The organism is Candidatus Methylomirabilota bacterium, from assembly GCA_035764725.1.
Classification (GTDB): domain Bacteria; phylum Methylomirabilota; class Methylomirabilia; order Rokubacteriales; family CSP1-6; genus DASRWT01.
In genome coordinates this window covers 1-55892 of record DASTYT010000024.1, presented here as the reverse complement: position 1 = coordinate 55892, position 55892 = coordinate 1, and the positions used below count along the sequence as shown (strand labels likewise).

Here is a 55892-nt window from a genome sequence, read left to right as displayed (position 1 = left end):
CGGTGGCGGGTGGCGCCATCGCCTCGCCGCGTCCCAGCGCCTGCGCGGCGCCGCGGAGGTCGGCGATGGGGCGGTTGATGCTGCGCGCGACGAGGAGGGCGGCGAGGGTGCCGAGGCCAAGCGAGAGCAGCAGTCCGCCGCCGTAGAAGGCGAGCGAGCGGTACACGGCGCCTTCCACCACCGCCGCGGGCAGACCGAGGGCGGCCGTCCAGCCGCTCGGGGCGAGTCGGATGTAAGGCGTGTAGATGCGCTCACCCTCGAGCGTGTTGGTGGGGCCGATGCCTTCCTTGGCGTTCTGCGCGAGCAGCGCCTGCAGGCTCGGCGAGGCCGGGCCGCCGACGCTCTCCTCGTGCGCGCGCGAGCGGGCGACGCGCTGACCGCGCTGGTCGAAGGTCGAGACCACCCAGTCGGAGGGTACCTGCTGGCGCGTGACCACTTCACGGATATCCTCGGGCCGCACCGAGGCTGAGAGCACGTACCGGAGCGTGTCGCCGCGGAGCACGGGCACCCGCACGGCGAAGAGGAGCGGACCGCTCGCGCTGCGCGCCAGACTGCCGATGGCCGGCGCACGCGCGCGCACGACCTGCTCGAAGCTTTCGCGCTCGGCGATCGGCGGAAGCTCGACCCCCGGCGGGTAACGCGTGTCGGCGATGCGCGTGCCCGCGGGATCGGTGAGGCTCATGCCCGCCCAGTCTGGCTGGGTCCCCAGCACGCGGCGCGCCTGCTCGTGGAAGGTCGCGCGCTCATTCCCCTCGAACGTCAAGGTAGTGGCGAACGCCTCCAGCACCGAGACCGAGCTCCTCAGCTCGGCGTCCACCGCGGTGGCCACCGCCCGCGTGAGCTCCAGGCTCACGCGCTCGACCTGCATGCGCTGCTGCGAGGCGAGGAGATGGAGCCCAATGCCGGAGACGAGGGCGAGCGGCACGAGGGCCACGGCGACGAGGAGGAAGAGCCGGCGTCGAAGCGGAACGGAAGGCACGATCGCGTCGCGGTCCGCGGACCGTCAGGCGGCGCCGATGGGGGAAATCCTTCGGTTCATCGGCCGCATTATGGCATGCGGGCCGCGCCGCCACAGCCCTCGATGGGTGCGGCGAGACAACCGCTCGCGGAGGACGCCTCCATGCGACGACCGGTCCCGTGGTACCTCGGCCTCGCGCTCCTCGTCCTGACGGCGGGATGTGCCGGCCGTGATATCACCGTGATCAAGAACGAGAAGACCCTCGGGATGGCGTCCTACGCCGGCGCGACGGCGGGCAGCGACCCCCTGGCCAGCGGCGTGACGCCGGCGCGCAGCATCGACTTCGCGTTCCTCGACCAGGTGCTCGTCAGCTATCAGTTCGTGAGCTCGTTCAAGCCGAGCGTGACCACGCGGGACGAGGTGGTCGCGCTGCTCGGCCCACCCACGGGCATGTAGATCTATCCCAGGGTCGCGGGCAAGGACGACACCGGCCTCGGTTGAAGCTACGCAGGTGCGCGGCTCGGCCTTCTCGCTCAAGGTTTTCCAGAAGGCCGTGGTCGTCTCGGTGAATCCCGCCGGCGTCGTCACCGATGTGCGGCTGACGGCGAGCGGTAGCGCGCGCCTAGCTCGCGATGGGGGTCGCCTGGCCCCCGCCGTCCAGCCCCTCCAAAGGATGCACGGTGACGAGGCTCTGGAAGCCCTTGGCGCGGACGCGGCGCGGAGCCCCCACACGCACGTGGCCCGAGCGCTCCACCACGGAGGCGGAGAGGAGCACCTCGCCGCCGAAGGCGAGCGCCTGGATCCGGGCGGCAAGGTTGACGGGCGAGCCCACCACGCCGTATTTCACCCGGTCGCGGCTGCCGATGTTGCCCGCGACCACGGGCCCCACGTGGATGCCGATGCCCATGGCCAGCTCGGGCAGGCCCAGACGCCGGTTCTCGACGTTCAGGGCCGCCATCGCGCACTGCATGTCCCAGGCGCAGCGCACCGCGCGCTCGCAGTCGTCCGGGTGCTGGAAGGGCGCGCCGAAGAGCACGAGGATCGCATCGCCGATGAACTCGTTGATCATCCCCCCGTGGGCCTGGATGACCTGCGTCATCGTGGCGAGATAGCGGTTGAGGATGTCGATCATCGCCTCGGGGCCCAGCCGCTCGGACAGCTCGGAGAAGCCCCGAAGATCGGACATCAGGATGGTGACCTCGCGCAGCTCGCCCCCGAGCCGCACCGCGTCCGGGTCACGGAGCACGCGCTCCGCCAGCTCGGGGCTCACATAGCGTCCGAGCGTCTGGCGCACGAACTCGCGGTCGCGGAGCGCCCGCACCATCTCGCCCATCGAGCGCGTGAGCACGCCGATCTCGTCGCGGCTGCGCGGGCGTACTACCGCGTCCAGATTCCCCTGCCGGATGCGCAGCGCGAGGTGGGCGAGGTCCTGGAGCGGGCGCGCCATCCACCTCGCCGTCGCGATGCCGCAGCCGAGCGCGACGAGGACCGCGAGGGCGCCCAGCACGGCGGCACGCCGGCCCTGCACGTCCACCCGCTCGGTGTAGTCACGCGCGGGCACCACGACCTCCGCACGCCAGCCCAGACCGCCGGCGGGGAGAGGTACCGCGCGGGCCAGGTAGCGCTCGCCGTTGTGCTGGAACTCGACACTCGACCGCGTGCCACGCTCGAGGGGCACCTCGGCCAGGGCGGCGGCGGGAATGGCGGGCGCCCCCTGCGTGCCGCGCCGCCGCTGCTCGACGAGCGGCCGCCCATCACGCGCGGCGATCAAGACGCGGCCGCGGGGCGATACCTCGACCTCGTCGAGGAACTCGGCGAGTCGGGCCAGCGAAAAGTCGACGGTGAACACGCCCTGCACCGCGCCCGCTGCGTCCAGGAGCGGCATCGCGCAGGTGAGCCCGGGCCCTTCACTCGAGTAGAACTCGTAGGGCTCGGTCCACGTGAGGTCGCGGTTGGCCGCGGCCATACGGAAGAAGGGCCGCCGGCTGGGCCGGTACCCGTGATCCTCCGCCCGCCGGAAGGGGACGCGGAGGCCGTTGGCGAGGAGCTGGTCTTCCTCCAAGCGGATCCTCTCGCCCACGGGGAAACTTTTGTTGATGTAGAGATCGCCGCCGGCGGCGCGCCGCGCCCCGACGAAGCGATCGTCGCGGTCGCCATAGCTCACCCAGGTCAGCTCGGGATGCGCGCGCAGCACGCCCAGCACGAAGGCCTCGACGGCATGGAAGTCGTCGGGATCAAGCCGGCGCTCCGCCACGAGGGTGGGGCCAAGCCGCGCGGATGACTCGGCGGACTGCAGGAAGCGCGCGGTGTGGGTGGCGACGAGACGGGCTGCCTGGGTCATCGCCGCGTCGGCGAGGGCGTGGGACTGGGCGCGCTGCCCGCGCCACGCGAGGAGCCCGATGGCGGCGCCGGTGAACGCAGTGAGCGCGACCACGAGGGCCACCAGCGCGACGGAGAAGCGCGGTCGCCGACGCAGGAGCAACAGCACACGGGCGCAGAGTCGGACGGGAGACACGCGGTCGACCGCTGCACTATCGATGCCAGCGGAGGAGCCCTGCGTTTCCCTGAGGTTTCGATGTGGTCGCGGCGCGAAGCTCGGACAGCGTGCCCGAGCCGCGGTCAGGGCGCCCGGCTCGATGAGCGGGCCGACCCTTCCAGGTGGCTATACGGCGGCGATGCAGATCCGGATGATCACGCGAGCCCGATGGCGCGCGGGGTGCGCCCGCCGCCATCGGGCTCGCGAACGAGTCGCTACGCAGCGACCGTCACGTAGTGCTCGGCATTGTCACGACGAATGAGGAACAGCAGCGGGGTGCCCTTGGCGTGCTTGTCCAGCGCCTGGCGCAGCTCGGCCACGCTGGCCACGGGCTTGCGATCGACCTGCACGATCACGTCCGCCGCCTGAATGCCCGCCTCGGCGGCCGGGCTCCCGTCACGGACTTCCCGCACCACCACGCCGTGCAGATTCTTGGGGAGCGAGAGCTCCTCCGCGAGGTCCGGGGTGAGCGGACCCACCACCAGGCCCAGCGGGCCATGCTTGTCGGCCCGCGCCGTTTGCGTCGCGTCCTTGTCCTCGAGGCGCGCGATGGTGGGGTTGAGCGTCAGGGGCTTGCCGTCGCGGACCACCGACAGCGCGACGGAGCGCCCGGGCTCGACGTTGGCGATGACCGCGGGGAGGTCCGACGAGCGGGCCACGGGCTGCCCGCCGACCCCGACGATCACGTCACCCTGCTTGATCCCCGCCGCCGCGGCGGGAGAATCGGGCGTGACCTCGGCAACCAGGGCGCCGTGCGTGTCGGGCAGGTTGAGGCTCTTCACGAGCGCCGGCGTGAGCTCCTGGATCGTGACGCCGAGCCAGCCCCGCTCCACGTGCCCCTTCTCCGCGAGCTGAGTGAACACGCTCTTGGCGAGGTTCACGGGAATGGCGAAGCCGATACCGACAGAGCCGCCGGTACGGCTGAAGATGATCGAGTTGATGCCGATGACCTGGCCGCGGGCATTGATGAGGGGCCCGCCGCTATTGCCGGGGTTGATGGACGTGTCGGTCTGCACGAAGTTGTCATACGGTCCCGCGCCGATCACGCGCCCGGTGGCGCTGACGATGCCGGTCGTGACGGTCTGCTCGAGGCCGAACGGGTTGCCGATGGCCATCACCGGCTCGCCGACCTGGAGCGCGGCCGAATCGCCAAGCCCGATCACGGGCAGGTTCTTGGCGTCGACCTTGAGGAGCGCGAGATCGGTCTTGGGGTCGCGCCCCACGATGGTGGCGTTCAGCTCGCGGCCGTCGGAGAGCTTGACCACGACCGTGTTCGCGTTCTCGACGACATGGTTGTTGGTCACGATGTACCCGTCCGCATTGATCACGAAGCCCGACCCGGCGGCCCGGCCGCCGTCCTGGCGGCTGGTGACGTTGACGACGGCGGGCTTGACGGCCTTGGCCAGCTCGACCCAGTTGGGCGCCGGCGTGGCGAGCGGGGCGACCGTTACGGCCTGCTCGTTCCAGACGGGAGAGGGTGAGCGGCCCCAGCCCGGCGGGGCGACGAGCATGACAAGGGCAAGGGCCAGGCCGGCGAGGCCGGCGGCGGGCCATGCCCAGCGGGAGTGGCGAAGATGGCGGTTCATGAAGTCCTCCTGGTGCGCGGTTCGACGATCGGTCCTGACGACACACGCACTCTAGCGAGCGCACCTAAGAGACGGATGAGCCCCCGGTGAGAATTCACTTACCTTTGCAGCCGCGTTCCCGGGGGCTTGACGGGCCCGAGGAGGGCGGGGATGGTGTGGCGGTGAGCGACGCGGTCGATCCCTTCGAGGCCCTGTACGCCCGGGGCGTCACCGATGGCTTGCCCGTAGTGCCGCCGACGGCGGAGCGGGTGCGGGCCGCGGTGGAGGCCAGTGGACAGCCCGGGGACACCCTGATCGGCCTGGTCGCGCCGCGCCTCGGGCGGGCCACCGTGGAGCGCATCGCGGTCAACGCGGTCATGGCGGGCTGCCGGCCAGAGTACCTGCCCGCGGTGATCGCGAGCGTCGAGGCGATCTGCGACCCCGACTTCTCGCTCGTGGGAGTGTCCGGCACCACCGATGCCGTCGCGCCGCTCCTCATCCTCAACGGGCCGGTGCGGCAGACGCTCGGCGTGAACTCGGGGGCGGGCGCCTTCGGCCCGGGCTGGCGGGCGAACGCGACCATCGGGCGCGCGGTGCGGCTCTGCTGGCTGAACATCGGCGGCGCCGCGCCGGGAGTGATCAGCATGTCCACGTTCTCCCAGCCGGGCCGCTACTCCTACTGTATCGGCGAGAACGAGGAAGCGAGCCCGTGGGAGCCGCTGCACGTGGAGCACGGCTTCGCGCCCACGCAGAGCACGGTGGGGGCGATGGCGGCGGAGGCGCTCCAGGTGGTCGCCGACACCCAGCACCGCACCGCGCGCGAGGTACTCGGGACCATCGCACGCAGCGGTGCGGTGATCGCCAGCGACGGGCACGCCGGCCTCACCGACACGCTCCTCGTGATCTCACCCGAGCACGCACGGACGATCGGGGGTGACGGCTGGACCAAGGCCCAGGCGCGGGCCTTCCTCTGGGAGGAGACGCGGGCGCGCGTCAACGGCGCCGCCGTCCCCAAGTTCCGAGAGGCGGCGAACATCCACATCGTGGTAGCGGGCGGTCCCGCCGGCCGCTTCTCGGCCTGGATCCCCGGCTGGCCCTTCCCGGGCGCGCCCGCGCGCCTGGTGCTCAAGGCGATCCGCGCGCGGGCCTGACGCGCGACTACTCGATCCCGCGATAGAACTCCGGGCCGACCGGCTTGTACTGCTTCGAGCGGACGTAGCCGCGCTGGACCAGGCAGCCTCGATACACGTCCTGAATCATCGCCCCTTGACCGACAGCCGCGGGCGAGGGGGCCGCCTGCTTCGCGCAGTCCTGATTGTCCATCGCGAACTGCTCCTGCGTGGTGCCAGGCTTGGACCAGTAGAAGGCGGTGCACCCGCCCAGCGCGAGCGTGGCGAGCGTTGCGCCGGCGAGGGCAGCGAGGGTACGACCGCGCGTACCTCCAGTCATAGGGGCCTCCTCGGATCGGTTGGGGCCAGGCCAAACCGCGACGACATCGCGGCGTCCCGGCGAGCATAGCCGCGCCTGTCGTGGCGGGCAAGGCCGGCGCCCGCAGCGCGGGCGGGATGCCGCAGGCACCTCGCGCATCGGGCGCTTCGCCCTCGGGCGCGTCGCACGACGCGTGCGCAAGTCACCGATTTTCGTACCCGTGCGGGCTGGCACTGAGCTTGCTCTGGTCACGACCAAAAACAACAAACGAGGGGAAAGGAGCATCCACGTGAGGATCAGGGGCTGGAAGACGGTAGTGCTGGCGCTGGCGCTCGGCCTCTTGGTCGGGACGGGCATGCTCGCGACGCAGTCCCTCGATGCCGGCGCCGCCGCGCACGGCGCCTCCGCCGAGATCGCGCGCGGACAATACCTCACCACGATCATGGATTGCGCCGGCTGCCACACCCCGGGCGCGCTCGCGGGGCAGCCGGACTTCGACCGGCGACTCGCCGGCTCGGCCATCGGCTTCGCGCTGCCCGGCGGCGGCATCGTGTATCCAAAGAACCTCACGCCGGACGCCGAGACGGGATTGGGCCGCTGGAGCGAGGACGAGATCGCACGGGCGGTACGCCAGGGTCAGAGCCGCAACGGCCGCGTGTTGATCCCGGTGATGCCATGGCCCTCGTACGCCGTGCTCACCGAAGCCGACGCGCGGGCCATCGCGGTCTATCTCAAGAGCGTGCCCCCGGTGCGCTTCGAAGTCCCGCGCGACGTCCGCGCCGGCGAGACGCCCGCCGCCCCCTACATGACGGTGATCACGCCCTAGGACGCGGGCAGGGGCCTGCAGCCGGGGCGATCGTAGCGGTGGAACTCGCCCCGCGCGTTGATGGCGATGCGAATGGTCGGCTCGGTGCCCACGGGCTCGAGGTGATGCCAGCGGTTCTTCGGACCGAACACGAAATCGCCCGCCCGGCCGCGAACGGGCTTGGGCTCGTCCTCGATGTACCAGTCGATCTCGCCGGCCAGCACCACCCACCACTCGTCGTGCAGGTGATAGTGGGTGTCGTTGGGCTGCCCCGGCGGATGGCAAATGATGAACGCCTGGATGTCGTCCGTGAGCACGAGGGCGTCCGACCAGGGCGGCGGCCCTTTGCGGGCGCGCAGCTCGTCGACCCGGGCCCGCAGGCGGCCCGTCTCCATGAGAGGCACGCGGACGGCCATGGCTAGCGCGAGACCTGCATCTCGGCCGCGATGAGCCGGTAGTCGGCCCGCGGCTTGAAGCTCACCCGCTGGCTTGTGCCGTAGACGATCACTTCCTGGAAGAGATCGAGCCAGGGCTTCTCGTCGTGCAGGATCTGGGTGGCCTCCATGTAGAGCGGCTTGCGCTTCGCGGGGTCCAGGGAGTAGCGGGCCTGCTCCATCAGATCGTGAAAGCGATGCCCGGGCTGGCTGCCCGCCCAGTACTTGCCGTTGAGCCCGGTGGGATGGAGAAGCCGCCACACGCTGCCGTCGGCGTCCAGCAGGGTGGACTGCGGGTTGATGAGGAGCAGCCCGCCGACGGGCAGGGCCCGATCGTTGACCATCTTCTGGCGCGCGCCCATCTCCATCATGGCGATCTTGGCGCGGATGCCGGCCTTGGCCCACATGTCCGCGATCACCTCGATGAGCTGCTTATCGTTGACCATGGTGCCCATGCCGGCGTGTAGCGTGACGTCGATGCCGCTTCCGTAGCCGGCCTCGCTGAGCAGCGCCTTCGCACGCGCGAGATCGTAGGGGTAGGGCTTGAGCGTGGGGTTGAAGCCGAAATCGGTGTCGGCCACGCCGCCCGAGTAGGGCTTGCCGTAGCCCGCGTAGATCCCCTTGATGATCGCGTTCATGTCCAGGGCGTAGTGCAGCGCCTGGCGCACGCGCTTGTCGGCGAGAGGCCCCCCGCTGGCATTGATGGCGCAGGCCGCGGTGCGGGAGGACGGCACGCTGACTACTCGGGTTGTTCGACCCTCGGCGATCGATTTGATGCGGTCCGGCGGCACATTCGTCACGATGTCCGCCTCGCCCTTGTCCAGCGCGACCAGGCGCGGAAAGTCCTCGGGAATCGGCTTCCAGACCACGCGGTCCACGCTCGGCTTGCGCCCTTCCCAGCCCCACCAGTCTCGGTTGGCTTCCATGACGAGCCGCTCGTCCTTCACCCACTCGACGAAGCGATAGGCGCCGGTGCCCACGGGCCGGCGCGCGAGCTCCTTCGCGCCGTCCTCGGTGGTGAAGCGCGCGGGGATGATCTGCGAGCCCATCTGCGCCATGCGGACGGGGAGCAGGGGATCGGGCTTCTTGGTGATGATGCGCACGACGCCGGGCGTGGGGACCTGCACGGACTCGATGGTGGCGAAGCCCGCGGTGACCCCGGTGCGCCCGGGAATCAGGTTGCGCTCGAGGGTGGCCTTCACGTCATCGGCGGTGAGGGGGGCGCCGTCGTGGAACTTCACGCCGGGCCGAAGGGTGAAGTCCCACGTGGTGTCGTTGAGCGCGCGCCACGACGTCGCCAGCCCGGACTGCAGCGCAAGGGCGGAATCCCAGCGGGTGAGCGAGTCGTAGAGGTTGTAGAAGTAGTTCACGGTGAGGACCTGGGTGCTGCGCCCGGGATCCATGGTCGTCGCCTCGGCGGGCTGGACGATGGTGATCTGCACGGGCTGGGCCGGCGCTGGCCGCGGGGCGAGCCCTGCGGCCAGCGCGACGGCGGCAAGACCGACGGCGACGCGGCGGATCCGGGCGCGCGTCATCCGTAGATCTTCCGCAGCTCGCCCGCGGCCCACTTCACGCTGTCCTCGGCCGAGGTGCCCTGCACCGCCTTCGCGAACATGTCGGTGATGATGTACTTGGAATAGACCTCGGTGGCCTTCGCGGAGGGCGGGCCGGCGTAGCCGATCATGCGCGAGGCCCCCGCCGCCTGCCGGTAGATCTTCATGGGCTCGTCGACCTTGGTCCACAGCGGATGCTGCTCCCAGTACTTGGTGGACCCGACCGAGAAGCCCTCCGCGACCTCGAACCATTTCCCGAACTGTTCCTTGCCGTGCAGCCACTTGAGGAAGTCCTTGGCGAGCTTCTGATTCTTGCCGTACTTCATGACGGCGTGGGAGAAGGCCACGTGGTAGCCCCAGACGCCGGACGGGCCCGCGGGCAGGGGCGCGTGCTCGATGTCGCGGACCATCGGCTCGCCCTTCTCGTCCTTGATCTTGTCCTGACCGCGCTTGGCCGCGATGTAGATACTGGCGCCGTTCAGCGTCGCGGAGATCTCGCCGGCGAGGAAGGCGCGGTTGTTGGTGGTGTCGTCCCAGGCCAGCCCGCCCTCGTCGCAGGCGTCCTTCCAGAAGGCCTGCATGAACTTGACGGCCTCGACCGCGCCTTTGCTGTCCAGCACCACCTTCCTGCCGGTCTGATCGACCTCGGCGGCGCCGTAGGCCCAGATGAGCGGATAGCTCCATGCGGGCGCGTCGCCGAAGGTGTGTCCCAGAGTCTGCCCGTAGGGGTGTCCCTTCTTCTTGAGCTTCATGCCGACCTGGCGGAGGTCCTCCAGGGTCTTGGGGAAGGCGGTGGCGCCGACCTCGGCGAGCCACGACTTCCGGTAGGCGATCTGCAGGCCCACGATGCCGTGGGGCAGGGCGAGCCAGCGCTTGCCGTCCTTGGCGGCGGCTTCCGCCTGGGCGTAGTACCCGCCCTGATCCTTGCCCTGCCACTCGCCGAGATCGGTGACGTCGGCGAGCGCGGCCTGGTAGAGATGCGGCCAGTTGTGGAGCATCTGGATGATGTCCGGTCCGCCGCCCGATTGGATCGCGGCGGTGATACGCGGCTGGAGGTCATTGCCGTTGATGGTCTCCAGCTGGACCTCGGCGCCCAGCGCCTTGGACGCCGCGGGAAGGATTTCCTGCTTCAGGACGACGTCGCACGCCGGGATGAAATCGACCCAGCGGAGGAGGTGCAGCTTGGTGCCCTGGGCGAAGGCGGGTGGACGGCGCGCGGCGAGCACGCCTTCCAGGCCGACGGCGGCGGATGCCGCGGCGGCGCCCGCGAGAAAAGCTCGCCGGCCGGGGTCGGGACGCTCGGAATCACGTGGGGACATGGCTCCTCCCTGGGTGGTGGGGACGCTCAGGCCTCGTAGATGCTCTTGAGCTCGGTTTCGGCCCACTTCACCGCATCCTCGGCCTTCATGCCCTGAACGGCCTTGGCGTACATGTCGACGACGATGTACTTCGAGTAGGACTCGGTGGCCTTCGCCGTGGCCGGACCCTGATAGCCGATCATCCGGCCCTGCCGCGCGGCGCGGCGGAAGATTTGGAGCGGCTTGTCGACGCGCCCCCACATCGGGTGCTCTTCCCACGCGGTGGCCGCGCCCACCGAGTAGCCCTCGTTGACCTCGAACCACTTGCCGTAGTTCTCCTTCTGATGCAGCCAGCGGAGGAAGTCCTTGGCGAGCTTCTGATTCTTCGAGTACTTCATGAGGGCGTGCTGGAAGGGGACGTAGAGCGCGGCCTGGCCGGCGGGCCCGCCGGGAAGCGGCGCCGCGTGCTCGATGTCGAGGTAGAGGGGCTCGCCCTTGTCGTCCTTGATCTTGTCCTTTTGGCGCTTGGCCACGATGTAGATGCTGGCCCCGTTCAGCGTGGCCGAGATCTCGCCGGCGTGGAACGCCCGGTTGTTGTTGGTGTCGTCCCAGGCCAGACCGCCCTCGTCGCACGCATCCTTCCAGAAGGCCTGCATGAACTTGACCGACTCCACCGTGCCCTTGGAGTTGATCACGACTTTCTTGCCGGTGGGATCGGTCTCCGCGCCGCCGTAGCTCCAGAGCAGGGGATACGCGAAGGTGGGCGGATCGCCGAAGCTGTGGCCGAGCGCCTGCCCGACCGGCCGGCCTTTGGCCTTGAGCTTCTTGCCGATCTCGCGCCAGGCCTCCATGGTCTTGGGAAATTCCGTGATGCCGATCTCGGCGTGCCACGACCGCCGGTAGGCGACGGCGTTGCCGCCGATGCCGTGGGGCATGGCGAGCCAGCGCCCGTTGACCTTGTTGGCGGCGGCGAACACGTCGTAGAAGCCGCCCTGCGCCTTGCCGATGGGCTCGGCCACGTCGGAGACGTCCACGAGGGCGTTGGCGTAGAGGTGCGCCCAGTTGTAGAGCATCTGGAAGAGATCGGCGCCCGCGCCAGATTGGATCGCGGCGGTGATGCGTGGCTGGAGGTCGTTGGCATTGATGAACTCGAACTGCACCTCCGCGCCGAGCGCCTTGCTGGCCTCCGGGGCCTGGCGCTTCAGCTCGACATCGGCCTCGGGGATGAAGTCCACCCAGCGCACGATGTGGAGCTTGGTGCCCTGGGCGAACGCGGGGGCGCGCCGCGCGGCGAGGATGCCCTCGAGCCCGGCGAGGGCGGGCACCGCGGCGGCGCCGGCGAGGAAACGCCGGCGGGACAGGGCAGCACGGGAGCGAGCCGGAACGTGACTGGAATCGCGCATGGGGTCTCTCCTTGACGAAGGTCCGGACGTTGTCAGGCCTCGTAAATCTTCTTCAGCTCCGCTTCGGCCCATTTGACGGCGTCCTCGGGGGCCAGTCCCTGGATGCTCTTCGCGAACATGTCGACGAGGATGTACTTGGACAGGGCCTCGGTGGCCTTGCGGCCCGGTGGCCCGGCGTGACCGACCTGACGGGCGTACTGTAGCGTCTCGGGGAACACCGCCGTCTTGGGATCCTTTCGCCAGAGCGGGGAATCCTTGTAGCCGCGCGTGCCGGGGATGCCGAAGGTGTCCATGACCTCGAAGTACTTGTCGTACTGCGCTCGCTCCATGTAGTAACGGATGAAGTCCTTGGCGAGTTTCTGGCTCTTGCTGTACTTCGGGACGACGCTGTTCCACGCGGGGAGCCAGTAGAAGCGCCCGGCCGGCCCCGGGGGGTAGTGGCCGTGATTCGTGCCCTTGTAGACGTCGGGGAACTTCCCGCGGGCGGCCACGTAGATGCTGGGGGCGTTGCCGGTCAGCGAGATCTCCTGGGAGAGGAAGGCGCGGTTGTTGTTGCTGTCGTCCCAGGCCAGCCCGCCCTCGTCGAAGCAGTCCTTCCACAGCACGTTGTTCCACTTCACCGCGTCCACCGTGGCCTTGCGGTTGAGGACGACGGTGCGGCCGTCCTTGTCCACCTCCATCCCGCCCCACATCCACACCAGGGGGTAGCACCAGTTGTTGGGGTCGTTGATGCTGTGGCCGAAGGCCTGGCCGAAGGGCTTGCCCTTGGCCTTCATCTTCTTGCCGGTGGCGCGGAACTCGTCCCAGGTCTGCGGATAGCGCAGGCCCTCGGCCTGCAGCCAGTCCTCGCGATAGGTCACGGCCCAGGAAATGAGGAAGTACGGGACCCCCACCCAGCGGCCGCCCGCCACGCAGTTGACCCGCGCGTAGTCGTACCAGCCGCCCTGCTTGCCGCCGACCTCTTCGGCGATGTCGGAGACGTCGGCGAGGGCGGTGTCGTAGAGCAGCGCGTGGTTGTTGGCGATCGTGATGATGTCCGCGCCCGCGCCGCTCTGCACCGCGGCGGTGACCCGCGCCTGAATGTCGTTCTGGTTGATGCGCTCGATGCGGACTGTCGCGCCCGCCTGCTTGCCGAACTCCTGGGCCTGCGCGTCGAACAGGGTGTCGGCGGCGGGGACGAAGTGCGACCACTGCAGGATGTGGAGCGAGGCGCCCTGGGCGAAGGCGGGGGCACGCCGGGCAGCGAGGATGCCCGCGAGCCCCGCGGTGCGGAGGAACTGCCTACGGCCCGGCCGGTCGCTCGGTGAGTCGGCGCGCATCCCGTCCTCCTTGGCGTGAGGTCCCGCTGCGCATCGGCGGCGTTGCCGCTACGCTACCTATCACGGGCGGGGGGCGCGGGCAAGGGTCAGGCGGGGTCCGGCGCCCTCACGGCGCGCCCGAGCGGGGCTAGTGGCCGTTGAGCGTCTTGTCGACGAACATCTTGGCGTCAAACTCCTCCGCCACGCGTCCGTCGTTGTCGAGCATGGCCTGGGCGTCCACGGTGGCAAACTCCATCACCCCCATGTCCTCGTAGGCCTTGCGCACCCGCGCCCCCCAAAGTCCGATGTCCTTCACGGTGGGGACGATTCTGGAGAACAGCCTCGTTCGGAACATCTTCATGTACTCGGACTTCTCCACCGCCTCGACACACTCCTTCACGGGCAGGCCGAGGTTTTCCCACACCTCGCCCTGATTGAAGCGGTCGCGCATGTGGTAGCAGGCCTCCACCACGAACTCCTCGCGCTCGTCCCGCTCCGCGTCGGAGAGGTGCGGGTAGTAGTCGCGGAGGGCGAGCCGGCCGAACGCCACGTGCCGGGCCTCGTCCTGCATGACGTAGGCGTTGACGCCGGCGGCCAGGGTGTTGGAGGAGGTATCGCGGATGCGCTGGAAGGCGGCGAGGGCGAGGCCTTCGATCAGCACCTGCATCCCGAGATAGGTCATGTCCCAGCGCCGGTCGGAGATGGTGCTCTCGAGGAGGAGCGCGAGCGTCTTCGTGATCGGGTATGCGAGCTTGACCTTCTCGTGGAGCAGCCGCGCATAGGCTTCGACGTGGCGGGCTTCGTCCATCACCTGGGTCGCGGCGTAGAACTTTGCGGGGACGCCCGGCACGGTCTGGACGATCTTCGACGTCGCGATGAGCGCGCCCTGCTCACCGTGCATGAACTGCGAGAGGGTGTGGGCCTGGAGATTGCGCCGCACGTGGGCCTTGTCCTTGTCGGAGAGGCCGTTCCAGAGCGGCGTGTTGAAGATGGCGATGGTCCGATCGTCGAGCCCCATCGGGTTGTCAGGATCGACGGGCAGCGACCAGTCGAGCCGCTCGGCCGCGTCCCACTGCTGCTTCTTGCCCTTGGCGTAGAGGCGGAGGAGGTCGGCGCCGCCGTCCTCGTATTCCCAGGTGAACGCGGTGGTCGTCTGACCCTCGAATTTCCACTGGGTTTGCTCGACCGGCAGCTTATACAGGAACTTGGTCGACATGGAGCCTCCCCGCTCTGGACTTGTCCCCGGCATGTGGGGGCACTATTCGTAACCGAGCATATCATCGAGGTTAGTGGCATGCCTACCCCATCCCGTGATTCCCGCACCCCCCTGGTCGACCGTACCGTGCTCATTACCGGGGCCGCCCGCGGCATCGGTGCCGCCACCGCGCGCCGCCTGGCCGGAGCCGGCGCGCGCCTGGTCCTGGCCGACATCGACGGAGGCGGCGTCGAGAAGCTGGCGGCCGAGCTCGGCCAGGTGTCGGTGCGCGCCGACGTCACTCAGACCGTCGACATCGAGGCCATGGTGGACACGGTCTACCAACGCTGGGGGCGGCTGGACGTCCTGTTCAACAATGCGGGCGTGATCGGGGTGCAGCGGCTGCTCGATGTGACGCCGGCGGAATGGGATCGCGTGCTCGACGTCAACCTGCGCGCCGTGTTCTTCGTTTTGCAGGCGGCCGCGCGCCGGATGATCGAGCAGCCGCCGATGGAAGGCTCTGAGCTGCGCGGCAAGATCATCCAGACGGCGTCCATCGCCGCCTACCGCGGCTCGAGCCCGCTGGTGGGGCCCTACGCCGCGTCCAAGGCGGGCGTGGTGAGCATCACCCGCACCGCCGCCCAGGCCTTTGCGCCGCGGCGCGTGACCGTGAACTGCGTATGCCCGGGCGCGGTGGACACCGCCATGTGGGAGCAGATCGACCGCGAGACCACGGCGATCGAGGGCCTGACGGTGGGTGCCGCCTGGAAGCGGCGCACGGCGGGCATTCCCCTCGGGAGGCCCGAGACCGCGGACGATGTCGCCGGTCTCGTCGCCTACCTCGCGGGGCCGGACTCCGATTACATGACGGGACAGGCCATCAACATCGACGGTGGCCTCGTCATGGGCAACTGAGCTTGGTGGGTAAAGGCTACATGTACGTAAGTTTGTCTCCACCGGTCGGGCGACTGGGCTCACATCGCCCCCTCCCCGCCGGCACCGTTGCCGCGGGAGACCGAGTGCTTGCCTGGTGTCCCCCCCGGCGGTCGCGGGGCCCAGCTGCCCTGGCACGTCGCATGCGTCCTCAGGATTCCGTCCCCCCCGGAGGAACGACATGACCCACTTTTTGTTCTCCCTGCCCGAAGAGGCAACCCGCCAGGCGTGGGGTACGGCCAAAACCGCGTTACTCATTCGACTTGAAATCGTCAACGTGCTGACGGTCCTGGTGATCGGACGGTTGGTCGACCTGCATCGGCGCCGCGAGGCTGAGCGCGCCGAGCGGGCCGAGCGCAACCGGCGGGGGTCTGATCCCCATTCCCTAGGTCGCGCGGCGTGAGCGGCGCCTCGCTGGTTGGGCGGCTTCAGGGGTCGCTGATCACCCTCGTGATCCTCGGTCTGTTCGTTGGCAGCGTCGGTTATGGCGGGTACCGGGTGATTCGCCATCTCATGGGCTGGAGCGCGAGCGCGCAGGGCTCTGGCGGCCCGCTGCGCATCGAGATCGAGGACGCGACGCTCCGGCGGGTGGACCTCTCCGACTCCAAGGTGGAGCTGACCTCGGACCTGCTGGGCATGTTCGGCGCCACCCTCATGGTGACGCCGAAGACACGGATCGACGTGAACGGCACGCCGGTGGAGCTGAAGGACTTGCCGCCGGGCGCGCGCGTCCGCGCGTCCTACGAGTATCGCGACGGCTTCAAGGTGGCGTTTTCGATCTCCGCCGAGCCGCCGCCCGCCGGCGGTCCCGCCCGCGCGATTACCCGCTAAGGCGCCTCAGTGGGCGGCGGCCAGCCCCACCGGGCAGGCCACGCCAGTCCCGCCGATCCCGCAGTACCCCCAGGGATTCTTGGCCAGATACTGCTGGTGATAATCCTCGGCGTAGTAGAAGGGCGGCGCCGGTCGGATCTCCGTCGTAATGGCGCCATGGCCGGCCTTGCCGAGCGCCTTCGCGTACATGTCGCGCGCGGCCTCGGCGGCCCGTTGCTGGGCGTCGCCGTAGGTGTAGACGGCCGAGCGATACTGCGTGCCCACGTCATTGCCCTGTCGCATGCCCTGGGTGGGATCATGGCCTTCCCAGAACACGCGCAGGAGGGCGTCGTACGACACCGCCTTGGGATCGAATACGACCAGCACGACTTCGGTGTGGCCGGTGAGCCCGGAGCACACCTCTTCATAGGTGGGGTTCGGCGTCACGCCGCCCGCATAGCCCACCGCGGTCGTGTAGACACCGGGCGTGAGCCAGAAGAGCTTCTCGGCGCCCCAGAAGCAGCCGAGCCCGAACACCGCCTGCTCGAGCCCCTCGGGGAAGGGCGGCTCGAGCGGCGCGCCGTTCACGAAGTGCTTGGCCGGCACCGGCATGCGCTCGGCGCGGCCGGGTAGGGCGTCCTCGGGCTTCACCATCGTCTTCTTCTTGAATCCCAGCATGGGAACCTCCTCGGCGAGCGGACCCCCGCTAGAGCACGACTTTCTTGTCCCGCAGGGCCTGGATGCGCGCGGCCGAGTAGCCGGCCTCCGCGAGGATCTCGTCGGTGTGCTGGCCGCGCAGCGGAGCGGCCCGCCGCACGCCCGGGCTCATCCGCGAGAAGTGGAGCGGCGTGCCGACGATCGGGATCTCGCCCAGCGTGGGGTGCGCCACACGCTGCACGATGCCGCGCTCGGCCGTCTGCGGGTCGTTCATCACCTGATCCACCGTGTTGACGGGCGTGGCGGGCACGTCGGCCTCCTCGAGAGTCTTCAAGAGCGGCTCGCGGTCGCGTGCGCCGATCGTCTTCTCCAGGATACTCTCGAGCTCCGCCCGGTGCTTCACGCGATCCTGGTTCTTCGCGAAGCGGGGGTCGGTGGCCATCGCCTCGAGGCCGAGGGCGCGCGCGAGCTTGCCCCAGAACCGGTCGTTGGCCGCGGCGATGAAGATCCACTGGCCGTCCTGGCACTTGAAGTTCCGGTAGGGCGAGAGCGACGGGTGGCCGGAGCCGAGCGCCCGCGGCAGCGCGCCGGTCAGGAGATAGCCCTCGGCGTGGAAGGCGAGCAGGCTGACCGCGGTCTCCAGGAGCGAGCCGTCCACACGTTGCCCCAGGCCCGTGCCCTGACGCTGCAGCAGCGCGGCACAGACTCCCAGCGCGCAGAGAATGCCGGTGGAGAGGTCCAGGAATGACACGCCCGCCCGCACGGGCTGGCCGCCGGGCTCGCCGGTGATCGACATGATGCCGCTGAAGGCCTGCATCAGCGCCTCGTAGCCGGGGCTGTCCTTGCGCGGGCCCGTCCGGCCGAAGGCCGACACCGAGCAGTAGATGAGACGCGGGTTCTCGGCGCTGAGCACGTCGTAGCCGAGGCCGAAGCCCTCCATGGTGCCGGTGCGGAAGTTCTCGATCACCACATCCGCGGTGCGCGTCAGCGCCTTCACCACCTCGACGCCCTCGGGTGTCTTGAGGTCGAGCGTCATCGCCCGCTTGTTCCGGTTGAAGAGAAGATAAGCGGCGGCCTCGCCGTCCTTGTGCGGCGGCCAGGTGCGCGACTCGTCGCCCGCCCCGGTGTCCTCGACCTTGACGACGTCGGCGCCGAGGTCGGAGAGGAGCGCGCCGCACCAGGGCCCCGCGATGACGCGGGAGAGATCGATCACGCGAACACCGTCGAGCGCGAGAGGGAAGGGGGTCATGGCGCGTATGATACCGCGTCGGGGCTCAGATCTGCCGGGCGAGGAAGCCCGCCTTGTCCATCCGGTTCTGGATGGCGGCGACTCGCCGCCGATACCCCGCCGTATCGACCCCAGGGTGCCACGTGCCCGGCATCGGGAGCCCTGCGGCGAGGGCGGCGGCCTCCGTGGGGCCGACCTCCGCGGCGGGACGGCCGAAGTAGCGCTGGCTCGCCGCGCCGACACCGAACACGCCGGGGCCGAACTCCGCCACGTTGAGATAGAGCTCAAGGATACGCCGCTTGGAGAGCGTGCGCTCGAGCTGCCACGTGAGGATGGCCTCCTTGGCCTTCCGCCACGGGTTGCGCGAGGGCGAGAGCCACAGGTTCTTGGCGACCTGCTGGGTGATGGTGGAGGCGCCGCGCGGGACCTCGCCCTCGCGCATCGCCTTCTCCAGCGCGCTCTGCACCTCGCCGAGATCGAAGCCACGATGCGAGAAGAAGTTGATGTCCTCCGACACGAGCACGGCCCGCTTGAGGTCGGGCGAGATCGCCGCGTAGGGCACCCAGGTCCACGCGACGCGGTCGGGCTTGCCGTGCGCCCGCTGCCGCGCGCGGTAGTGCTCGATGAAGGCGGTGGAGGTGGGGCGCTCGGTGGCCAGGCGCGCCACGCCGGGCCACGTGGCCATCTCCCACACCACCCACGTGGCGAAGGCGAAGAAGAGGATGAGGAGTAGACGGCGTCCCCAACGCGTGCGTGGCTTGCCCCGGCCCGCCATTTCCTCTATGTTCTCCCGGAACCCGGATCCTGCCCAATTCCGAAAGGAGATCTTATGCCTCCCGTCGACCCCAACGAGCCCATGATGACCGGTGAGAACTCCTTCATCCGGCTGAGCCCCGACGGCGGCAAGACCATGTCCGATCGCGCGAGCCACTGGCGCGTGCTCTGGTGCGGCGCCGGCGCCGGCCACGTGCTCTTCTTGCAGTCCTCCCTCACCGACAACAAGGTGCGGATCTACAGCGACAACATCGCGGTGGCCCGGTGGCTTCAGACCAGCATCGAGAAGCTCCTGTTCCCGGCCTTCGCCGACACCGCGATCCCGGTGATGGCGGCGGCGTTCGAGCGCTCCGGGGGCCCGCGCTCGAGCGCCACGGAGTCGATCCTGGCCGCCGACGCGCGCATCACGCTGTCCTGGTACGACTGCATCGCGCCGTTCGTGCTTCACGCCCCGCCCGGCTTCAACGACCGCCCGATCGGCGTGTTCAGCACGTTCTTCCCGGCGCGCGGCGCGCAGATCGAGATGAACGGCCGCGTGGCCACCGGGAGCGTGTGGCCCGAGATGCGCGGCGACCGGCAGGGCTCGAGCGCCTGCCTCGCCTGGACGGAGACCTGGGTCAAGCCCCGCGCGTAGGCGCGGGGCGCGCGCCGGGCGCGGGGCAGCAGCCCGGCGCGCAGTCGTCGGGCGCGGGCCCTTCCGTGCCCAGCGCGCGCCGGGGCGCGCCCGCGGTGCGCTCGAGGATCAGCTCGCGGATCATCCCCACGAAGCGCGGGTGCACGCCGACCGTTTCTGTCCGTATGAATCGGAGGCCGAGCGCGCGCGCGCGGGCCGCCGCCTCCACGTCGAGGTCCCAGCGCACCTCGAGATGATCGGAGACGAAGCCGATAGGGGCCACCACCACGTCGGTGACCCCCGCGGCCTTGAGCGTCGCCAGATGCTCGCGGATGTCGGGGCCGAGCCACGGCACGCTGGGCGGCCCGCTCCGGCTCTGATAGACGAGTTGCCACGGATGGGAGGAAGTAAGCCGCTCCGCGATCAGCGCGCACGCTGCCTCGAGCTGACGCTCGTACACGCTCGTCTGGGCCATGGCGAGGGGCACGCTGTGCGCGGTGAAGGCAAGGTGCGCCGTCGTGCGCGAGGGAACGGGGAGCGAGGCCAGCGCCGCCTCCACACGCTCCGCCACGGGCTCGATGAAGCCCGGGTGATTCCAGAACAGCCGGAGCTTGTCCACCGCGGGCGCGTGCGCGCCCACCTCCGCGCGGGCCCGCGCGATGTCCTCCAGGTACTGGCGGCACGAGGAATACGAGCCAAAGGCCGAGGTCACGAAGGCCAGCGCACGGCGCACGCCGTCCGCCGCCATCTGCGCGAGCGTGTCGGCGAGAAGCGGGCGCCAGTTCCGGTTCCCCCAGTAGACGGGGAGCGCGGGCCCGTGCGCGGCCAGCTCCGCGCGCAGCGCCTCGACGAGCGCGCGCGTCTGCGCGTTGATCGGGCTCACGCCGCCGAAGTGATGGTAGTGCGCGGCCACCTCGAGCAGGCGCTCCTGCGGAACCGCGCGGCCGCGAGTCACGTTCTCCAAGAATGGCAGCACGTCATCGGGGCCTTCCGGCCCACCGAAGCCGATTACGACGACCGCGTCGTAGCCCATGCGCTCCAGTGATAGCACGGGCGTGTAAGCCTTACATCGGCGGGATGTAATTCCTCCAGATCGCCCGGCGCGCAGATTTTGCGGCGCGCGCGGCACCGGCCAAAAGCTATTGCCGGGCCTTCAGTTGCGCGCCATCCATTGACGGCGCCGCCGACGCCGTTCGGAGTGGTGAACTCTTCCCGCGAAACCCGAGTTAGCACGAGTGAACGGATCGAACGCGGCGACTGGCGCCGACGTTGCGAACGTGGCGCGGTCGAAAGAACCATTCAACCAGGAGGAGCGATCGATGAAGGTGACTCGCATCGTAGCGACCATGGTGGCTGCTGCGTTCTCGCTGGGGACCCTCGGGTCCGCCATCGCGCAGACGCCCGCGCCGGCGACGAAGCCGGCAGAGACGAAGCCCGAGGCCAAGCCCGAGATGAAGCCCGCCGACAAGCCGGCGGACGCGAAGTCGATGGACAAGCCGGCCGACAAGGGCGCGAAGAAGGACGAGGGCAAGGCCAAGGCGAAGGCCAAGGGGCACGAGAAGCAGGAGGCCAAGGAGGCCAAGAAGACCACGGATCCCGCCGCCAAGCCTGCCGAGAAGAGCGAGGCCAAGCCCGCCGACAAGCCGGCGCCGGCCAAGACCAACTAACACCGACAACGACCCGCGCGATGCCGTCGGGGCTGCCGTCGGCGAGCGCGGTTTCCCGGGGCGCCGCCGGCATGGGGCGCCCCGGCTTCTCTTTGACCGCCGTGCTAGGCTGTAGAGCGTGATGAAACGACGGATCGGGGGCCACTTCCTCGCGGGGCTCGGCCTGGCGAGCGTGCTCCTGGCGGGGCCGGCCTGGGCGGGGGACGGCTACATCGCGGGGCTTTCCTTCCTCGACCCCGTGCCGGCCGCGGCCACCAGCCCCACGCCGCCCATCGACCTCTCGGTGGTGCGCGACGGGAGCGAGAGCATGCTGCGCGTGCCACTGGCGCCCCGCGAGGACAGCCGGGCCATCGGGCGCCTGGTCCCCTATCTTTCCGTCGGCTCCACGTTCCTCACCGACAGCAGCATTCGCGACAGCGGCGTGCCTTACGAGGACATGTCCCGGACGCAGAAGTCCGGCATGGACATGGGGGCGGGCCTCGCGGTGAAGGTCTCGAAGAGGGTGGAACTGTTCGGCGAGTATCGCTTCTTGCGGATGAATCCCGATCCCACCGAGGCCGTCGGCGGCGGCGTGCTTCACCGCGACGTCGATGGCCCCTACCTCAAGGGCGGCTTCTCGATCAAGCTGCCGTAGCCGCGTGGCCCGCGCTCAGCGGGCGCGCTGCCAAATTGCGTGGCCGACGAAGAACGGCCCCAGCTTCTCGATGTACTCCGACGTCTGAATCGTCCGCCGCATGGCCTGGACCAGGTGGGAGAGGGGATGGAGCGCCCGGCCCACGAGCCCGATCACGAAATCGTTGTCGCTGGTGTCGAGACCGTAGCAGGCCAGGCGGATGTCGTGAGCGTGGTCAGCCTCGCCGTAGGCCCGGCCGATCGTCGCGTGCTCGTGCAGGATCTTGCCCTGCTCTTCGCGCGACAGGCGCGCGAAGGCGCCGGTGCGGCGAAGGGGATACCAGATGGCCCAGGGCCACGCTGGGTTCAGCACGGTGCGGCGCGGCCGCTCGAGCAGCCACTCGGTGAGGTCCGGCTCGAAGCCGGAGGCGTAGGTGCGCCCCACCATGGCGAGCTCGGGCCGATGCGTGAGCGCCTCGAAGGGCTCGGCGCTCAGCGTCTCGCGGGCGCGCGTGACTAGGGCGACGGGATCCTCGGCCAGGGCGAGCACGCCAATGCCGCGCGGATCGTTGAGGTCCCGGTAGAGCACGGCCTCGACGCCGCTGCGCTCGAGCGCCACCGCCAGAGGCTTCGGGTCGGCGCTGCCCGTGAAGACCTGAAGCTGGATGAAGAGGCGGCGGTCCAGGGTCTTGCCCCCGGCGCCGCGCTCGGTGACGTCGACCTGATAGCCCGGCGCCTGCCCCGCGGCGGCGGGCCGTCCCGTCTCGCTCATGCCCCGAGGCTATCACGCCGCCTCCCCGTTCCCCATCGCCCCTTGCCCCCGCGGCGGCTTCCATAGGACACTCGCCCCGATGCGGCGCTTCGACGTCGTGATCCTGGGCGGGGCCTTCTCCGGCGCCTCCGCCGCCATCCTCCTGCGGCGCGAGCAGCCGGATCTCTCGGTGCTGATCGTGGAGCGCGCGCCCGCCTTCGACATGAAGGTGGGCGAGGCCACCACCGAGATGTCGGCGATGTTCCTCACCCGTCGCCTCGCGATGTGGAATCACTTGGAAGTCGAGCAGCTCCCCAAGGAAGGTCTCCGCTACTGGTTCTCCAACGAGCACGTCAAGGGGCACGCGGACGCCTCCGAGACGGGCGGGTTTCTCCGGAGCGCGGTGCCGTCCTTCCAGCTCCGGCGCGATGCGCTCGACGAGCATCTCCTCGCCACCGCGGTGGTCGAAGGGGCGACGTTGATGCGCCCGGCGCGTGTGGCCGAGGTGGCCCTGGGGGACTTCGACGCCCGCGTCACCATCGAGCAGGACGGCCAGCAGGAGACGGTGGCGTGCCGCTGGGTGCTCGACGCCACCGGGCGCGCGACGTTCCTCGGCAAGCGCCTCGGGCTCATCGACAAGAATGAGGAGCACCCCACGGCGGCGATCTGGTGCCGATGGAAGAACGTGCGCCACATCGACGACCTCGCCGCGCGCCAGGGCGGGGGACTCGCGCATCGCGGGCTTGGCTCGCGCCGGCTCAGCACCAATCACTACATGGGCTTCGGCTACTGGATCTGGGTGATCCCGCTGGGCCACGGCGAGACCAGCATCGGCGTCGTGTACGACACGCGGCTGATCGGCTTGTCGGAGAGCCGCGACCGGATGGGGGACTTCGCGGCATTCCTGCGCGCCATTCCCGCGCTCGCCGAGCTGCTCGAGGGCGCGGAGCCCCGCGTGGAGGATCTGCGCTTCTACTCGTACCTCCCATACGTGAGCCGCCAGTACATGGGGCGCGGCTGGGCGCTGCTGGGCGACGCCGCCGCGTTCATGGATCCCTACTACTCGCCAGGCCTCGACCACGCGGCCTTCACGGTCGAGGCCACCACCGAGATCATCAAGAAGGACCGGATGGGCGAGGCCCTGGACGCGCGAATCGCCGAGCACAACGGCGCCTTTGTGCGTTCGTACCATCGCTTCTTCCAGTCGGTGTACCGCGACAAGTACTACTACATGGGCGAGCAGGATCTACTCTCGGCCTCGTTCCTGATGGACACCGCGCAGTACTACCTCTTCGTGGTGATCCCGGCGTATCGCTTCGTCAAACGCTTCACCTGGATGCCCGTGCTGGGCCATCCCGGCGCGTCGCTCAACTACCGCTTCATGCGCGCGTACAACCGCCGCTTCAAGACCATCGCCCTCGCCCGCCGGCGCCTGGGCGCCGAGGGCCGGCGCAATCACGGCCGGCGGCTCAAGCCCTACTTCGCACTGGACTGGGCGCCCTTCCGCATGACGCTGCGGGGCCTGCGCCTGTGGGCCGGCGCCGAGCTGGACCTGCTGCGGCTGCGCGCGTTCGGCCTCATCAGGAAGCCCGCCGTCTCGCGGCCCGCCGAGTCACCGATCCGGCCAGTCGGCTCCGAGCCAGAGAAATCCGCGACGAAGTAGGGCCTCGCGCCGGTCGAGCGCGTACCCGCCGCGCTCGGCCAGCCCATGCGCGGTCGCTACGAAGCGCTGCTGGGGCGTCCGCCCACTGCCCCGCGCCCGCTGCCAGGCCGCGTCCCACGCGGTGAAGAAGCGATCGATGGCGCCCGCCGGCTCTGCGTGATGGATGAACGTCTTGGGCAAGACGGCGCGAAGCGCGCGCGGCGCGAAATCCATACCGAGCCGCGGCGCCAGCACCACGCCCGCGCGCTCGAGCGCGGTCGCCTTTTTGAAGAGATTGAACGCGAGCATCCGCCCGTGCGGATCGGACGTGCCCTCGATCAGGAGGCCCCCCTCCGCGAGCCGTGCGCCCAGCGCCGCCAGGGCGTCCGCCACCGCAGCCTCGTCGTACTGGCGCAGCACATTGAACGCGCGAATCACGGACACCTCCTCACCGGGCCGCAGCGGCAGATCGAAGCCCCCGTGGCGGAACTCGAGCCCGGGCGCGGCGTAGGGCTGCGCCTCGACCACGCGCGCGGGATCGATCTCCACGCCCAGCACGCGCGCGCGGGGATCGAGCCGCCGCAGGCGCCGCCATGTTTCCTCCGTGGTGACGGGGTAAGCGCCATAGCCCAGGTCCACGTAGAGCCCGGGCAGCTGGCGCACGAAGGCGGGGAAGGCGATGGCCAGGAACGTATCCGTTTTCCGCAGGCGATTGGGCGCGGTCTTGCCCCGCGTGGGCCGGCCGAGTGGCTTTCCCATGGCAGGCGATCTTAGTAGAGTCTCGCCCATGAGCTCACGCGTCCTGATGGGCCCGGGCCCGACCATGGCCGACCCGCGCGTGCTCCGGGCCATGGCGGCGCCGCTGCTGGGCCAGTTCGACCCCGACTTCACCGCGATCATGAACGAGGTGATGGCGCTCACACGCTTCGTCTTCCAGACGGAGAACGCCCGCGCCTTCCCCGTGCCCGGGACGGGGCGCGCGGGGCTCGAGGCCGCCATCGTCTCGCTCGTGGAGCCGGGCGACCGCGTGGTGGTGGGAGAATGCGGGCGCTTCGGCCTGCTGCTGACCGAGATCGCCGAGCGCTGCGGCGCCGAGGTGGTGCCGGTGCGCGCGGAATGGGGCCGCGTGATTGACCCTGACGCGGTCGCGGCGGCGTTGAGGGGCGGGAAGACGCGGCTGGTGGCCCTGATCCACGGGGAGACGTCCACCGGCGTGCTACAGCCGCTGCCGGAGATCGCGCGCCTGGCCCGGGCCCACGACGCGCTCCTGATGGCCGATGCCGTCGTCACCCTCGGCGGCTGCGCGGTGGAGACCGACGGGTGGGGCGTGGACGTGATGGTGGCGGGCACGCAGAAATGCCTCTCGTGCCCGTCGGGCCTGGCCCCCGTCACCTACAACGCGCACGCGGAGGCGGTGCTGGCGGCGCGCCGCACGCGCCCGCAGAGCAACTACCTCGACCTCATCCAGCTCGCGCGCTACTGGAGCCCGCAGCGCTTCAATCACCACACCGCGCCCACCACCATGGTCTACGGCCTCCGCGAAGCGCTGCGCGCCATTCAGGACGAGGGCCTGGCCGCGCGCTTCGCCCGCCATCGCCTTCACGGCGACGCGCTCCGCGCCGGGCTGACTGCGATGGGCCTCACCCTCTTCGGGGCGGAGCCCCCCGAGCGCCGTCTGCCGTTCATCACGCCGGTGCTGATCCCCGACGGCGTGGACGACGTGCGCGTGCGCGGGCGGCTGATCGAGGATTTCGACCTCGAGATCGGCGCCGCCTTCGGGCCCCTGCAGGGCCGGATCTGGCGCATCGGCACCATGGGCCACTCGGCGCGGCGCGAGAACGTGCTCCTCTGCCTGGCCGCCCTCGAGCAGGTGCTCCGCCGGGAAGGGTGGAAGGCCGAGGCCGGCGCGGGGGTGGAGGCGGCCACCGCGCACTACAGGGCGGCGGGCGTGGCGGGGCGGTTGTGATATAACGCTCCCCACTACCGTCACGCCGCGACAGCGTCGCCGCGGCGGGCGTGACGCTGCTGTCATGGGGGCCGCGCCTGGAAACCATTCTGCAGCTCGCCCTGAACGGCCTCGCCGTGGGATGCATCTACGGCCTGGTGGCGCTGGGCTTCGTCCTCATCTACAAGGCCACCGAGCTGGTCAACTTCGCCCAGGGGGACCTCCTCATGCTGGGTGCCTTCGTCTGCTACATGTTCGTCGTCTGGTACGGCGTGACGTACTGGGTGGCCTTCGCGCTGGCCGTGGCGATCGTCGGGCTCTTCGGCGCCGCGCTCGACGCCACCGTGCTCCGCCGCGTCATCGGCCAGCCCCAGTTCGCGGTGGTGATGCTCACCATCGGCCTCGGCGCCATGTTCCGGAGCTTCGCCTCCATCACCTGGGGCTCCGAGATCTACACGCTGCCCACGCCCTTCAGCGCCCAGACCACGCGTCTGGCCGGCGTGAGCATGAGCCACGAATACCTGTCGATCATCGTGGGCACGGTGGTCCTGTGCGCGGTGCTCTACGCCTTCTTCACCTACTCGCGAGTGGGCGTGGCCATGCAAGCCGCCTCGCAGAATCAGCTCGCCGCATACTACATGGGCATCCCGGTGAAGCGGATGTTCTCGCTGATCTGGGCCATCTCGGCCGGCGTGGCCGCCATCGCGGGCGTGCTGCTCGCTCCCGTGTCGCTGATCGATATCAACCTGGGCTTCATCGGGCTCAAGGCCTTCGCCGCGGCGGTGCTGGGCGGCTTCGGCTCGATCCCGGGAGCGCTGGTGGGCGGCATCACCATCGGCCTCATCGAGCTCTTCTCCGGCGCCTATCTGCCGCTGGGATTCAAGGACGTGGCGGCCTACGTCATCCTGCTGCTGGTGCTGGCGATCCGTCCGCAGGGCATCTTCGGGACGGTGGGGCGGAAGAAGGTCTAGCGCGTGCGCATCCCGTTCAAGACCACCTACGATCAGGACCTGGGGCTCTTCCGCGATCCGGTGCAGCGCCGGTGGTACGCGGCGCTTTTGGCCGGCGTGATCCTGCTGCCGTGGGCGGTGCCCGCCTTCCTCACGGACATCAGCCTCGTCTGCATCTACGGGATCTGCGGCATCTCACTGATGGTGCTCGCCGGGTACACGGGCCTGGTGAGCCTGGGGCACGCGGCGTTTCTTGGCATTGGCGCGTACGCCCATGTCTACTTCCTCCAAGATCTGGGCCTCCCCTGGGTGGTGTCGGTGGCGCTGGCCGCGCTCCTCACCGCGGCGGCGGGCGTGCTGGTCGGCCTGCCCGCGCTGCGCATGACCGGCGTCTATCTCACGATCGCCACGCTCGCCTTCGCGCTGATCATCCAGGAGGTGTTCGCGCGCTGGGAGCGCGTGACGCACGGGCTCAAGGGCCGCCCGGTGGACAAGCCGGTCATCTTCGGCGTGTCGCTGGCCTCGGACACCGCCTTCTACTTCCTGTGCCTGGCCCTGCTCATTGCCGCGCTCTGGCTCACCGCCAACATTCTCCGCGCGCCCACCGGGCGCGCCTGGGTGGCCATTCGCGACAGCGAGATCGCCGCGCAGTCCATGGGCGTGCACCTGGCCCGCTACAAGACCATGGCGTTCGCCTACTCGGCCGGGCTCATGGGCGCGGCGGGCGCGCTCTTCGCCCACAAGATCGGCTTTCTGGCCCCCGACATCTTCACGGTGCTCCTCTCCATCCAGTTCCTGCTGATGGTGGTCGTGGGCGGGCTCGGCAGCCTCCACGGCGCGCTCTACGGCGCGGTGTTCGTGGCGCTTCTCCCGGTGCTGATCTCCGAGGCCCGCGACAACGTGCCGCAGTGGGCGGGACAGGTCGCCGCCGCGCTCGGCAAGGACGCGGGCAGTGCCGTCTATCTCGCCATCGATCGCTTCGTGAAGCAGCCCGGGCTCGAGCCGGGCATCTTCGGATTCATCCTGGTGCTCTTCATCCTCTTCGAGCCGCTGGGCATCTACGGGCGGTGGCGAAAGCTCCAGGTGTTCTTCAGCACGTTCCCGCTCTACAAGCGCGCCACCTTCCGCCGCCAGAAGACCTACATGCGTTCGGAGCGGCTGCGGTGAGCTTCTTCGCGGCCGACGGCCTGGCGATGCACTTCGGAGGCATTCGCGCCGTGGACGACGTGAGCTTCGAGGTCGCGCGTGGCGAGGTGTTCACCATCATCGGCCCCAACGGGGCGGGCAAGACCACCATCTTCAACCTGATCTCCCGCATCTACGACCCCACGCAGGGGCGCCTCCTCTTCAAGGACGAGGACATCACGCAGGTCGCGCCCCACGAGATCGCCCGCCGCGGCATCGCGCGCACGTTCCAGAACATCGAGCTGTTCGAGCACGCGACCGTGCTCGACAACCTGCTGCTGGGGCGGCACGCCCACGCCAAGCCCCACTTCGGGCAGGAGCTCCTCTTTCTTCCCCCGGTGCGCGCGCGCGAGCGCGCCCATCGCGAGGCGGCGGAGAAGGTGATCGACTTCCTGGACCTCCAGCCCTATCGCGAGAGCCTGGTGGTGAATCTGCCCTACGGCGTCCGGAAGGTCGTGGAGATGGGCCGCGCCCTCTGCACCGAGCCGTCGCTGCTCCTCCTCGACGAGCCCTCGTCCGGGCTCAGCGTGGAGGAGACGGCGGACATGGCATTCTGGATCCAGGACATCCGCACCCTCCTCGGCATCACCGTGCTGATGGTCGAGCACGACATGAGCCTCGTGGGCGCGGTGTCCGATCGCGTACTCGCGCTCAACTACGGACGCGTCGTCGCGTGCGGGACGTGTCAGGAGGTGCAGTCGCATCCCGACGTCATCAAGGCGTATCTCGGAGGCTGACGTGGCGGACGCGCTGCTCACCGTCAACAACGTCGAAACCTTCTACGGGCCCATCATGGCCCTGCGCGGCGTGAGCTTCAGCGTGCCGGCGGGGGCCATCGTCACCATCCTGGGCGCGAACGGAGCGGGGAAGTCCACCATCTTGAAGACGGTGTCCGGGGTCATGGACCCCCAGAAGGGCACCGTCACCCTCGAAGGCCGTCCGATCCAGGGGCTGGATCCCGACCGCATCGCCCGGCGAGGGCTGAGCCACGTGCCCGAAGGGCGCGAGGTCTTCCCCTTCCTGTCGGTCCGAGAGAACCTCCGGATGGGGGCGTATGCGCGGAAGGACGCCGACGGCGTCGCGCGCGACCTCGAGACCGTGTACCAGTACTTCCCCGTGCTCCTGTCCCGCGCCGAGCAGCGGGCTGGGCAGCTCTCGGGCGGCGAGCAGCAGATGCTGGCCATCGCGCGGGCGCTGATGGCTCGGCCCAAGGTGATGCTGCTCGACGAGCCGTCGCTGGGGCTGGCGCCCAAGCTCGTGAAGGACATCTTCGAGATCATCCAGCGCATCAACCGCGAGCAGGGCGTGACCGTGCTGGTGGTGGAGCAGAATGCCAGCATCGCGCTCCACACCGCCGACTACGGCTATGTCCTGGAGCTGGGCCGTATCGTCATGGAAGACACGTGCGAGCGGCTCCTCCAGAAGGACGACATCCGCGAGTTCTACCTGGGCTTGAAGGAATCGAGCATCCGCGGCACACGCCGCTGGAAGAGGAAGAAGACATGGCGCTGAGCACCGAGCCCGGTCGGACCGCCGCTCCCGCGACGGCGCCCGCTCTCGTTCACGGCCAGGACACCCTCCCGCGGCTCTTCCGCCACGTGGTGCGCGAGCGCGGCGACCGTGTCGCCATGCGCGAGAAGCATCTCGGCATCTGGCGCGGCATCTCCTGGCGCGAGTACGGCGAGCACGCCAAGCGTGTGGGGCTGGGGCTGGTGGCCCTCGGCCTCCGCCCGCGCGACGTGGTGTCGATTGTCGCCGACAACATGCCGGAGTGGCTCTACACCGACCTCGGCGTCATGTCGGTGGCCGGCGTGCCCAACGGCATCTACACCACCGACTCCGCCAAGCAGATCGAGTACATCGTCAACGACAGCGGCACCCGCTTCTTCTTCGCGGAGAACGAGGAGCAGCTCGACAAGATCCTCGCGGTACGCGGCCGCTGCCCGGCGCTCGTGAAGATCATCGTCTACGACATGGAGGGCCTCCACGGCTTCCGCGACGAGCAGGTGATGTCCTTCGAGGCGCTGCTGAGCCTGGGCGAGCAGTACGACCGGGAGCACCCGGGAGCCTTCGAGCAGATGGTCGAGATCGCCCAGCCCGAGGACCTCGCGATCCTGGTCTATACCTCGGGGACCACCGGCCCCCCGAAGGGCGCGATGCTGAGCCACCGGAACATCCTCTTCCAGCTGGCGTACGCGGACTTCATCGTGCCGCTGGGGGAGGGGGATCAGCAGCTCTCGTTCCTCCCCCTCTGCCACGTCGCCGAGCGGACCTTTACCGTATTCAACCCGCTCTACACCGGCTCCACGGTGAACTTCGCCGAGAGCGTCGACACCGTGCCGGAGAACATCCGGGAGGTGGCGCCCGCGCTCTTCTTCGCGGTGCCGCGCATCTGGGAGAAGTTCTACTCGGGCGTGGCCCTCCGCATGCGCGACGCCACCTGGCTCGGCCGCACCGCCTACGGGGCGGCGATGCGCGTGGGGCTCGGCGTCGCCGACCGGAAGATCGCCGGCCGGACGCCCTCGCTCCTCCAGCGCCTGGCCTTCCGGGCCGCCGACTTCCTCGTGCTGGACAACGTGAAGCGCTCGATCGGGCTCCACCGCGCCCGGGGCGCCGCCACCGGCGCGGCGCCCATCGCGCCCGACCTGATCCGCTGGTACCTGGCCCTCGGCATCAACATGATCGAGGTCTACGGCCAGACCGAGAACACGGGCCTCGCCACCGCGATGCCGCCCGACCGCATGAAACTCGGCTCGGTGGGGGTGGCGCGGCCGGGCACCGAGGTGCGCCTCTCGCCCGACGGGGAGATCCTGCTGAAGGGCCCGCACGTGTTCATGGGCTACTACGGCAAGCCCGAGAAGACGGCGGAGACCATCGTGGACGGCTGGCTCCACACGGGCGACGTGGGCACGGTGGACGCCGACGGCTACGTGCGCATCACCGACCGCATGAAGGACATCATCATCACCGCCGGCGGGAAGAACGTGACGCCGTCCGAGATCGAGAACCAGCTCAAGTTCTCGCCCTACATCTCCGACGCAGTGGTGATCGGCGACCGTCGGAAATTCCTCTCCTGCCTGGTCATGATCGACCACGAGACGGTGGCCCAGTACGCCCAGGAGCGGAACGTCCCATTCAGCAACTTCGCGTCGCTGTGCCGGGCCCCCGAGGTGCAGGAGCTCATCCGCGGCGAGATCGAGCGGGTGAACAAGCAGCTGGCGAGGGTGGAAACCATCAAGACGTTCCGGCTCATCGAGCAGCTCCTCACCCCGGAGGACGAGGAGCTCACACCCACCATGAAGCTGAAGCGTGCGTACGTCAACGTGAAGTACAAGGCCCTCATCGACGCCATGTACGAAAGGAGCGAGGCATGAAGCGACTACTGGCAGTCAGCGTGCTGGCCGCCGCAGTGGCGATCGCGGGGGTGGCCACCGCGCAGAAGGAGACGCGCGGGGTCACCAAGACCGAGGTCGTGCTCGGCATGCACACCGATCTCTCCGGGCCCGCCGCCACCTACGGCGTGTCGTCCTCGAACGCGGTGAAGATGCGCTTCGACGAGGCCAACGAGGCGGGCGGCATCCACGGCCGGAAGATCAAGTTGATCGTCGAGGACACGCAGTATCAGGTGCCGCGCGCGGTGCAGGCGGGGGCCAAGCTCATCAACCGCGACCGCATCTTCGCGATGGTGGCGGGGCTCGGCACGCCGATGAACAACGCCCTCTTCAAGGATCAATTCGACGCGGGGGTGCCGAATCTCTTCCCGCTCTCCGCGGCCCGCTCGATGTACGAGCCCTTCCACAAGCTCAAGTTCTACGGGGCGGCCAGCTACGTGGACCAGGTCCGCGCCGGGATCAACTACTTCGTCACGAAGAAGGGCAAGAAGGCCCTCTGCGTGATGTATCAGGACACCGACTTCGGCAAGGAAGTGCTGGACGGCGTGCAGGCGCAGGCCGACAAGATGAAGCTCAAGATCCTCGAGGCGACCGCGCACAAGCCGACCGACCAGGATTTCACCGCTCAGGTCACCAAGCTGAAGGCCGCCAACTGCGACCTGGTGGTGTTGGGCACCATCGTGCGCGACTCGATCGTCCCGTACGCGACCGCCCGGAAGATGGGATGGACGGACGTGGACTTCCTCGGCTCCGCGGCCTCCTACGACCTCTTCGTCGCGGCGGCGCAGGGCGGGGTCACCGAGGGCTTCTACGCCATGGGCCTCACCGCCATGCCGTACCGGGACACGCTCTCCCCCCAGGCGCAGGCCTGGTTCGATCGCTACAAGGAGCGCTACAAGGTCGATCCCAACATCGGCGCGATCTATGGCCACGTGGCCGCGGATCTGACGGTGACGGCGATCGAGAAGACCGGGCCCGAGCTGACCACGGAGAACTTCGTGAAGGCCATGGAGTCCATCAAGGGCTACCACGACATCTTCCACGGCCCCGAGGTGAGCTTCGGCCCCGACAAGCATCAGGGCGCGAACTCGTCGTTCCTCGCCCAGGTCAAGGGCGGCCGTTGGGTGCGTCTGACCGATCCGCTGAGCTTCTAGCCCGCTTCACCCCTCCCTCTCCCCCTCCCGAGGGGGAGAGGGCAGGTGAGGGGCTCTTTCACCCGCCGCTCTTCTCGATCTTGGCCCAGGTGTCCCGCAGGCCGACGGTCCGGTTGAACACGAGCCCGCCCTTCCGGGAATCCGGATCGACCGTGAAGTAGCCCACGCGCTCGAACTGATAGCGCGTGCCCGGCTTGGCGCCGGCGAGCCCGGGCTCCACCTTGGCCTCGGGGATGCGCTCGAGCGAGGCGGGATTCAGATGCGCCTTCCAGTCGAGGCCGTCCTTGTCGTCGGAGGGGTTGGCCTTGGCGAAGAGATGGTCGTAGAGGCGCACCTCGGCGAGGATCGCGTGCTGGGCCGAGACCCAGTGGATGGTGCCCTTCACGCGCCGGCCGTCGGGCGCGTCACCGCCGCGGGTGGCGGGGTCGTAGGTGCAGCGCACCTCGGTGACCTGGCCGGTCGCGTCCTTGGTGACCCCGGTGCAGCGCACGAAGTAGCCGTAGCGCAGGCGCACTTCCGCGCCCGGCGAGAGACGGAAGTACTTCTTCGGCGGATCCTCGCGGAAGTCGTCCGCCTCGATGTAGAGGACGCGCGAGAAGGGGAGCTTGCGCGTGCCCGCGGCCGGGTCCTCAGGATTGTTCACCGCATCCAGCTCCTCGACCTGGCCCTCGGGGTAGTTCTCGACGACCAGGCGCAGCGGGCGGAGGACCGCCATCACGCGGTTGGCGCGGCGGTTGAGATCCTCGCGGATGCAGTGCTCGAGGAGCGCCACGTCCACCATGCTGTCGGCCTTGGCCACGCCGATGCGGTCGCAGAAGTCGCGGATGGCCTCCGGCGTGTAGCCGCGACGGCGGAGCCCGGCGATCGTGGGCATGCGGGGATCGTCCCAGCCGGAGACGTGACGGCCCTCCACCAGCTCGAGCAGGCGCCGCTTGCTCATGACGGTATGAGAGAGGTTGAGCCGCGCGAACTCGATCTGCTGCGGGTGATAGACGCCGACCGCCTCGATGTACCAGTCGTACAACGGGCGGTGGTCCTCGTACTCCAGCGTGCAGATGGAGTGCGTGATGCGCTCGATGGAGTCCGAGAGGCCGTGCGCCCAGTCGTACATGGGGTAGATGCACCAGCGGTTCTCGGTGCGGTGATGCGGCGCGCGGCGGATCCGGTACATGACGGGATCGCGCATGTTCACGTTGGGGGAGGCCATATCGATCTTCGCCCGCAGCGTCTTCGTCCCGTCCTCGAACTCGCCCGCGCGCATGCGGCGAAAGAGGTCGAGGTTCTCCTCCGCCGGGCGGTCGCGGTGGGGGCTGGGGCGGCCGGGCTCGGTCAGCGTGCCGCGATGCTCGCGCATCTCCTCGGGGCTCAGATCGTCCACGTAGGCGAGGCCCTTGCGGATCAGGTCCTCGGCCCACTGATAGAGCTGCTCGAAGTAGTCGGAGGCGTAGAAGAGGTTCTTCCCCCAGTCGAAGCCCAGCCAGTGCACGTCGGCCATGATCGACTCGACGTACTCCACGCTCTCCTTGGTGGGGTTGGTGTCGTCGAAGCGGAGATGGCAGGTCCCGTCGAAGTCGCGCGCCAGGCCGAAGTTGAGGCAGATGCTCTTGGCGTGGCCGATGTGCAGATAGCCGTTGGGCTCGGGCGGGAAGCGCGTGACCACGCGGCCGCCGAAGCGGCCCGTGCGGTTGTCCTCCGTGACCGCCTGGTGGATGAAGTGCTTGCCCGGCGTGGGCGCGGGCGCGGCGCTGTCGGTCATCGGTCGAATTCTATCATCCGCGATCAGCGCCCCGGATGCGCCCGCACCGCGGCCTCGTTCACCTCGGTGCCCCAGCCGGGCCCGCGCGGGATGGTGAGGTAGCCATCCTTTATGTCGGGCTTCGCCGTCACCAGGTCGTGGTACCAGGGCACCACGTCGGGGTCGATCTCCATGATGCGGAGGTTCGGTACCACCGCGCTCCAGTGGGCGTTCATCATGGTCGCGAGGTGGCCGTAGAAGTTGTGCGGGGCCACGTTCACCTCGTACGCCTCCGCCATGGTCGCGATCTTCAGGCCCTCGGCCACGCCGTTCCAGGGTGTGTCCACGATGGCTACGTCCACGGACTGCTGCTCGAAGAACGGGCGATAGTCGCGCCGGCCGAACAGACACTCGCAGGAGGCCACGGGAATCTTGGTGCGACTGCGCACGTAGTGGAGGGCCCGCGCATCGCGCGTGTCCATCTCCACCCAGAAGAGATCGAAGGGCTCCATGGCGCGCGCCATGGCGAGGAAGCCCTCCGTCTTGTAGTTGAAGTTGAGGTCCACCAGGATGTCCATGTCAGGTCCGGTGCCCTCGCGGAAGGCGGCGAGCTGCTCGCGGATCGCCTGCTGGATATGGCGGTCCGCGTTGAGCTCCGGGAACCCCGCGCTCCGGGCGAAGCCCGGCACGTAGCCCGAGGACTGCTCCCCGCCCAGCAGCAGCACATTGGTCTTGAGCGCCGTGTAGCCCTTGGCCACCACTTCCTTGCCCATCTTCGCGATGTCGTCCAACGTGCGGATGGGTGGGAGCTGCATGTCCTTCGCGCGGTTGCCGACGCGATAGGTCGCGCAGTGGGACCAGTAGAGGCGGATGCGCTCGCGCAGGGGCCCGCCGAGCAATTCGTACACCGGGATCCCGAGGGCGCGGGCCTTGGCATCCAGCAGCGCGTTCTCGATGGCGCCGATGGCCTGCTGCACCACGCCGCCCGTGGCTTGGCGCCGCAGCGCGTACATCAGCGCCACCTGCGCCTCCCATGCCCGCGCGTCCTTGCCCAGCAGCGAGGGCGTGAGGGCCTCGACCATCCCCGTGACGCCGCCGGGCCCCCCGAAGTTCTCGTTGTATTCGCTCCAGCCCACGATGCCCGAGTCCGTCGTCAGCTTGACGAAGTCGAAGTTGCGCCAGCCGCCGTCGGCGTGAAGGGTCTCGATCGCGGCGATCTTCATGCGCGTGGCACCCCGCCGGGGATGAGGCGATAGAGCGGCTCTAGATGCGCCGGATCCGGTTTCACGGTGGCGCCGTGGGCGCGGAACACCTCCACCACCGCCGCATTGAGCGGCGCGGGGACGCCGAGGCGCTGTCCTTCGTTGGCGACGTAACCGTTGAGATGCTCGACCTCGGTGCGGCGCCCGCGCATCACGTCCTGCAGCATGGACGGGCGGCCCCCTCGGCGGCTCGCGGCGTCCGCGGACACCGCGGCCTCCACCTCGGCCAGGCCCTTGCCGGCGGCGGCGTCGACGAAGCGCTGGGTCGCGATGCCCCAGATGGGCTCCACCTCGAAGCCCGCCGCGCGACCCACCGTGATGGCCTCGGCGCCCAGGAACACGGCGAGGCGGCGCATCGCGGGATCGAGGCGCACCTCCGCGGTGCCGTAGCCGGAGAGCCCCGACACCGGATTCACCATGCAGTTCAGCGCCAGCTTGGACCAGCGCTCGCCCCAGAGATTGGCGGTGGCCTCGGCGGGCGCGATGGCGGACAGCATCTGCGCGAGCCGCTGGGCGCGCGGCGTGATGCGCCCGTCGTGCTCGCCGATCTTGAAGGCCGACTTGCCCGCGTCCGTGCGCATGGCGTGGCCGGGCTCGTACATCCCCGCGCTGATGAGGATCACGCAGCCGAGCGTGCGCTCGCGCCCCGCCACCGCGGCCACCCGGTGATCGTTGATGCCATTCTGGAAATCCACCACCACGCCGTCCGGCTTGAGGTACGCGACGCCCATCGCCGTGGCCCACTCGGTGTCATACGACTTCACGGCCACGAACACTGCGTCGAAAGGCTCGGCCACCTGCTGGAGTTCGTGGATGTGGAGCGCGCGCACCGGCACCACGTGTTCGCCGCAGGTGCCGGAGAGGCGCAGCCCCTTGGCGCGCATCGTCTCCACGTGCTCCGGCCACTGATCCACCAGCGTGACGTCCTCGCCCACCTTCGCGAGCAGCCCACCCACCACGCACCCGATCGCGCCCGCCCCGATGATCCCGATCCGCATGACCTCTCCTTTCGCCGAGCCCGGCTAGGCTATCATGGCCGCGCCCACCGGGAGGGGGCCCCCATGCTCAGCGCCGTCGAGTTCATCCAGCTCGGTCTCAAGCGCCTTCACGCCTCGCTCGACAAGTCGCTCGTCGACCTCACGCCCGAGCAGCTCCACGCCGTCCCGGCGGGGCACCCCAAGGCCAACACCATCGCGTGGGGCCTCTGGCACTACGCGCGCACCGAGGACAACGTGGTCCGCTACCTCCTCCAGGACCGGCGGCCGACGGTGTGGGGCGAGGGAGGCTACGCGGAGAAGCTCGGCCTGCCGCCGGTGGCCCAGGGGACGGGCATGACGGTCGCAGAAGCGCAGGGGCTGCGCATCAAGGACCTCGCCCTCTTCAAGGACTACGTGGCGAGGGTGTGGGCGAGCACCGACGAGCTCCTGGCGCGGCCCGACCGTGACACCGTCCTGGGCAAGACCATCATGGTGAAGCCGCTCGGCGAGATGCCGGGCATCGTCGCGCTGGGCACGGTGTGCCTCACGCACGGCATGACCCACTTCGGGGAGATCGAGCTCGCGCGCACCCTGGTCGGCGCCGCGCCAGCCGCGGGCGTCTAGCGCCCGGACGTTCGGCGGCCTGCGTCCTCGGTTGCGGACGCCATCCGCGCGAGCTGCCGGATGAGGGCGAGTGCCAGCGCCGGCTTCGTCCGCACGAGACGCTCGAGACGGTCGGCGGCGATGACGAGCAGGACGGCGCGCTCGAGGGCGACCGCGGTGGCGGAGTGTGGCGCGTGGCCGAAGAGCGCGACCTCGCCCAGGAGGTCGCCCTTCCTGAGCATGCGCAGCGTCCGTTCCTCGTCGCCGACCCGGCGACGCACCTCGATCGTGCCCTCGTGCACCAGGTAGGCCTCGCGCGGCCCGACATCCCCCTGACGGAAGACGGCGGCCCCGCGCTCGAACGTCCTCGACGGCATGCCGGCGATCCGGCGCTCGGGAGCGGCCATTCGCACCGCCTAGCCGAGCCTGGACAGCACGTGGAGGCCGACCGCCGCGGCGGTCGCCACGTTGAGCGAGTCCATCCCCGCTGCCATCGGGATGCGCACCTGGAGATCGGCGGCGGCGAGCGCGTCCTCGGTGAGGCCGCGTCCCTCGGTGCCGAGCATGAGGGCGACGCGCGCGGTCCGCGGAAAATGGGCGCTCGCTGCGCCGATGTCCCGCGCTTCCGCCCGCGGAGTCAGGGCGAGCAGGGTATAGCCCGCGTCGCGGAGGCGCTTGAGCTCGCGCGGCCAGTCGGGCAGGCGGGCGAACGGCAGGGCCAGGGCCGCGCCGGCCGATACGCGAATACTTTTCCGATAGAGGGGATCCGCCGTTCCGGGCGAGAGCAGCGTCGCCCCGGCCCCGAGAGCGAGCGCGTTGCGGAAGATCGAGCCCACGTTGCTCGCGTCGCCCAGATCCTCGAGCACGACCACCGGGGCGCCGCGCGCCTCCACGAGCACGGCCTCCGCCGAGGGCTCCACGCCGCGCTCGCCCACCGCGAGGCAGCCGTGGTGAAACTCGATCCCCACGATCGCCTTCACGATGTCCTGGCGCACGAGATAGATCGGCACGCCGGCCGCCATGAGCGGCGCCCGAAGCGCGTCCAGGGCGGGCGGCGTGAGCAACGCGGAGCGCGCCTGATAGCGGCCCGCCGACAGCAGCCGGCGCACTACCTCGCGGCCCTCGGCGATGAAGGTGCCGTCGCGGAGCCGGCGCGCGGCGTCGCGAATCTCGCGGTAGTCCGCGAGCCGCGGATCGTCGGGGTGCTCGATGGTCTCGACGCTCGCCATGCCGCCTGGACAATATCTCCGGAGGCCCCTAGTATGCACACCTGATGACGGACGGCGAGGCCGCGCCTGCCGAGGTGGATGCCCTGTTCGCGCTGGTGACCGCGCGCTACGGCGCGCGCCTGAACGCGCAGCAGCTCGACGGCCTGCGCAAGGCGATCGAGGCCGTGGTGGACCAGGCCCGCGCGGTGCGCGCCGTGCGGCTGGGGAACGCGGAGGAGCCCACGCCTCCGTTCCGTGCCTATCGCGCGGACGAGCGGCCCACGGCATGACCATCGATCCCGTCTGGATGCCGCTCCGCGAGCTGGCCGGGCACGTGCGCGCGCGGCGCGTGTCGCCGGTGGATCTCACGGAGATCTTCCTCGCCCGGCTCGAGAAGATCGGCCCGCGCTACAACGCCGTCGTGACGGTGACGCGGGAGCGCGCGCTCGCCGAGGCCCGGCGCGCCGAGCAGGAGATCGCGGCGGGCCGCTACCGCGGGCCGCTCCACGGCATTCCCTACGGCGCGAAGGATCTCCTCGCCACCGGCGGCGGCATTCCCACCAGCTGGGGCGCCGGCCCGTTCAAGGGCCAGCAGTTCGCCGAGGACGCAACGGTGATCCAGCGGCTCAGCGCGGCCGGCGCCGTGCTCTGCGCCAAGCTCGCGATGATCGAGCTGGCGGGCGGCATGGGCTATCGCCAGCCCAACGCGTCGTTCACCGGGCCCGTCACCACCCCGTGGAGCCGCGATGCGTGGAGCGGCGGCTCGTCCTCCGGCTCGGGCGCGGCGGTGTCCGCGGGCCTCGTCCCGTTCGCCATCGGGTCGGAGACCTGGGGCTCGATCCTCTCGCCGTCGGGAAACTGCGGCATCACCGGGCTGCGCCCGACGTACGGGCGGGTGAGCCGTCACGGCGCGATGGCCCTCTGCTGGACCCTCGACAAGCTGGGGCCCATGGCCCTCAGCGCGGACGACTGTGGGCTGGTGCTCGAGGCCATCGCGGGCGTGGACCCGGCTGATCCCACCACGAGCGCGCGCCCGTATCGCTACGCCGTGGAGGACGGCCCGCGGCGCTTCCGCTTCGGCGTGCTCGCCAACGCCCTCGACGGGGTGAGCGAGGACATGCTGGCGGCCTATCGCCGCTCGCTGGATCTCCTGCGCGAGCTCGGCACGGTGGAGGACACCGCGCTGCCCGATCTGCCGTGGGAGGCGGCGATCCGCATCATCCTCCAAGGCGAGGCGGCAAGCGCCTTCGACGAGTTCATCGAGACCGGCGGAGTCGCCGGGCTCACCGCGCCCGAGGACCACTTCATGCCCTACGCGCGCGACGCCGTGCTCGCCAAGGATTACGTGAAGGCCACGCGCGTGCGCGGCATGATGGCGCGCGAGATCGACCGGATCTTCGAGCGCTTTGACGTGCTCGTGGCGCCGGGCCGGCTCACCGTGGCCACGCCCCTCGGCCAGGAGTTCCGCGGCGGCATGCGCGGCACGTCCCGCGACATCATGGGCGCCGTGGGCAATGGCGCGGGCCTGCCCGGCCTGATCGTGCCCAACGGCTTCGGCGAGCGCGGGCTGCCCACGAGCCTCCAGCTCATGGGCCGCGCCTGGGAGGAGAACACGTTGCTCGCCGCCGGCCGCGCCATCCAGGCGCGGACGGACTGGCATACCAAGCATCCACCCGTGGAGGACTAGCCCATGCTGGTCGTCGAGACGCCGCAGGAGCTCAGCAAGCACGTCGGGGAGACGCTCGGTCCGTCGTCCTGGGTCACGGTGGACCAGGCCATGATCGACAAGTTCGCCGAGGCCACCGGCGATCATCAGTGGATTCACGTGGACGTGGAGCGCGCCAAGCGCGAGCTGCCCGGCGGCAAGACCATCGCCCACGGCTATCTCACGCTATCGCTGCTCCCGCGGATGATGCCGGAGCTCCTGAAGGTGACCAAGCGCTCACGGGGCGTGAACTACGGCTCGAACAAGGTGCGCTTCGTGACGCCGGTGCCGGCGGGCGCGCGGGTGCGGCTGCGCTCCACCCTGAAGGCCGTCGACCCCGTCGAGGGCAACGGCGTGCGGCTAACCTTCGAGTCCGTGATCGAGGTCGAGGGGAAGGACCGCCCTGCGATGGTCGCGGAGACGCTCGGCATCCAGTACGCCTGAGCCACGGGGCCGTGGCTACGGGCTACGCCGTGTCGTTCATTCCCAGCGCGCGCTCGATGGCCACGACGTCGGTCGGGCGCGCGAAGGGCTCGGGCGCGGGCTCGCCCGGCCGGCGGGGGCGGCCGATGGCCTTGAAGAAGTGCTCGAGGCCGTGAGGCGCGACGATCCACATCATCACGAGGTCGTCCGTGCCCTCGTTGATGATCTCGTGCTTCACGTCCATGCCGAGGAAGCAGGCGGTGCCGGGGACGAGCGGGTGCGAACGGCCGTCCACCACCACGCGGCCCTTGCCCCGGAAGCAGATCTGTAGCTCCACCTGATCGCCGTGCGAGTGCTCCCGCACTCGCCCGCCCGGCGCGATGGACTGATAGCCCATGGAGAGACCCGCGTAGCGCGTGCTCTCCGGATAGAGGGCAGGGTCGGCGTGGCCGTTGGCGGGCACGGGCTGCCAGTACGACGGTCCCTCGCCCGGCTGTACCACCACCGCGTGACCGCGATGGGGCTCGCTGGGGCTCATCGCCCCCCTCCCAGCACCGCGCGCGCCGCCTCGAGCGTTTGCTCGACCTGCGCCGCGCTCACGTCGAGATGGGTGACCGCGCGGATCGTCCGCGCGCCCATCGCGCCCATCCGGATCCCGCGCGCGAGCAGGTGCTCCACCACGGTGTTGGCGTCGAGCGGCCCCGTGAGGTCGAAGAAGACGAGATTGGTCTCCACGTCCTTGGGATCGAGGCGCACGCCGGGCAGCGCGGCGAGGCCCTCGGCCAGTCGCTTGGCGTTGGTGTGATCCTCGGCCAGCCGCTTCACATGGTGCCGCAGGGCGAAGACGCCCCCGGCGGCGATGATGCCGGCCTGGCGCATGGCCCCGCCCATCTGCTGTTTGAGCCGCCAGGCCTCGCCGATGAACTCGCGCGAGCCCGCGATGGCGGCGCCCACGGGCGCGCCGAGGCCCTTGGTGAAGTCGATCCACGCCGAGTCGAACGGCGCGGCGAAGTCGCGCGCGGCGACGCCGCTCGCCACCACCGCGTTCATGAGCCGCGCGCCGTCCATGTGGGTAGCGAGGCCGTGGCGCCGCCCCACCGCGGTGACCGCCTCGATCTCGCGAAGGGGCCACACGCTGCCGCCGCCGAGGTTGGCCGTCTGCTCCACCCAGAGGAGCCGGCTGCGCGGGAAGTAGCGGACGGCGGGCGCCCGCACCGCCTCTTCGGCGGCGGCGGCGGTATACTGCCCCCGGGCTCCGTCGACGGCGCGCACGTTCACGCCGGCCAGCGCGGCGGGGCCGCCCGACTCGTAGTGGATGGGGTGCGCGGTGCGGTGCGCGATCATCTCGTCGCCCGGGCGGCAGTGCACCCGGATGGCGATCTCGTTGCACATGGTCCCCGAGGGGAGGAAGAGCGCGGCCTCCTTCCCCAGGAGCTCGGCCACCATCTCCTGGAGCAGGTTCACCGTCGGATCCTCGAACTTCTGCTCGTCACCCACTTCGGCGTCGCACATGAAGCGGCGCATCTCCTGGGTGGGGCGGGTCACGGTGTCGCTGAAGAGATCGACCTGGATCGGCACGCTCATCGGATACCTCCCAGCAGATGATACGTCACGGTGTACAGTGGGCGCCATGCCTCCCCGCCGGGTCGTCAGTCTTCCGCGCCGCGATCCACTGATCGCCATGCTGGCCCTGGTCGGCCTCGCGGTGGCCGGCTACCTCGCCTGGCTCAAGTGGACCGGCGGCACGCCGCTCTTCTGCACTGCCGGCACGGCGTGTGACATCGTCCAGGCCAGCCGCTACGCGACCATCCTGGGTGCGCCCACCGCCTTCTGGGGGGCACTGGCGTACGCCGTGATCCTAGGCCTCGCCCTGGTCGGCTTCGATCGCGCGCGATGGCAAGCGGCGTTCGTGGTGGCGGCGGCCGGCTTCGGCTTCTCCGCCTACCTGACCTATCTCTCGCTGTTCGAGCTGGGTGCCGCGTGCGTCTGGTGCCTCGCGTCGGCGTTGATCATGACGGTGCTCGTGATCGTGCTGGCCGCGCGCCGTCCCGCGCCGCGGGCATCGGGCGCCGGGCTCACGGTGCTCGGCCTGGTGTGCGCCGGCCTCGCCGTGGTGGCCGGCGCCTTCATTTTCGCGGGCGCCGAGGCGCCGGTCACGCCGTATCAGCAGGCGCTGGCCCAGCACCTCGCGAAGTCGGGCGCCACGTTCTACGGAGCCTTCTGGTGCCCGCATTGCCAGGAGCAGAAGGCGCTGTTCGGCGGCGCGGCCGGCAGCCTGCCCTACGTGGAGTGCGATCCCAAGGGCGCCAACGCGCAGCCGGAACGCTGCGAGCGCGCGGGCGTGCGCGTGTTCCCCACCTGGGTGATCGGGGCCGAGCGCCGCGAGGGCGTGCAGTCCCTCGAGGATCTCGCGCGCGTGTCGGCCTTCAAGGCCCCCTAGACGCGCTGCGGCCCCGGCCGTCCGCTCTCGACAATGAAGCTCGCGAGCGTGCCGATGGCCGATCGCCGGTCGGCGACGTTGTCGAGCACGCGCAGCTCGGTGAGCCAGCGGTCCGCGGTGACCGTGCAGCGCACGTAGCCGCGCTGGCGGCTCTCGAAGAAGCGTACGTGCGGATTCTCCGGCAAAAAGCGGGCGAAGGTCTCGTAGGGGATGCTCGGCGAGGTCATCGAGGTGCCCACGAACTCGCTGGCGACGACCGGTGCGCCCTCGCGCGGCTCCACCTGGAGATCGGTGACCCAGTAGGAGTGAATGTCGCCGCCGATGACCACCGGGTTCGGCACCCGCGCGTCCCGGAGATGCGCGAGGAGCCGCTGCCGCGCCCCCGCATAGCCGTCCCAGGCGTCGGTCCAGTACGCCTCCGCGCCATTCCGGTCGCGCTGGCGCAGCGCGGCCATGAGCTGCTGCTGGGCCAGGATGGTCCAGCGGGAGCCCGCGCGCCGAAGCCCCTCGAAGAGCCACGCCTCCTGCGTGGTGCCCAGCATGGTCTGCGCGGCCGCGACATTCTCCATGCACGTCGCCTCGACGAGCTGACCGCCGCCGCGCCGCCCCTCGCCGCAGGGCTGCACCGAGCGGTACTGGCGGTTGTCGAGCACGAAGAAGTCCGCCAGGCCGCCCCAGCCGAGCGCGCGGTAGAGATGCAGGGCGGGCCCACGGGGCAGGGAGGCGCGGCGCAGGGGCATGTGCTCGTAGTACGCCTGATAGGCGCCGGCGCGCCGTTGGAGGAAGGTCCGCGGGTCGCCGCGATACTCACTGTGGTCGTTGGCGTAGTCGTTGCAGACCTCGTGATCGTCCCAGGTCACGACCCAGGGACAGGCCGCGTGCGCGGCGCGGAGGTCGGGATCGGTCTTGTACAGCGCGTGCCGCAGCCGGTAGGTCTCGAGATCCTTCGCTTCGGGCTGATCGTGCCGGCGCACGGGCGGGGACCGGAACGAGCCCTCGTAGATGTAATCGCCAAGGTGGCAGATGAGATCGAGGTCGTCGTCCAGCATGTGCCGATAGCCCGCGTAGAAGCCGGACTCCCAGTGCTGGCACGACGCGAATGCGAAGCGCAGACGTTCGGGCGGCGCGCCCGGCGCGGGTGCGGTGCGTGTGCGGCCGACCGGCGAGGACTCCGCGCCGGCGTGGAAGCGGTACCAGTACACCCGCCCGGGCTTGAGGCCATCCACCTCGACGTGCACCGAATGACCGAGATCGGCCGAGGCGACCGTGGAGCCCTTCCGCGCCACGTGCCTCATGCCCTCGTCCTCGGCCACCTCCCACTGGACGATCACGGATTCCGCCGGCAAGCCGCCGCCCCGCAGGGGGTCGGGCGCGAGCCGCGTCCAGAGCACCATGCCGTCAGGGAGGGGATCGCCCGAGGCCACGCCCAGCTTGAAAGGATGATCGGCGAAGCGGGGCCGCGCCTGCGCCCAGGTTGCCCGCGGCCGCATGATCGAGGCGGTGGCCGCGAGAGCGGCGACGCCCTTGAGGAACGCCCGTCGATCAGGCGACATCATGTCCGCGATCATAACTCGGAGCCTCATGCGCGCCACACGCGGATTCGCGATGCCAATGGGTGCGAATGCTTGGCGCGTCGCCGGTCGCGGTAGAATCGTCCCATGTCACACCGCCGCGCGGCCGCGCTCCTCACCGGTGTCCTGCTCCTGACAGGCTGCGCCTCACCGACACTTCGCTACAAGGCGGAGGCGCCCGGCGTTGGCGCGCCGGTGTCAGCGGACTACACGGTGCTGATGGATCGCGTCCGTGTGGAGATCGATACGCGCGGAACGCGGCTCGAGGACCTCCAGATCCTCAAGGCCGATGGCACCGCGATTCGCCCACAGACCGTCGAGTTTCCCAGCTACTACCCGAGCAGCAGCGGAGTCGGCATCGGGGTCGGAATGGGCGGCAGCTCGTACCGCGGCGGCGGTGTGGCGGTCGGCTCAGGGGTAGGCTTCGGTACCACGTTCCCGGTGGGTGATCCGGTTGCCGCCGGCAACACGGTTGCGTACTTCGCGCTGGACCAGGTGGGGCCCGCGCCCTGGCGCGTGCGCGCCCAGTTCTCCGGCCTGGGCGCGGCGTTCTTCACCCTGGGAGCCGATCCGAGCGCGACCAAGTAGTCGCGCCCGGATCTCCGTCCCTCAGGACTCCGCGAGCACGAGCAGCGGGATCGTCGTCTTGCGCCGGAGCGAGCTGGCCAGGCTGCCGTAGAGACGGCCGAACCAGCCGCGCCGTGGCGCGGTGACCGCAACCAGGTCGGCGCCGAAGGCCTCCGCCTCGTGGGCGATCTCCTGCGCCGGGTCACCGAAGCGCACCACGGACTCCACGGGCACGCCGTTCAGCTGCACCTCGGCGTCGCGCAGGTAATCGAGCCGGCTGTATGTCACGCGCTCGATCTCCTGACTCTCGTAGGCCACGACCCGCCCGTAGTCACCGAACTTCTGCTCGGGGACTCGCGCCACGTTGATCAGGCGCACGGTGCCCCCGCTGCTGCGGGCGATATCGGCGACGATGGGCAGGACGGCTTCGGCTTGCTCGCTCCGGTCGAGTGGGACCAGAATTCGCTTTGCCATTGATGTCGTCCTCCTTTCCTCTGGCTTTTAGAGGGCCGCACGCACCCCAGCGATTCCGGACAGTTATCGGGCAATTCGCCCGATTTCGTCCATACTTCGAGACGAATCCTTCGCGGGGAGCAGTCCATCTGAATGTGTGGAGGTAAACCATCATGGGAGCCGTACTGGTAGGGTTGATTGTGATCGCGATGGTGGCCTTGCCCCTGGTGCTTGCGGTCCGTTCGGACCGGCGACGCGAGGCGGCCGATCAGGTGGCGGCTCGCGCACGCTCGGCGGTCCGTCAGAGGCTGGGCGGAGAGGCGTTCGTCACGGTGGACGTGACCGCGCCGACTTTCACTCAGCACGGGCGCGTGGTGCTCACCGCCCCGACGGGCTATGACTGGATGGTCGAGCGTACCTGGTCCGCGGTGGCGGCGGGCGTGCCGGCCGGCTACGACCTCGTCGTGAGCCGCCCGGATGTGGTGCCGTTGCCGGCGAGGCCGGCCGCTGCGCCGACACTACGCCGCGCAGCCTGATCCATCGCGACATGCGGGGCGGGCCCCGACCCGGGTCCGCCCCGCCGTGGCTCCTCTCCAACCCTCATCGCCCTCAAGTCAGTCTTATCTCGCTTTCCCGCGATCTCCATCTCCTAGTCGCCGCGTCCCGGATCGGCGCGCGCATGATACGATGCGAGGCCGGCAAGGAGGCCGTGGATGAAATTCGGCATCTTCTACGAGCATCAGCTGCCGCGCCCGTGGACGGAGGGCGTGGAGCAGCGCCTGTTCCAGGACGCCCTCGACCAGGTGGAGCTGGCTGATCGCCTCGGCATCGACCACGCCTGGGAGGTCGAGCATCACTTCCTCGAGGAGTACTCCCACTCCTCCGCGCCCGAGGTGTTCCTCGCGGCCGCCTCGCAGCGGACCAAGCGGATCCGCCTGGGCCACGGCATCGTGCTGATGCCGCCGGGCTACAACCCGCCCGCCCGCGTCGCCGAGCGCATCGCCACGCTGGACCTCGTGTCCAACGGCCGCGTGGACTGGGGCACCGGCGAATCCGCCTCGCGCGCGGAGCTGGAGGGCTTCGGGATCGACCCCAACGAGCGGCGGGCGATGTGGCGCGAGACGGTGGAGCAGGTCGCCAACATGATGATGATGGACCCTTATCCGGGCTTTCAGGGGAAGTACTTCTCGATGCCGGTCCGCAACGTGGTGCCCAAGCCCGTGCAGAAGCCCCATCCCCCCATCTGGGTGGCGTGCTCCAACCGCAATACCATCCACCTCGCCGCCCAGCTCGGCATCGGCGCGCTGACGTTCGCGTTCATCGATCCCGCCGAGGCGCGCCAGTGGGTGGACGATTACTACGAGACCTTCAAGCGGGAGTGCGTGCCGATCGGCCACGCGGTGAACCCCAACATCGCCATGGTGACCTCGTTCTCGTGTCACCCGGACGAGGCGGAGGCGCGGCGCCGGGGCACCGACGGCTTCCGCTTCTTCCAGTTCGCCCTGGGGCACCACTACTCCTTCGGCACCCACAAGCCGGGGCGCACCAACATCTGGAACAAGTACGTGGCGGTGCGCGACGCGATGGGCATGGAGCTGATGGGCGGCGGCACCGGCGGCATCGGCACCCCCGCGCAGCTCCGCGCGCACCTCGCCAGCTTCGAGGACGCCGGGGTGGATCAGACCGTCTTCATCCAGCAGGGCGGCAAGAACCAGCACGAGCACATCTGCGAGGCGCTCGAGCTGTTCGCCCGCGACGTCATGCCGGAGTTCCGCGCCCGCGAGGCGGCGCGCGCGGAGAAGAAGGCCCGCGAGCTCGCCCCCTACGTGGATGCCGCGTTCGAGCGTAAGGACCGCCTCAAGCCCCTCGCCGACGAGGAAATCCCGACGTATCCCGCCTACGGCCTCACCGTCGCGGAGGTCGATCTGTCCACGCTGCCCGAGGCCAATCGCCAGCGCGCGCTCGTCTTCCGGAAGATGCGCGAGATCATGGAGCGCTCATGAAAGCGGCACGGATCTACACGGGCGCCGACGGGCGCTCGCACTTCGAGGATCTCGACATTCCCCTCAAGCCGAGCAGCTACGGCACGCTCTCTGACCTCGTGCCGTCATCCGGGGTGATCTTTCGCGAGACGCCGGTGGGCGGCGCGCTCGACTTTCACGTGGCGCCGCGCCGGCAGTTCGTGATCACGTTGGCCGGCCTCGTCGAGGTGGAGTGCGGCGACGGGACCAAGCGGCGCTTCGGGCCCGGCGACATCATGCTCGCGGACGACACCACGGGTCAGGGCCACATCACGCGCGAGGTGCAGGGTCCGCGCCGCAGCCTGTTCATCCCGCTCCCGGACAGCTTCGACACCCGGGCCTGGAAGGTCTGAGCGGGGTGGCGCGGGTCCGGTTCGACCACATCGCCATCGGTCTGCCCCGCCTCGCCGACGCGGCGCCGTTCCTCTCCGGCGTGCTTGGCGGGGTCCCCCTCGCGGGCGCGCCCTCCGCGGTGTTCCGCTGGGGGGTGTGGCGCTACGAGGGCGGCGGCATGATCGAGGCCCTCGAGCCGCGCGGGGACGACGGCTTTCTCCATCGCTTCCTCGCCCAGCGGGGGCCTGGTCTACACCACGTGACGTTCAAGGTGCCCAGCACGCGGGCAGCCTGCGAGCGGGCGCGGGACGCCGGGCTCAATCCGGTGGGCTTCGACGACTCCGACCCGCGCTGGATCGAGGCGTTCCTCCACCCGAAGGAGGCGCTCGGCATCGTCGTGCAGCTCGCCGAGTCGCACGGGGACGACGGCGGGCCCGGCGATCCGCCTCCGGGCATGCCGGACGCGCCTCCGCCCGTGACCGTGCTGGGGCTGCGGATGCGCGCGCACTCGCGCGAGCGGGCGGACCGCCAGTGGGTCGGAATTCTCGGAGGCGTCGCGGAGGAGACAGAAGGCGGTGAAGTCACGTACCGCTGGCCGGGCTCCCCGATGCGGCTCGTGGTCGAGCTCGACTCGCGCGGCGACGAGGGCCCGCTCGCCCTGGAGGTCGCGAGCGCGCGGCCGCTCGCGCTGCCGGCGGGGCCGCACCCCGTGCTGGGCGCGACCTTCAGGGGTCGAGGAGCCGCCTGAGGTAGTCGTTCAGGAAGCGTCCGCGCGGATCGACGCGGCGCCGGACGGCCTGGAAGCGTTCCCACTCCGGATAGAGCGCGGCGAGCTCCGCCGCCCGATGCGTGTGATGCTTGCCCCAGTGTGGCCGGCCGCGGTGATTGCGGAACACGGCCTCGACGTCGGCGAAGAAGCGGGCGTAGGGCAGCTCCGCCGCCTGATGCACGGAGATGGTGACGGTGGCGCGGCGGTGGGCGGGGCTCAGCGGGATCTCGTCGGCGGCGAGGGTGCGATATTCGAGCGGCCACACGACGTCGGGATGGCGGGTGCGCATGAGCGCGCGGATCTCGCGGATGCAGTCGGGGCCGGCCGCCTCGGGCACCGCGAACTCCGTCTCGTTGAACCTCACCGTCCGCTCGGTAGGGAGGATCTCGTCGCTCCAGCCGATGCGCTCGCCGGCGCGCCCGGCGACGGTGGCCGGCGCGGCGTCGGTCGACTGGAGCGCCTTCATCTCACAGCCGTCGGTGCGCGGCCGCCAGAAGAACTCGAAGTGCCGCGTGGCCGCGATGTGATCCGCCAGTCGCTCCATGCACGCATCGAAGGGCTCCTCCCACTTCTGCTCGCGGAGGCGATAGGCGGGCAGCACGCGCAGGCGCACCTGCGTGAGCACGCCGAGCGTGCCCAGCGCCACCCGCGCGCACTGGAAGAGCTCGGGGTCGCGGACGGCGTCGCACTCCACGATGTCCCCCTCGGCCCCGACGAGGCGCAGGCCGTCCACCTGCGTCGAGATGCTTCCGAGGGCGCGCCCGGTGCCGTGGGTGCCCGTGGACACGGCCCCGGCGATGCCCTGCCGGTCGATGTCGCCCATGTTGACCATGGCCAGGCCCAGGGCGCGCAGCCGCGGGCCGAGCTGCTGAATGGTGCTGCCCGCCCACACGGTGGCGAGCCCGGCGGCCGGATCGGCCGACACCACCCCAACGAGGCCGGTGAGGGTGAGCAGCGCGCCCTCGGTGGCACAGAGGGGCACGAAGGAATGGCCGGTGGCGGCGACGCGCACGGGCTGTCCGGCGCGCGCGGCCGCGCGCACCACGTCGACCACGTGGGCTTCGGTGGTCGGGGCGGCGAAAAAAGCGGCCCGGCATTCGGCCGAGCCCGACCAGTTCCGCCAGTCGCGGAAGCCGCGGGTCACTGACCCGGCGGCACCGAGTAGATGGCGACGGCGTGGCTGCGGGTCTTGAGCTGCGCGGTGCCGTGCGACTCCACGCGCACGCGCTCGCCGATGCCCTTGCGCGTGTTCTCGTCGATCAAGATGGCCCGGCCGATCACCTTGGTGTGCTGCTCGAGATGCGCGGCGAGGTTCACGCACTCGCCCACGCAGGTGTAGGTGACGCGCTGCTGGGTGCCGGTGAAGCCGGCGACGAGCGGACCCGAGGCGATGCCGATGCCGATGCGGATCTCCACACCACCCCGCCGCACCTGTTCCTGGTTGAACCCATCCACCAGCGCGAGCATGTCGAGCGCCGCGCGCACCGCGCGGTCACAGTGGTCGGGACGGGGCAGGGGCGCGCCGAACACGGCCATGAGCCCGTCACCCATCATCTGGTTCACGATGCCGCCGTGGGCGCCGATGGCGTCGAACATCAGCGTGTAGTAGCTGTTCAGGAGCTCGATCGTGTCGGCGGGCGAGCGCGACTCGGTGAGGCTGGTGAACGCGCGGATGTCCGAGAACATCACGCTGGCTTCGACGTCCTTGCCGCCCAAGGTGAGCCCGCTCGTGAGCAGCTCCTCGGCCACCTCGGCGGTGGCGAACTTGCGGAACAGCTCCCGCTGCTGATCGCGCAGGCGCTTCTTCTCCAGGCTGGCGCCTACGCGCGCCTTGAGCAGGATGGGATTCACCGGCTTGAAGAGATAGTCCTCGGCGCCCAACTCGATACAGCGGGCGACGCTGTCCACTTCCTCCAGCGACGACATCATGACGATGGGAATGTCGCGGAGCTGCGTATCCGCGCCGAGCGCCGCCAGCACCTGATAGCCGTCCATCTCCGGCATCTCGATGTCGAGCAGGACGAGGTCCACGCGGCTCTTGCGCAGCGACTCCACGGCATCGCGCCCGTTCTCCGCGAAGGTCACGGTGTGCCCGAGTTGCTCGAGGGCGCGCCCCAGCAGCAGGCGGTTCACCCGATTGTCGTCGACGACGAGGAGCCGGCCCGGCGGGCCGCTAGGTGCTGAGGTCACCCTTGATCGCTCCCAGCGCGTGGGCGACGCGCTCGTAGAGGTCAGCGAGGCGGTCCACCCGGTTGCCGACTTCGTGCAATCGGCCGGCCTGGCCGATGGACTCCAGCTCGCGGGCCAGGGCGGCGAGGGCGAAGGCGCCCAGACTCTCCCCGGTGGACTTGAGCGTGTGGGCGGCCCGCCGGAACCCGTCGCGGTCGGAGGCGGCGAGCGCGCGTTGGATCGCTGCGAGCAGATCTCGCGCGTCCGCCACGAACGTGTCGATCAGCTCGACGGCGAAGTCGCGGCCCATGGTCTCGCCGAGCCGATCGATCACCGCGCGGTCGACGACGTCGGCGGCCGGGGCGCTGGCGGCGGCCACCGCGTGGGGGCGCGGGGCCGCGTCCTCGCGCGTCTGGCAGCGTCCCAGCGCCCCCACCAGCTCCTCGATGCGGATGGGCTTGGCCACGTAGTCGTCCATGCCGGCCGCCACACAGAGCTCGCGGTCGCCCTCCATGGCGTTGGCGGTCATGGCCACGATGCGCGGGCGGTTGCTGGGCCAGCGCCGGTTGATCTCGCGCGAGGCCTCGAAGCCGTCCATCTCCGGCATCTGCACATCCATCAACACCACGTCGTAGGTCTGGCGCTCCACCGCCGCGACGGCCTCGAGCCCGTTGGCGGCGATGTCCGCCCGGTAACCCATCTGGCCGAGGAGGCGGGTGGCGACCTTCTGGTTCACCACGTTGTCCTCGGCGAGGAGGATGCGCAGCGGGTGACGGGTCGCCATCTCGGCGTCGAGCTCGGTGCGTACCGTGCCCCGCTCCGGCACGTGCACGGGCTGGTCGCCGAGGACGGAGATTAGCGCGTCGAACAGCTGGGACGGCTTGATGGGCTTGTGGAGGTAGGCGGCGAATCCTTCCTCGTCCGCGCGCGCCTCGCGCCGGCCCAGCGACGTGAAAAGGATCAGGGGCATCGCGGGACCGTTCGCGCGCTCGCGAATTGCATGGGCGAGGGCTACCCCGTCCATCTCCGGCATGTGCATGTCAAGAATGCCGAGATCGAAGCGCTCGCCGCCGCCCAGCCAGGCGAGCGCCTCGAGCGGCGACTCGGAGACGCGGGCGAGCATGCCCCACACCTCGAGATGCGAGGCGAGGATGCGGCGGTTGGTGGCGTTGTCGTCCACCACGAGCACGCGCTTGCCGCGCAGCGGCGGCTGCACGCCGGTCAGGTCCCGGCGCGTGGGGACGGGGGCGGCGGCGGGCGCCGCGCGAAGCGTGAAGCGGAACTCGCTGCCCACGCCGACGTCGCTCGTCACCGTGATGTGGCCGCCCATCAGCTCGGTGAGGCGCTGGCTGATGGCGAGGCCGAGCCCGGTGCCGCCGTAGCGGCGCGTGGTGGAGGCATCCACCTGGCTGAACGACTGGAAGAGCCGCCCGAGGCGGTCTTCGGGAATGCCGATGCCGGTGTCGCGGACGGAGAACGTGAGCTCGGGGAGCCCGCCGGCATCGTCCGGCCGGCGCGTGGTCACGGACAGGACGATCTCGCCGCGCTCGGTGAACTTGACCGCGTTGGACAGGAGATTCAGGAGCACCTGGCGCAGCCGCGTCACGTCGCCCACGATGGCGCCCGGCGTGCCCTCGCCGAGGAGATAGGCCAGATCGAGGCCCTTCTCGGCGGCGCGGGTGGCCACGAGGTCGAGGGCGCCTTCCACGCACTCGCGCAGGTCGAACGGCTGTGTCTCCAGCTCGAGCCGCCCCGCCTCGATCTTCGAGAAGTCGAGGATGTCGTTGATGACGGTGAGCAGCGTGTCGCCGCTTTGGCGGACGATCTCCGCGTACTCGCGCTGCTCGGCGCTGAGGCTCGTGTTGAGGAGCAACCCGCTCATCCCGATCACCGCGTTCATGGGCGTGCGTATCTCATGGCTCATGGTGGCGAGGAACGCGCCCTTGGCCTCGTTGGCCGCCTCCGCCTCGCGGCGGGCCTGGAGCAGCTCGGTGATGTCGTGATAGATCGCGATCATGCCGACGCGCGCGCCCTCCACTATGACGGGCACCGAGGAGATCTCCACGTCGATCAGCGAGCCGTCCTTGCGAACCCGGCGCGTGATATCGCGGATCCACTCGCCGGCCAGCGTTCGCTCCACGTTGCCGCGCACGTCGTCGCGGATCTCCGGAGTGGCCACCAGCACCTCCATGCTGCGGCCGACGGCCTCGGCGGAGGGGTAGCCGAAAAGCCGTTCCGCCGCGGGGTTCCAGCCCACCACCATGCCCTGGAGGTCCATGGTGGCGATGGCCACCGGGCTCGACTCCACCAGCACGTCCGAGTACTGCTTCTGCCGCTGGATCTCCACGAAGAGGCGCGCGTTCTGGATCGCGAGCACGGACTGGGCCGCGAACGTCTGCATGGTGGTGAGGACTTCCTGCGCGAACTCCCCGGCCTCGCGGCGCAGGATGACGAGGCCGCCGAACAGCCGGCCCTCGCGGATGAGGGGCATGGCGAGGAGCGAGCGCAGGCCCTGGCGGATCAGGTGCGCGCGCGCCTGGTGCGCCACGAGCTGCCGCTCGTCCTGGATGTCCGGCACTTGAACGGGTTTCTGGATGGCCGCCGCGGTGCCCACTGCCCCTTCGCCCAGGTGAATCGGCGCGGCGCGCAGGGCCTCGAGGTGCTCGGACGTGATCTCGTGGGTGGCCCGGGCATGAAAAGTCTCCGTGGCCTCGTCGAACTCGTACACGATGCCGCTGTGGCTGCCCGAGAGCTGCACGGCGCGGCTGACGATGGTCGCAAGCACGGCTTCGAGGTCGAGCGTGGAGCTGACCGCCTGGCTCACCTCGCCAAGGGCCTTCAGCTCCCCCACCGAGCGTGTGAGGTCCTGCGTGCGCGCGTCGAGCTCCTGGAAGAGCCGCACGTTCTGAATGGCGATGACGGCCTGGTCGGCGAAGGTCTTGAGCAGCTCGAGCTGGCGCTCGGGGAGCAGTCCGGTGCTCGATCGACCCGCTGCGATCGCGCCGACGGCGCGACCCTCTTGCATCAAGGGAACCGCCACAATGCTCCGGTACGTCACAAGGCGGGCGATCGCGACATGCGCATAGTCGGGGTCAGCCTCGATGTCCGGGATCTGCTCGATCTGGCCGCTGAGGACGGCCCGGGCCGCTGCGCTGGTCCGGCCGGGCGGGAGCGGGTAGGCGCGGCGTATGGCTTCGACTCCCTCGGACGGCAGCCCGTGGTGGCCCACGAAGTGGAGCAGTTTGCCGTCGAAGCGGAAGATATGACAGAACTCCGCGTCGCACAACCGCTTGGTGCTCAGCGCAATCGTGTCGAATACTGGCTGGACGTCGGTGGGCGAGCTCGAGATGACCCGGAGGATCTCGCTTGTCGCGGTCTGCTGCTCGAGGGTCACGGTGAGATCGCGGTTGCGGACCTCCAGCTCCTTGAACAGGCGTGTGTTCTCGATGGCGATGACCGCCTGCTCGGCGAACGTCTCCAGCAGCGCCACCTGCTTGGCGGAGAAGGGGCGCGGGGTCCCCCAGCGCTGCATGGTGATGGCGCCAATGGGCTGACCGGACCGGATCATGGGCACCGAGAGCAGGGTCCGGAGCCCGACCGTGTCCCGGAGATCGGCCAGCGCGTATTCCTGATCCTCGCGCACGTCGGGAATGCTAACCGCGTGGCCGGTGAGGATGGCGCGGCCCGACGCGTGGCCCCGGGTGGCCGGCATCGGATAGGCCGCGTGCAGCGCGTGCGCCTGCTCGCGATTCGTCTGATCCGACATGGCGCCCATGTGGACGAGCGTGCCGTCGTAGGTGAGCAGCGACGCGGAATCGGCCTCGCAGAGCCGGCGGGCACGCTCCACGATCGTGTCGAAGACCGGCTGCACGTCGGTGGGCGAGCCTGAGATGACGCGGAGGATCTCGCTCGTCGCGGTTTGCTGCTCGAGGGTCTGGGTGAGGTCGCGGTTGCGGACCTCCAGCTCCTTGAACAGGCGCACGTTCTCGATGGCGATGACCGCCTGGTCGGCGAACGTCTCGAGGAGCTTGATCTGCTTCTCAGAGAAGGGGCGCACTTCCATGCGACGGATGAGAATCGCGCCGAGCGCCTGGTCTTCTCGCAGGAGGGGCGTGGCGAGGGTCGTCCGATGCCCGAACCGTCGCTGGGTTTCCTTGGCGATCGGGTACTCGCTCTCGGACTCCGCGGCCAAGTCGTGCACGTGCGTGGTCCGCTTGTCGACTACCGACCGGCCGGTGACCCAGCCGCGATTGATGGGCGCGCCCGCGTTCGGCGGGATCGGCCCCAACGACGCAGTCAGCTGGAGACGATCCCCCTCCACGCGGTAGATCTGCGCGTCGTACGCGTCACACAGGCGCGCGGCGTTCGCGGCGACCGCGTCGAGCACCGGCTGGATGTCCGTCGGCGAGGACGAGATCACGCGCAGGATCTCGCTGGTGGCCGTCTGCTGCTCCAAGGTCTCGGTCAGGTCGCGGTTGCGGACGTCGAGCTCGTTGAAGAGGCGCACGTTCTCGATGGCGATGACGGCCTGGTCGGCGAAGGTCCGGAGCAGCTCGATGTGGCGGTCGGAGAAGGGGCCGGGCTCGGAGCGGAGCAGCGAGATGGCGCCGATGGGCACGCCATCGCGCAGGATAGGGATGGCCACGGTGGCGCGAAAGGCGGCCGCCTGCGCCACCGAGCCAAGCTCGTACCCGTGGTCCTGGGCGATGTCGGGAATGTGCACGGCGGCGCGGTCCAGCACGGCGCGTCCCGTGACCCAGTCAGGCCGGATCGGTTGTTCGGTGAAGTCCAGGGGAATGGGCCCGTGGTGCGCGCCGACGCGGAGGTGCTCGCCCTCTCTGGTGAAAATGACCACGTCGTAGGCCTCGCA

Annotated in this window: 55 protein-coding genes (1 of these 55 running past the window's edge); 27 read left to right on the top strand and 28 right to left on the bottom strand. The window is 69.9% G+C overall.

Annotated elements, in window-relative coordinates; all coding sequences use genetic code 11:
• Positions 1–979 carry the start of an ATP-binding protein gene (locus VFX14_03690; protein ID HEU5188771.1) on the bottom strand. It extends 1277 nt beyond the left edge of the window, so only the first 979 of its 2256 coding nucleotides appear in the window; the start codon lies at positions 977–979; the stop codon falls past the left edge of the window.
• 141 nt (positions 980–1120) lie between these two features.
• Here VFX14_03690 and VFX14_03685 point away from each other — a divergent pair, with 141 nt between their 5' ends.
• A complete protein-coding gene (locus VFX14_03685) occupies positions 1121–1414 on the top strand; it encodes a hypothetical protein (GenBank protein HEU5188770.1) in 294 nt (97 codons plus the stop codon).
• A gap of 166 nt (positions 1415–1580) precedes the next feature.
• On the opposite strand, the gene VFX14_03680 is transcribed toward VFX14_03685, so the two are convergent.
• Positions 1581–3473 (bottom strand): adenylate/guanylate cyclase domain-containing protein, encoded by a 1893-nt coding sequence (locus VFX14_03680; protein ID HEU5188769.1) that lies wholly within the window; start codon positions 3471–3473, stop codon positions 1581–1583.
• Between the two features lie 236 nt (positions 3474–3709).
• Positions 3710–5080 carry a DegQ family serine endoprotease gene (locus VFX14_03675; GenBank protein HEU5188768.1) on the bottom strand — a complete coding sequence of 457 codons (1371 nt, stop codon included), beginning with the start codon at positions 5078–5080 and terminating at the stop codon, positions 3710–3712.
• A 161-nt stretch (positions 5081–5241) separates the two neighbouring features.
• Between VFX14_03675 and VFX14_03670 the strand changes: the two genes are divergently transcribed.
• Positions 5242–6210 carry a hypothetical protein gene (locus VFX14_03670; GenBank protein HEU5188767.1) on the top strand — a complete coding sequence of 323 codons (969 nt, stop codon included), beginning with the start codon at positions 5242–5244 and terminating at the stop codon, positions 6208–6210.
• A gap of 7 nt (positions 6211–6217) precedes the next feature.
• Here VFX14_03670 and VFX14_03665 read toward each other — a convergent pair whose 3' ends face one another.
• Complete coding sequence (locus VFX14_03665) at positions 6218–6508, bottom strand: hypothetical protein (protein ID HEU5188766.1); 291 nt, start codon at positions 6506–6508, stop codon at positions 6218–6220.
• Positions 6509–6776: 268 nt separating this feature from the next.
• Between VFX14_03665 and VFX14_03660 the strand changes: the two genes are divergently transcribed.
• Complete coding sequence (locus VFX14_03660) at positions 6777–7313, top strand: cytochrome c (GenBank protein HEU5188765.1); 537 nt, start codon at positions 6777–6779, stop codon at positions 7311–7313.
• On the opposite strand, the gene VFX14_03655 is transcribed toward VFX14_03660, so the two are convergent.
• The 6 genes from VFX14_03655 to VFX14_03630 all read right to left on the bottom strand — a co-directional run bounded on the left by VFX14_03655 (position 7310) and on the right by VFX14_03630 (position 14494).
• A complete protein-coding gene (locus VFX14_03655; GenBank protein ID HEU5188764.1) occupies positions 7310–7708 on the bottom strand; it encodes a cupin domain-containing protein in 399 nt (132 codons plus the stop codon). The two genes, VFX14_03660 and VFX14_03655, sit on opposite strands and share 4 nt — an antisense overlap.
• A gap of 2 nt (positions 7709–7710) precedes the next feature.
• Positions 7711–9261, bottom strand: a complete 1551-nt coding sequence (locus VFX14_03650; protein ID HEU5188763.1) for an ABC transporter substrate-binding protein — start codon at positions 9259–9261, stop codon at positions 7711–7713.
• On the bottom strand, positions 9258–10598 hold the full coding sequence (locus tag VFX14_03645; protein HEU5188762.1) for an extracellular solute-binding protein: 1341 nt from the start codon (positions 10596–10598) through the stop codon (positions 9258–9260). Before VFX14_03645 ends, VFX14_03650 begins: the two co-directional genes overlap by 4 nt.
• Before the next feature lie 26 nt (positions 10599–10624).
• Complete coding sequence (locus VFX14_03640) at positions 10625–11980, bottom strand: extracellular solute-binding protein (protein ID HEU5188761.1); 1356 nt, start codon at positions 11978–11980, stop codon at positions 10625–10627.
• A 32-nt stretch (positions 11981–12012) separates the two neighbouring features.
• Positions 12013–13299, bottom strand: coding sequence for an ABC transporter substrate-binding protein (locus VFX14_03635; protein ID HEU5188760.1), 1287 nt, complete (start codon positions 13297–13299; stop codon positions 12013–12015).
• Between the two features lie 127 nt (positions 13300–13426).
• Positions 13427–14494 (bottom strand): ferritin-like domain-containing protein, encoded by a 1068-nt coding sequence (locus VFX14_03630; GenBank protein HEU5188759.1) that lies wholly within the window; start codon positions 14492–14494, stop codon positions 13427–13429.
• A 78-nt stretch (positions 14495–14572) separates the two neighbouring features.
• Between VFX14_03630 and VFX14_03625 the strand changes: the two genes are divergently transcribed.
• From VFX14_03625 to VFX14_03615, 3 genes are all read left to right on the top strand, one after another.
• Complete coding sequence (locus tag VFX14_03625) at positions 14573–15388, top strand: SDR family oxidoreductase (GenBank protein HEU5188758.1); 816 nt, start codon at positions 14573–14575, stop codon at positions 15386–15388.
• A 199-nt stretch (positions 15389–15587) separates the two neighbouring features.
• Positions 15588–15809 carry a hypothetical protein gene (locus tag VFX14_03620; GenBank protein ID HEU5188757.1) on the top strand — a complete coding sequence of 74 codons (222 nt, stop codon included), beginning with the start codon at positions 15588–15590 and terminating at the stop codon, positions 15807–15809.
• Positions 15806–16237 carry a hypothetical protein gene (locus tag VFX14_03615; protein HEU5188756.1) on the top strand — a complete coding sequence of 144 codons (432 nt, stop codon included), beginning with the start codon at positions 15806–15808 and terminating at the stop codon, positions 16235–16237. The genes VFX14_03620 and VFX14_03615 overlap by 4 nt, the downstream gene beginning before the upstream one ends.
• A gap of 6 nt (positions 16238–16243) precedes the next feature.
• On the opposite strand, the gene msrA is transcribed toward VFX14_03615, so the two are convergent.
• The 3 genes from msrA to mtgA are packed head-to-tail and all read right to left on the bottom strand — an operon-like array spanning position 16244 to position 18876.
• Positions 16244–16894 (bottom strand): peptide-methionine (S)-S-oxide reductase MsrA, encoded by a 651-nt coding sequence (gene msrA, locus VFX14_03610; GenBank protein ID HEU5188755.1) that lies wholly within the window; start codon positions 16892–16894, stop codon positions 16244–16246.
• A 28-nt stretch (positions 16895–16922) separates the two neighbouring features.
• On the bottom strand, positions 16923–18122 hold the full coding sequence (locus tag VFX14_03605; GenBank protein ID HEU5188754.1) for a CoA transferase: 1200 nt from the start codon (positions 18120–18122) through the stop codon (positions 16923–16925).
• Positions 18123–18147: 25 nt separating this feature from the next.
• Complete coding sequence (gene mtgA, locus VFX14_03600) at positions 18148–18876, bottom strand: monofunctional biosynthetic peptidoglycan transglycosylase (GenBank protein ID HEU5188753.1); 729 nt, start codon at positions 18874–18876, stop codon at positions 18148–18150.
• A 54-nt stretch (positions 18877–18930) separates the two neighbouring features.
• On the opposite strand from mtgA, the gene VFX14_03595 reads away from it, so the two are divergent.
• Positions 18931–19509, top strand: coding sequence for a hypothetical protein (locus VFX14_03595; GenBank protein HEU5188752.1), 579 nt, complete (start codon positions 18931–18933; stop codon positions 19507–19509).
• On the opposite strand, the gene VFX14_03590 is transcribed toward VFX14_03595, so the two are convergent.
• Complete coding sequence (locus VFX14_03590) at positions 19493–20521, bottom strand: ferrochelatase (protein ID HEU5188751.1); 1029 nt, start codon at positions 20519–20521, stop codon at positions 19493–19495. The two genes, VFX14_03595 and VFX14_03590, sit on opposite strands and share 17 nt — an antisense overlap.
• 286 nt (positions 20522–20807) lie before the next feature.
• Here VFX14_03590 and VFX14_03585 point away from each other — a divergent pair, with 286 nt between their 5' ends.
• Both VFX14_03585 and VFX14_03580 read left to right on the top strand, forming a co-directional pair.
• Complete coding sequence (locus VFX14_03585) at positions 20808–21155, top strand: hypothetical protein (protein HEU5188750.1); 348 nt, start codon at positions 20808–20810, stop codon at positions 21153–21155.
• A 121-nt stretch (positions 21156–21276) separates the two neighbouring features.
• Positions 21277–21789 carry a hypothetical protein gene (locus VFX14_03580; GenBank protein HEU5188749.1) on the top strand — a complete coding sequence of 171 codons (513 nt, stop codon included), beginning with the start codon at positions 21277–21279 and terminating at the stop codon, positions 21787–21789.
• 15 nt (positions 21790–21804) lie between these two features.
• Here VFX14_03580 and VFX14_03575 read toward each other — a convergent pair whose 3' ends face one another.
• On the bottom strand, positions 21805–22539 hold the full coding sequence (locus VFX14_03575) for a chlorite dismutase family protein (GenBank protein ID HEU5188748.1): 735 nt from the start codon (positions 22537–22539) through the stop codon (positions 21805–21807).
• Positions 22540–22618: 79 nt separating this feature from the next.
• Here VFX14_03575 and VFX14_03570 point away from each other — a divergent pair, with 79 nt between their 5' ends.
• Positions 22619–24181, top strand: coding sequence for an NAD(P)/FAD-dependent oxidoreductase (locus VFX14_03570; GenBank protein HEU5188747.1), 1563 nt, complete (start codon positions 22619–22621; stop codon positions 24179–24181).
• Here the strand turns inward: VFX14_03570 and VFX14_03565 are convergent.
• Positions 24131–24919 (bottom strand): class I SAM-dependent methyltransferase, encoded by a 789-nt coding sequence (locus tag VFX14_03565; protein HEU5188746.1) that lies wholly within the window; start codon positions 24917–24919, stop codon positions 24131–24133. The genes VFX14_03570 and VFX14_03565 overlap by 51 nt on opposite strands.
• Before the next feature lie 28 nt (positions 24920–24947).
• Between VFX14_03565 and VFX14_03560 the strand changes: the two genes are divergently transcribed.
• The 7 genes from VFX14_03560 to VFX14_03530 are packed head-to-tail and all read left to right on the top strand — an operon-like array spanning position 24948 to position 32786.
• Positions 24948–26126: an alanine--glyoxylate aminotransferase family protein gene (locus tag VFX14_03560; GenBank protein ID HEU5188745.1), complete on the top strand. Its 1179-nt coding sequence runs from the start codon at positions 24948–24950 to the stop codon at positions 26124–26126.
• A 50-nt stretch (positions 26127–26176) separates the two neighbouring features.
• The gene (locus VFX14_03555; GenBank protein HEU5188744.1) at positions 26177–27076 is read left to right on the top strand and encodes a branched-chain amino acid ABC transporter permease; all 900 of its coding nucleotides are present in this window, start codon (positions 26177–26179) and stop codon (positions 27074–27076) included.
• Positions 27077–27079: 3 nt separating this feature from the next.
• Positions 27080–28222, top strand: a complete 1143-nt coding sequence (locus VFX14_03550; GenBank protein HEU5188743.1) for a branched-chain amino acid ABC transporter permease — start codon at positions 27080–27082, stop codon at positions 28220–28222.
• Positions 28219–28977 carry an ABC transporter ATP-binding protein gene (locus VFX14_03545; protein HEU5188742.1) on the top strand — a complete coding sequence of 253 codons (759 nt, stop codon included), beginning with the start codon at positions 28219–28221 and terminating at the stop codon, positions 28975–28977. Before VFX14_03550 ends, VFX14_03545 begins: the two co-directional genes overlap by 4 nt.
• A 55-nt stretch (positions 28978–29032) precedes the next feature.
• A complete protein-coding gene (locus VFX14_03540; GenBank protein HEU5188741.1) occupies positions 29033–29752 on the top strand; it encodes an ABC transporter ATP-binding protein in 720 nt (239 codons plus the stop codon).
• The gene (locus VFX14_03535; GenBank protein ID HEU5188740.1) at positions 29743–31614 is read left to right on the top strand and encodes an AMP-binding protein; all 1872 of its coding nucleotides are present in this window, start codon (positions 29743–29745) and stop codon (positions 31612–31614) included. The genes VFX14_03540 and VFX14_03535 overlap by 10 nt, the downstream gene beginning before the upstream one ends.
• On the top strand, positions 31611–32786 hold the full coding sequence (locus VFX14_03530; GenBank protein HEU5188739.1) for an ABC transporter substrate-binding protein: 1176 nt from the start codon (positions 31611–31613) through the stop codon (positions 32784–32786). The genes VFX14_03535 and VFX14_03530 overlap by 4 nt, the downstream gene beginning before the upstream one ends.
• Positions 32787–32844: 58 nt before the next feature.
• Here the strand turns inward: VFX14_03530 and VFX14_03525 are convergent, their stop codons facing one another.
• Genes VFX14_03525 through VFX14_03515 form a run of 3 tightly spaced genes read right to left on the bottom strand, consistent with a single transcriptional unit; the run spans position 32845 to position 36781 of the window.
• Positions 32845–34542 (bottom strand): glutamine--tRNA ligase/YqeY domain fusion protein, encoded by a 1698-nt coding sequence (locus tag VFX14_03525; GenBank protein ID HEU5188738.1) that lies wholly within the window; start codon positions 34540–34542, stop codon positions 32845–32847.
• Positions 34543–34565: 23 nt separating this feature from the next.
• The gene (locus VFX14_03520; GenBank protein ID HEU5188737.1) at positions 34566–35744 is read right to left on the bottom strand and encodes a mandelate racemase/muconate lactonizing enzyme family protein; all 1179 of its coding nucleotides are present in this window, start codon (positions 35742–35744) and stop codon (positions 34566–34568) included.
• Entirely contained in the window at positions 35741–36781 is a 1041-nt protein-coding gene (locus tag VFX14_03515; protein HEU5188736.1) for a 2-dehydropantoate 2-reductase, read from the bottom strand. Before VFX14_03515 ends, VFX14_03520 begins: the two co-directional genes overlap by 4 nt.
• A gap of 63 nt (positions 36782–36844) precedes the next feature.
• On the opposite strand from VFX14_03515, the gene VFX14_03510 reads away from it, so the two are divergent.
• Entirely contained in the window at positions 36845–37384 is a 540-nt protein-coding gene (locus VFX14_03510) for a DinB family protein (protein ID HEU5188735.1), read from the top strand.
• Here VFX14_03510 and VFX14_03505 read toward each other — a convergent pair.
• Both VFX14_03505 and VFX14_03500 read right to left on the bottom strand, forming a co-directional pair.
• A complete protein-coding gene (locus VFX14_03505) occupies positions 37381–37770 on the bottom strand; it encodes a cyclic nucleotide-binding domain-containing protein (GenBank protein HEU5188734.1) in 390 nt (129 codons plus the stop codon). The genes VFX14_03510 and VFX14_03505 overlap by 4 nt on opposite strands.
• Before the next feature lie 9 nt (positions 37771–37779).
• Positions 37780–38592 (bottom strand): RNA methyltransferase, encoded by an 813-nt coding sequence (locus tag VFX14_03500; GenBank protein HEU5188733.1) that lies wholly within the window; start codon positions 38590–38592, stop codon positions 37780–37782.
• 44 nt (positions 38593–38636) lie between these two features.
• On the opposite strand from VFX14_03500, the gene VFX14_03495 reads away from it, so the two are divergent.
• The 3 genes from VFX14_03495 to VFX14_03485 are packed head-to-tail and all read left to right on the top strand — an operon-like array spanning position 38637 to position 40720.
• Positions 38637–38861 (top strand): hypothetical protein, encoded by a 225-nt coding sequence (locus VFX14_03495; GenBank protein HEU5188732.1) that lies wholly within the window; start codon positions 38637–38639, stop codon positions 38859–38861.
• Positions 38858–40258 carry an amidase gene (locus VFX14_03490; protein HEU5188731.1) on the top strand — a complete coding sequence of 467 codons (1401 nt, stop codon included), beginning with the start codon at positions 38858–38860 and terminating at the stop codon, positions 40256–40258. The genes VFX14_03495 and VFX14_03490 overlap by 4 nt, the downstream gene beginning before the upstream one ends.
• Before the next feature lie 3 nt (positions 40259–40261).
• Complete coding sequence (locus tag VFX14_03485) at positions 40262–40720, top strand: MaoC family dehydratase (GenBank protein HEU5188730.1); 459 nt, start codon at positions 40262–40264, stop codon at positions 40718–40720.
• A gap of 22 nt (positions 40721–40742) precedes the next feature.
• Here the strand turns inward: VFX14_03485 and VFX14_03480 are convergent, their stop codons facing one another.
• Together VFX14_03480 and VFX14_03475 are read right to left on the bottom strand one after the other, a co-directional pair.
• Positions 40743–41237 (bottom strand): cupin domain-containing protein, encoded by a 495-nt coding sequence (locus tag VFX14_03480; GenBank protein ID HEU5188729.1) that lies wholly within the window; start codon positions 41235–41237, stop codon positions 40743–40745.
• Positions 41234–42283 (bottom strand): GntG family PLP-dependent aldolase, encoded by a 1050-nt coding sequence (locus tag VFX14_03475; protein HEU5188728.1) that lies wholly within the window; start codon positions 42281–42283, stop codon positions 41234–41236. Before VFX14_03475 ends, VFX14_03480 begins: the two co-directional genes overlap by 4 nt.
• A gap of 46 nt (positions 42284–42329) precedes the next feature.
• Here VFX14_03475 and VFX14_03470 point away from each other — a divergent pair, with 46 nt between their 5' ends.
• Positions 42330–43139, top strand: a complete 810-nt coding sequence (locus VFX14_03470; GenBank protein ID HEU5188727.1) for a vitamin K epoxide reductase family protein — start codon at positions 42330–42332, stop codon at positions 43137–43139.
• Here VFX14_03470 and VFX14_03465 read toward each other — a convergent pair.
• Positions 43136–44707, bottom strand: coding sequence for an alkaline phosphatase D family protein (locus tag VFX14_03465; protein ID HEU5188726.1), 1572 nt, complete (start codon positions 44705–44707; stop codon positions 43136–43138). The two genes, VFX14_03470 and VFX14_03465, sit on opposite strands and share 4 nt — an antisense overlap.
• A gap of 90 nt (positions 44708–44797) precedes the next feature.
• Between VFX14_03465 and VFX14_03460 the strand changes: the two genes are divergently transcribed.
• A complete protein-coding gene (locus VFX14_03460; protein ID HEU5188725.1) occupies positions 44798–45298 on the top strand; it encodes a hypothetical protein in 501 nt (166 codons plus the stop codon).
• 21 nt (positions 45299–45319) lie between these two features.
• On the opposite strand, the gene VFX14_03455 is transcribed toward VFX14_03460, so the two are convergent.
• Positions 45320–45751 carry a universal stress protein gene (locus VFX14_03455; GenBank protein HEU5188724.1) on the bottom strand — a complete coding sequence of 144 codons (432 nt, stop codon included), beginning with the start codon at positions 45749–45751 and terminating at the stop codon, positions 45320–45322.
• Between the two features lie 152 nt (positions 45752–45903).
• Here VFX14_03455 and VFX14_03450 point away from each other — a divergent pair, with 152 nt between their 5' ends.
• The 4 genes from VFX14_03450 (at position 45904) to VFX14_03435 (ending at position 48832) form a co-directional block, all read left to right on the top strand.
• Positions 45904–46266, top strand: coding sequence for a hypothetical protein (locus tag VFX14_03450; GenBank protein HEU5188723.1), 363 nt, complete (start codon positions 45904–45906; stop codon positions 46264–46266).
• 177 nt (positions 46267–46443) lie between these two features.
• Positions 46444–47733 (top strand): LLM class flavin-dependent oxidoreductase, encoded by a 1290-nt coding sequence (locus VFX14_03445; GenBank protein HEU5188722.1) that lies wholly within the window; start codon positions 46444–46446, stop codon positions 47731–47733.
• Positions 47730–48104, top strand: a complete 375-nt coding sequence (locus tag VFX14_03440; protein HEU5188721.1) for a hypothetical protein — start codon at positions 47730–47732, stop codon at positions 48102–48104. The genes VFX14_03445 and VFX14_03440 overlap by 4 nt, the downstream gene beginning before the upstream one ends.
• A 5-nt stretch (positions 48105–48109) precedes the next feature.
• Positions 48110–48832 (top strand): VOC family protein, encoded by a 723-nt coding sequence (locus VFX14_03435; GenBank protein ID HEU5188720.1) that lies wholly within the window; start codon positions 48110–48112, stop codon positions 48830–48832.
• On the opposite strand, the gene VFX14_03430 is transcribed toward VFX14_03435, so the two are convergent.
• The 3 genes from VFX14_03430 to VFX14_03420 are packed head-to-tail and all read right to left on the bottom strand — an operon-like array spanning position 48810 to position 55877.
• Complete coding sequence (locus VFX14_03430) at positions 48810–49997, bottom strand: D-arabinono-1,4-lactone oxidase (GenBank protein HEU5188719.1); 1188 nt, start codon at positions 49995–49997, stop codon at positions 48810–48812. The genes VFX14_03435 and VFX14_03430 overlap by 23 nt on opposite strands.
• Positions 49994–51043 (bottom strand): adenylate/guanylate cyclase domain-containing protein, encoded by a 1050-nt coding sequence (locus VFX14_03425; protein ID HEU5188718.1) that lies wholly within the window; start codon positions 51041–51043, stop codon positions 49994–49996. The genes VFX14_03430 and VFX14_03425 overlap by 4 nt, the downstream gene beginning before the upstream one ends.
• Entirely contained in the window at positions 51027–55877 is a 4851-nt protein-coding gene (locus tag VFX14_03420) for a GAF domain-containing protein (GenBank protein ID HEU5188717.1), read from the bottom strand. The genes VFX14_03425 and VFX14_03420 overlap by 17 nt, the downstream gene beginning before the upstream one ends.
• Positions 55878–55892: the final 15 nt, after the last annotated feature.

Coding starts and splice junctions, on each gene's coding strand:
- VFX14_03685 (HEU5188770.1), top strand. CDS start 1,121: ATGCGACGACCGGTCCCGTGGTACCTCGGCCTCGCGCTCCTCGTCCTG.
- VFX14_03675 (HEU5188768.1), bottom strand. CDS start 5,080: ATGAACCGCCATCTTCGCCACTCCCGCTGGGCATGGCCCGCCGCCGGC.
- VFX14_03665 (HEU5188766.1), bottom strand. CDS start 6,508: ATGACTGGAGGTACGCGCGGTCGTACCCTCGCTGCCCTCGCCGGCGCA.
- VFX14_03655 (HEU5188764.1), bottom strand. CDS start 7,708: ATGGCCGTCCGCGTGCCTCTCATGGAGACGGGCCGCCTGCGGGCCCGG.
- VFX14_03650 (HEU5188763.1), bottom strand. CDS start 9,261: ATGACGCGCGCCCGGATCCGCCGCGTCGCCGTCGGTCTTGCCGCCGTC.
- VFX14_03645 (HEU5188762.1), bottom strand. CDS start 10,598: ATGTCCCCACGTGATTCCGAGCGTCCCGACCCCGGCCGGCGAGCTTTT.
- VFX14_03640 (HEU5188761.1), bottom strand. CDS start 11,980: ATGCGCGATTCCAGTCACGTTCCGGCTCGCTCCCGTGCTGCCCTGTCC.
- VFX14_03635 (HEU5188760.1), bottom strand. CDS start 13,299: ATGCGCGCCGACTCACCGAGCGACCGGCCGGGCCGTAGGCAGTTCCTC.
- VFX14_03630 (HEU5188759.1), bottom strand. CDS start 14,494: ATGTCGACCAAGTTCCTGTATAAGCTGCCGGTCGAGCAAACCCAGTGG.
- VFX14_03625 (HEU5188758.1), top strand. CDS start 14,573: ATGCCTACCCCATCCCGTGATTCCCGCACCCCCCTGGTCGACCGTACC.
- VFX14_03620 (HEU5188757.1), top strand. CDS start 15,588: ATGACCCACTTTTTGTTCTCCCTGCCCGAAGAGGCAACCCGCCAGGCG.
- msrA (HEU5188755.1), bottom strand. CDS start 16,894: ATGCTGGGATTCAAGAAGAAGACGATGGTGAAGCCCGAGGACGCCCTA.
- VFX14_03605 (HEU5188754.1), bottom strand. CDS start 18,122: ATGACCCCCTTCCCTCTCGCGCTCGACGGTGTTCGCGTGATCGATCTC.
- mtgA (HEU5188753.1), bottom strand. CDS start 18,876: ATGGCGGGCCGGGGCAAGCCACGCACGCGTTGGGGACGCCGTCTACTC.
- VFX14_03595 (HEU5188752.1), top strand. CDS start 18,931: ATGCCTCCCGTCGACCCCAACGAGCCCATGATGACCGGTGAGAACTCC.
- VFX14_03590 (HEU5188751.1), bottom strand. CDS start 20,521: ATGGGCTACGACGCGGTCGTCGTAATCGGCTTCGGTGGGCCGGAAGGC.
- VFX14_03585 (HEU5188750.1), top strand. CDS start 20,808: ATGAAGGTGACTCGCATCGTAGCGACCATGGTGGCTGCTGCGTTCTCG.
- VFX14_03580 (HEU5188749.1), top strand. CDS start 21,277: ATGAAACGACGGATCGGGGGCCACTTCCTCGCGGGGCTCGGCCTGGCG.
- VFX14_03575 (HEU5188748.1), bottom strand. CDS start 22,539: ATGAGCGAGACGGGACGGCCCGCCGCCGCGGGGCAGGCGCCGGGCTAT.
- VFX14_03570 (HEU5188747.1), top strand. CDS start 22,619: ATGCGGCGCTTCGACGTCGTGATCCTGGGCGGGGCCTTCTCCGGCGCC.
- VFX14_03565 (HEU5188746.1), bottom strand. CDS start 24,919: ATGGGAAAGCCACTCGGCCGGCCCACGCGGGGCAAGACCGCGCCCAAT.
- VFX14_03560 (HEU5188745.1), top strand. CDS start 24,948: ATGAGCTCACGCGTCCTGATGGGCCCGGGCCCGACCATGGCCGACCCG.
- VFX14_03540 (HEU5188741.1), top strand. CDS start 29,033: ATGGCCCTGCGCGGCGTGAGCTTCAGCGTGCCGGCGGGGGCCATCGTC.
- VFX14_03535 (HEU5188740.1), top strand. CDS start 29,743: ATGGCGCTGAGCACCGAGCCCGGTCGGACCGCCGCTCCCGCGACGGCG.
- VFX14_03530 (HEU5188739.1), top strand. CDS start 31,611: ATGAAGCGACTACTGGCAGTCAGCGTGCTGGCCGCCGCAGTGGCGATC.
- VFX14_03525 (HEU5188738.1), bottom strand. CDS start 34,542: ATGACCGACAGCGCCGCGCCCGCGCCCACGCCGGGCAAGCACTTCATC.
- VFX14_03520 (HEU5188737.1), bottom strand. CDS start 35,744: ATGAAGATCGCCGCGATCGAGACCCTTCACGCCGACGGCGGCTGGCGC.
- VFX14_03515 (HEU5188736.1), bottom strand. CDS start 36,781: ATGCGGATCGGGATCATCGGGGCGGGCGCGATCGGGTGCGTGGTGGGT.
- VFX14_03510 (HEU5188735.1), top strand. CDS start 36,845: ATGCTCAGCGCCGTCGAGTTCATCCAGCTCGGTCTCAAGCGCCTTCAC.
- VFX14_03505 (HEU5188734.1), bottom strand. CDS start 37,770: ATGGCCGCTCCCGAGCGCCGGATCGCCGGCATGCCGTCGAGGACGTTC.
- VFX14_03500 (HEU5188733.1), bottom strand. CDS start 38,592: ATGGCGAGCGTCGAGACCATCGAGCACCCCGACGATCCGCGGCTCGCG.
- VFX14_03495 (HEU5188732.1), top strand. CDS start 38,637: ATGACGGACGGCGAGGCCGCGCCTGCCGAGGTGGATGCCCTGTTCGCG.
- VFX14_03490 (HEU5188731.1), top strand. CDS start 38,858: ATGACCATCGATCCCGTCTGGATGCCGCTCCGCGAGCTGGCCGGGCAC.
- VFX14_03485 (HEU5188730.1), top strand. CDS start 40,262: ATGCTGGTCGTCGAGACGCCGCAGGAGCTCAGCAAGCACGTCGGGGAG.
- VFX14_03480 (HEU5188729.1), bottom strand. CDS start 41,237: ATGAGCCCCAGCGAGCCCCATCGCGGTCACGCGGTGGTGGTACAGCCG.
- VFX14_03475 (HEU5188728.1), bottom strand. CDS start 42,283: ATGAGCGTGCCGATCCAGGTCGATCTCTTCAGCGACACCGTGACCCGC.
- VFX14_03470 (HEU5188727.1), top strand. CDS start 42,330: ATGCCTCCCCGCCGGGTCGTCAGTCTTCCGCGCCGCGATCCACTGATC.
- VFX14_03465 (HEU5188726.1), bottom strand. CDS start 44,707: ATGATCGCGGACATGATGTCGCCTGATCGACGGGCGTTCCTCAAGGGC.
- VFX14_03460 (HEU5188725.1), top strand. CDS start 44,798: ATGTCACACCGCCGCGCGGCCGCGCTCCTCACCGGTGTCCTGCTCCTG.
- VFX14_03455 (HEU5188724.1), bottom strand. CDS start 45,751: ATGGCAAAGCGAATTCTGGTCCCACTCGACCGGAGCGAGCAAGCCGAA.
- VFX14_03450 (HEU5188723.1), top strand. CDS start 45,904: ATGGGAGCCGTACTGGTAGGGTTGATTGTGATCGCGATGGTGGCCTTG.
- VFX14_03445 (HEU5188722.1), top strand. CDS start 46,444: ATGAAATTCGGCATCTTCTACGAGCATCAGCTGCCGCGCCCGTGGACG.
- VFX14_03440 (HEU5188721.1), top strand. CDS start 47,730: ATGAAAGCGGCACGGATCTACACGGGCGCCGACGGGCGCTCGCACTTC.